This window comes from Chromobacterium aquaticum (assembly GCF_021129195.1).
In the GTDB taxonomy this organism is placed as follows: domain Bacteria; phylum Pseudomonadota; class Gammaproteobacteria; order Burkholderiales; family Chromobacteriaceae; genus Chromobacterium; species Chromobacterium aquaticum.
The window spans coordinates 55,869-113,539 of sequence record NZ_JAJOHW010000035.1 but is presented as its reverse complement, the minus strand read 5'-3'; the positions used below and the strand labels follow the sequence as shown (position 1 = coordinate 113,539).

Below are 57,671 nucleotides of genomic sequence, written 5' to 3'. Positions count from 1 at the left end.
CGCCAGCGCCGGCACCGTCACCTATATCAATCAGCTGGCGGTGGCCTCGTCCACTCTTCAGCTCACTTGCGGCATCAACGGCGCCAGCGCCCAGCCCATCGTCGGCGGCCTGGCCAGCCCGGTGACCACCTGCCCCAGCATAGGCTACCGCGGCATCAGCAATATCCAGTTCCTGTATGGAGTGGACCCGAGCAATACCGGCTCGGTCACCCAATATGTAACCGCCGGCTCGGTCACCAACTGGTTGAATGTGCGCTCGCTACGCGCCACTCTCTCCATGCAGTACTGCGGGCAAATCGGCGCGGCCCCGGTGACGATTTCCTTTCCCCGCTTCATTTTCCTGCCCAACCAGATATGAACGGACCGCGAAGGGAGGCTGCCATGAAACGATCGCCCAAAGGCATTGCCCTGATCACCGGCCTGCTATTCCTGATCATCGTCACCCTGCTGGGCGTCGCGCTGATGCGTAACTATGGTCTGCAGGGTCGCATGGCCGGTAATTTCCGCGAGAAGGGCCGTTCCTTTGAATCGGCGCAAGCCGCGCTGCAATACGCGGAGTGGTGGCTGTCTCAGGGCAATGTGCCCACCGCGCTGTCTTGCTCCAGCCTGGTATCCAGCGCCACGGTCTGCTCCAACGCCATTTCCAATCCCACCACGCTGCCATGGACCGTCGGCGTCAACTACACCCCCAGCGGCATGAGCACCAGCGGCGGCGGCAGCGGTTTCTCCACCAATCCGCAGTTCTACATCCAGTATCTGGGCGTCAACGCCGTCAACGGCGGCAATGTCTACCGAATCACTTCGGTCGGCTACGGCGGTAACGCCCAGGCGGCCACCGTGCTGCAATCCACCTATGTGGTGGCATCGTCTTTCACCAACCGGGGCCGCTAGCAGCCGAAGGAGTCGCGCCATGGACCATTCAAACAGACAAGCTTGCCGCAACAGCCTCTGGGCGCTGGTCGGCGCACTGTGGGTGTCCTCGACCTGGGCCTCGACCCTGAACGTCGTCGACAACTTCACCGGCGCCACCAATACCGTGAACTGGTACGCCTACGGCGCGCTGTCGGCGGCGAACTCGACGCTGGGCATCGCCAGTGCAGGCGCCTGCCTGACCGCCGGTACCACTTCCAGTTCCAGCAGCAGCGCGGCCAGCCCCAGCAATGCCGGCCAGATCCCGATGTGCGGTTCCGGTTCCGGCGGCGCCACCGGCACCATTCCGGACGCCACCGGCAGTGGCGCATTACGGCTGACCAATAACAGCGCCCACCAGACCGGTGGCATCATCTACGCTGGCGACAGCAGCGGCAACGCTTTCCCGGCCAATACCGGCATCAACGTCACCTGGACCAGTTACAGCTACGGCGGCAGCGGCGCGGATGGCATGACCTTCTTCCTGCTGTCCTCGCCGCAGCAGCTATTCACCGGCAATCAGCCCAATCGCTTGGGCGCCAACGGCGGCTCTCTAGGCTACTCCTGCTCGCAGAACGGCTCCAACCCGACCGACAAAACCGTCACCGGCATGGGCATGACCGGCATTCACAACGGCTTTCTCGCCATCGGCATGGACGAGTACGGCAACTTCTCCAACAAGAACGACGCCACCCCCACCGGCAATAACGGTGGCACGCCGAACGCCATCGTGATCCGCGGCAAGGGCGACCTCAGCAACGACACCTACCCGACCATGCTGTCCACCGTGGTGTCCACCGCCTGCAGCACCGGCCTGGTGCTGGGCACCGCGCAGACGCTGTATCCCTTCTATCGGCTGAATGGAACCAGCAACGGCACCTATGTGCTGCCGTCCAGCGCACCGCTATACACCAGCGCCACCACCCGGGCCACGGCCAAGCCCATCAGTTATCAGTTGCAGATCACCACCAATAATCTGCTGACGCTGAAGTACAGCTATAACGGCGGCGCCTGGACCACGGTCACCAACCCGGCGGTCAACATCACCAGCATCAGCGGCGCGCTGCCGTCTTATCTGAGCTTCGGCTTCGCCGCGTCCACCGGCGGTTCCACCAACTATCACGAAATCACCTGCTTCCAGGCCGCGCCGTTGACGACATCGGCCAGCTCCGCCGGCTCCAACAACCAGCAGACCGCCCAGGTGCAAACCGGCACCCAGGCCTACTTCGCCTATTACAACGCCAACAACTGGTTTGGCGGCGTCACCTCCAACTCCATCGTGGCCAACTCCACCACCGGGGTGGTTTCGGTGTCGAGCACGGCCAGTTGGGACAGCTCCTGCAACCTGACCGGCGGCGCCTGCACCACCACCGGCACCACGCCGGTGGCCTCGCCCATTCCCAGCACCGATCTGAACTCTCCAGCCAACCGCACCCTGGTCACCTGGAACGGCAGCGCCGGCGCGCCGTTCGAATGGGCCAACCTGACCTCCGCTCAACAGACCAGTCTGGGCAGCTCCAATGTGCTGCAATTCCTGCGCGGCGACCGCAGCAATGAAGTGGGCGGCTCCGGCACCCAGGCTTACCGCAGCCGCACCAGCGTGATGGGCGATGTGATCAATGCCAGCCCGGTATGGATAGGACCGCCGGCGCAAGGCTATGCCGCCACCTGGAGCGACTACCTGAACACCTCCGCCACGCAGCCGGAGAACGGCAGCTCCGCCACCAGTTACCCCAGCTTCACCTCGACTTACGCCACTCGGCCCAATGTGGTCTATTCCGGTTCCAACGACGGCATCATGCACGGCTTCCGCACCGGCTCCTACACCAGCGCCGGCGCCTACTCCACCAGCACCGTGGCCAACGACGGCTACGAGGTGATGGGCTATGTGCCGGCCGCGGCGATCTCCAACCTGGCCAGCTACAGCAACATCATTTACTCCCACCAGTATTTCGTCGACGCCACTCCTGGCACCGGCGATCTGTTCTACTCCAACAATTGGCATACCTGGCTGGTGGGCGGCCTGGGCGCAGGCGGCCAGGCGATCTACGCGCTGGATGTGACCAACCCGGCCACCACCACCTCCACCAGCAGCGGCAATGCCAGCGAAACCACGGCGGCCAGCCAGGTGGTAGGCGAGTGGAACGCGTCCAATATCAGTTGTACCTATACCAACGGCAGTTGCGGCAGCGATCTCGGCTATACCTATGGCACCCCGGTGGTGGCTCGCTTTCACAATGGCAAGTGGGGGGTGATCTTCGGCAACGGCTACAACAGCTCCACCGGCGTCGCCGCCATCTTCGTGATGATGGTGGACCCGAGTACCGGCGCCAAAACCTTCTACGAGTACTCGACCGGCTACGGCCCCAGCAAGGACCCCACCAGCAACAGCAGCAACAACGGCATTTACTACACCACCGCCACGGATCTGGATGGAGACAACATCACCGACTACATCTACGCCGGCGACCTGTTCGGCAACGTCTGGCGCTTCGATGTCACCAACACCGATCCCACCAAGTGGGCGGTGTCCTCCTACGCCGGCACCAAGCAGCCGCTGTTTTCCACCCCCACCAACGGCTCCGGCACCAGCAAGAGCCTGCAGCCCATCACCACCAAGCTGATCGTGGGCTCGATCAGCGCTTCCGCGACCCAACCGCGGCTGATGGTGTATTTCGGCACCGGCCAGAAGATTCCGATGACCACCACCTCGGGCAATACCTACGCCACCGGCAACCAGGGCTTTTATGGTGTCTGGGACTGGAATATGGCCGGCTGGAACGGCGTATCGTCGGCCCAGTACGCCAGCAGCACCACGCCCAGCGGCACGCTCACCACCAGCAGCCTGGTGGCCCAGACCATAGCCGGCACCTCCACATCGTCCAGCACCACGGTGACCAACTATGCCGGCACCAGCAATAACGCTGTCTGCTGGGCCGGCACCTCGGCCTGCTCCTCCGGCAACACCCAGTACGGCTGGAAACTGGTGTTTCCCAACAGCAGTTCCAACGAACAATTGATCTACAATCCGCAAAGCCAACTCGGCGCCATCGTGTTCAACACCACGATTCCCGCCGCCAACAACGTGACCTCCTGCACCAGCAGCGTGGACACCGGCTGGTCTTATGCGCTGAATCCGGTAAACGGCGGCAATTTCCCCAAGTCCTTCTTCGCCAACAGCTCGGGGAATTTTTCCGGTGTCAGCAATTTCATGATCAACGCCATCCAGGCCAGCGCGGTGGGTTCCTTCCAGTCCGTCGGCTATAACGGCAGCCGCTACCTGGTGTATCAGACCTCGTCCGGCTACGTCACTGGCAACATCATCGGCGTCAACCCCGGTGCGGCCGGCCAGGGCAACCGCCTGACCTGGATAGAATTGCGCTGAAGCCGCGCCCCTTAGGAGATGAAATGAAGCAGCCGCAGCAAGGTTTCACCCTGATCGAACTGGTGGTCGCCGTCGCCATCGTAGGCATCCTGATCGCCATCGCCGTGCCCAGCTACAACACCTATGTGCAAAAGGGCAACCGAGCCGCGGCGAAAACCGCGCTGCTGGACCTGGCCTCGCGCCAGGAAAGCTATTACTCGCTGAACAATGCCTACACCACGCAGATGGCCAGCATGGGCTATTCCAGCAATTCCAATATCGCCATCCCCAGCGCCACCCAGAACTACTACACGCTGAGCGTGGCCGCAGTCAGCAGCGGCACGCCGCCCGGCTACACGCTGCAGGCCACGCCGGTGGTCGGCAGCGTGCAAGCCACCGACGCCTGCCAGGTCTACCAAGTGGACAATCTGGGCAACAAGACCAATGTCAACGCCTCCGGCAGCGCCGTCACCACCAGCGGTTGCTGGTGAGCGGGCCATGGCCGTGCTCGCCCGGCCGCCGGATGAACGTTTCACCGCCGCGGCGCCGTCATGGACAGCGGCTCAATCCCACTGCAGCGCGCCTTTCTTCCATTCATAAACAAAGCCCACCGTCAGCACGCCCAGGAATACCGCCATCGCCCCCAGGCCGAAACCGCCCAGTTCTTTCAGCGTCACCGCCCAGGGAATCATGAAGGCGACTTCCAGATCGAACAGAATGAACAGGATGGCCACCAGGTAGTAGCGCACGTCAAAGCGCATGCGCGCGTCTTCGAAGGCCTCGAAGCCGCATTCGTACGGCGACAGCTTTTCCGGGTCCGGCCGGTTCGGCCCCAGCAACTTGCCCATCAGCAGCGGCACCACACCTACCAGCAGCCCGACGACGATGAATAACAGGATGGGAAAGTAATTCTGCAACATGGGGCCTGCTCCTCCGAATTGTGAATAAAAGGAGATAGACCATCCTGAAACCACAAGTTTACCGCCAGAGAAAATATCCCGGCGGGAAGCCCATCACGGCTCGCCAGCCACATCCGCCAACAGGGCGCTCAGCGCCGCCAGATGGGCCTCGACCTCGGCTCGCACCGCTTGGATCGAGTCCAGTGGCGGCAGCTCGGCCTGATGCAGGCTTTCCTCCAGCCTGGCGGCGGCGGCGGCCAGTTGCCCCAGGCCCAGCGTGGCTGCGGTGCCCTTCAAGGTATGCGGCAAGCGCAGCGCCGCGCTGTGGTCGCCGGCTTTCAAGGCCACCTCCAGCTCAAACATGTCATTGGAGTGGGATACGATAAAACGGCGCAGCAGATCCAGATACTTGTCGACGCGGCCACGCATCAAGGCCAGGCCGCAAGCGATGTCCACGCCGCAGGTATCCGCCAGCGCCTGCAGGCAGGCCTGCTCCCTCGGTCCCGCTTCCACTGCCGGAACCGATGCTGTGGCATCCGCGCTGACACCGCTCCCCGGCAGCCATTTGAGCAGGGCGGCGAACAACAGCGCCGGGTCCACCGGCTTGGCGACAAAATCGTTCATGCCCGCCTGCAGACAGGCCTGCCTGTCCTCGGCGAAGACATTGGCGGTCATCGCCAGCACCGGCAACAACTCGCAACCCGGCAGCCGACGAATCTGCCGCGTGGCCTCCAAGCCATCCATCACCGGCATCTGCACATCCATCAACACCAAGGCATAGGCTTGAGCCTGCACCATGGCCACGGCCTCGCGTCCGTTCTCCGCGGTGTCCACCCGCATTCCGACATCCTGTAGCAGCTCCAACGCTACCTCGCGGTTGATCACATTGTCTTCCACCAGCAAGAGCAAGGCTCCGCCACTGCGCTGGCGCAGACCATCCTCAACGCCGGCTTCGGCCGATATCGGCGACGCCGCCGACAGCATGCCACGCTCCAGGCAGGCGCTGAACCAGAACAAACTGCCCTGCCCGGGTACGCTGCTGACGCCGGAATCGCCGCCCATCGCCTGCGCCAGATGCCGGGTGATGGCCAGGCCCAGGCCGGTGCCGCCATAACGCCGGGTCGTGGCCGCGTCTTCCTGCTCAAAGGCTTGAAACAAGCGCGGCAATTGCTCCGGGGCGATGCCTATGCCGCTGTCTTCCACTTCGAAGCGCACCAGCACTTGCCGCGCGTCGGCCTGCAATACCTTGGCCCGCAGCACGATGCCGCCGCTGGCGGTGAACTTGACGGCATTGCCCGCGTAGTTGAGCAGGGCCTGGCGCAAGCGCGTCAGATCCCCGCGCAGCCACAAATCTCCCTCATCGCACTCCAGTTCCACGCTGAGCCCCTTGCTGCGCGCGCTGTCCTGGATCAGATTGCGCACGTGCTCGACTACCGCGCCCAAGGTCAAATCCTGATCTTCCAACTGCAGTCGGCCAGCCTCGATCTTGGACAGGTCGAGAATGTCGTTGATGATGGAAAGCAAGTGCTGAGCGGCGGCATCTATCTTGCCCAGACGCTCCTGCTGCAGCGTGGTGGCGCCATCCCGACGCAGCAGATGGCTCAGCCCGAGAATCGCATTCATCGGCGTGCGGATTTCATGGCTCATATTGGCCAGGAAGGCGCTCTTGGCGCGGCTGGCGGCTTCAGCGCGCTCACGCGCGTCGGCCAGCTGCAAAGTACGTTCAGTCACCAGTTCCTCCAGATGGCTGCGGTGACGCTCCAACTCCTCATGCAAGCGTTTTTTCTCGGTGACATCCTCCTTCACCGCGACAAAGTGGCTGATGTGGCCGTCCTGCTGCCGGATCGGGGAAATAGCGGCGAACTCATGATAGAGCTCGCCGTTCTTGCGGCGGTTGATCATCTCGCCATGCCAGGGCTGCCCCTGCCGCAAGGCATTCCACAATGCCTGGTAGGTGGCGCGCGGCGTCAGGCCAGACTGCAGCAAGCGCGGATTGCGGCCCAGCACTTCCTCTCGGCTATAGCCGGTGGACTGGACAAAGGCTTCGTTGACATACTCGATATTGGCCTGCACATCGGTGATGATGACGCTCTCTGGGCTTTGCTCCACCGCCAGCGACAGCTTGCGCAATTGCTCTTCCGCCAGCTTGCGTTCCGTGATGTCCATGCAAATGCCGGACAAGCGCTCCACGCCACCCTCCGCATCCAGGTAGAAACGCCCCTTGGCGCACAGCCAACGCAGCTCGCCGCTCTCGTGGAAAACCCGGTATTCCGCCTCGAAGGCGGCATCGCTGCCTAACGGCGGCCGCCATTGCTTTTCGATTTCCAGCCAATCCTCGGGCAGCACCCGGCGTTGCCAGTCGTCGCGGCTCTGCAGCGCGCCGGGGGCTGCACCATACAGGCGCTCGCACTCCGGCGAGAAATAAATGCGCTTGCTGCCGGCATCCCAGTCCCACAGCCCGATATGCGCGCCATCCTGGGCCAGGCGCAAGCGCTGTTCGCTGTCGCGCAGCGCCTCTTGCGCCAGCTTCTGCTCGGTCACGTCGCGGGAAATGCCGAAAATGCCTATCACCTCGCCCTTGTTATTGCGCAACGGCCCCTTGGTGGCCAAGAACACCCGCCGTCCCAAGGTCGTGTCCAGCACCTCCTCGCAGCTTTGCACGCAGTCATCGGCCAGCACCTGACGACCGATGGCCATCAGCATCTCGGCCTGCTCCGCTGGGAATAAGACCCGGTCGTCCTTGCCCAGCATTTCCTCTCCGCTCTTGCCGACAAACCTTCCCGCGGCCTGATTGAACAGCAAGTAGCGGCCTTGCCGGTCCTTGGCGAAAATAGCGTCATCCGAGCTGTCCACCAGCGCCTCCAGCAATTGCAGAGTATTCAGGTGCGCCTCCTGCTCCTGACGCATGCCCTGCTCGCGAGCCAATTGCTCGCGCTGGCTCAACAACAGGCTCACCGCGCCCAGCATGAACAGGCCAAACAAGCCCAATAGAGCGGTACCGACCGCATCGCCCAGCATGCTGGCATAGAGCTCGGACTGGTCCTGTTTAACCAATAAAAACCAATCCGTGCCGGCGATCTGACGCACCACGCCCACCACCGGCACTCCGCGATGATCACGCGCCCAGATGGCGATGCCCTGCTCGCTTTCACCGCGCAAGACCCGGGCGATCAATAGCCGTGGATCATTCAATGGCGCGCGCCGTGCGCTGTGCTTCGCATCTCCAGGCTCCAGCTGATTCAGAAACACTACCTGGTCGTCCTCCCGGCGCGCCAACACAGTCTGCTCGCTATGACCCTCTCCCGAGCCGCTGAACAGCAGGGCATGCACCCAAGTGGCCTCGGACTGTAATACCAACAACGGTGACCCAGGGCCCTTCAGCGGCACCACGAAATCCAGCCGCAGGCGGTCCGCGCCGCTGAAATAGGGGCCGATGCGGGCCAAGGTTCCCTCCCGGGACGCCAGGGCCACAGACGCTTTCATCGGCGCGCCGGGCTCGGGCAGAACCTTGGCGGAACACCATTGCGTCTTGCCCGCCGCATCCAGCAGACAAGCGCCGCCGAAACCCTCGCTTTGACTCAGGCCTTCCAACCTCCACTTGAAATCAGAGGACGACACAGAGCCCAACGCCCCGTCCGGCCAGGCGAACACTATGCTGGCGCGCACGGTATCGGCATGCCGTTGCTGTTCACGGAACCAGTTGGCCAATTCCTTGCTCTTCGCCGTGGCCACCGAACGTAGTTGTTCCGCCGCGCGCGCCTGGTGCTGGCGCACGGTCTGAGACACGCCGACCACGGTGCAAATCAACAGCAGCAGCGCGATCAAACCTGACCAGCGGTGCTGGCGCCAACCGGCCTGAACGGCCGCGCCGTCGGCGGAGCGCGTCAGCCGCGCCAACAAGACATAGAGCAGCAGAGAAGTCACGACGATGAACAGCCAGCCTTTCAAAGTACTGACCAGCAGCCACTGCAGCGGATCGGCAAACAGGGAACTGACGACGCGATCGGACAGCGCCACCCATAGCGAAGCCACCACCGCGTAAGTCAGCACCACGCTGGCGGCGCCGCCTCGGCTCAGGCCCTCGACGATGCCAGCGTTCCATTCCTTGGTCTGCTTCATGTTTCCATCACTGAAGGTACCGAATCCGGCGCGGCGCTCAGCCTTGCACATCCGTCAAGCCGGGCGCCGCCGACACGGAGAGCCCCTCTCTCCCCCTAAGGACGTGCCACCGCCGACGCCCCGTTCCAACAGTATAGAAAGCGCGGCGGACCGCCGGACGCCAACGAAACGACGGAAAATATCGGTTACACTATTAAGCCAACGGCATCCCTATCCTCGATGCCTGCGCCCTTCCGGCCCTGGCCCCAACCCCGACGCCAGTTTCGCCTTGCCTCCCCACCCCTTGGGCAAGCCGCGTGCAGGAATAGCCGTATCGGGCCCGCAGCCTGCTCGCCGGACACCTCGCTCACAACATCATTCCATTCCGGCGCGACAGACATGCCCGACCATGCCCCAGAAACAGCAAGGGCAGAGCACGCCGACGGAGGCCCGCGCCCGGCCGTTCAATAACAAAATAGAGGTATCAACCATGCATCTTGCCCTGCAAACCTTACTGACCCGGGTCCGTCAACGCGACCCGGAGCAGCTGGAATTCCACCAGGCGGCGGCTGAAGTGCTGCACAGCCTGGACGGGCTGCTAAGCCGCCATCCGCACTATTTCGACCACGGCTTGCTGGAACGCCTGCTGGAGCCTGAGCGCGTGATCCAGTTCCGCGTCTCTTGGGTCGACGATCACGGCCGGGTCCAGGTCAACCGCGGTTACCGGGTGCAGATGAACAGCGCGATAGGCCCGTACAAGGGAGGGTTGCGTTTCCACCCGGCGGTGACGCTGGGCACGCTGAAATTCCTGGCCTTCGAACAGACGTTCAAGAACGCGTTGACCGGCTTGCCGCTGGGGGGCGCCAAGGGCGGCGCCGATTTCGACCCCAAGGGCAAGAGCGACGGCGAGGTGATGCGCTTCTGCCAGGCTTTCGCCTGCGAGCTGTTCCGCCACATCGGCGCCGAGACCGATGTGCCGGCCGGCGACATCGGCGTCGGCGCACGTGAAATCGGCTATCTGTTCGGCCAGCACAAACGCCTGTGCAATCAGTTTTCCGGCGTGTTCACCGGCAAGGGGCCTAGCTACGGCGGCAGCCTGATGCGGCCGGAAGCCACCGGCTACGGCCTGGTGTATTTCGTCGAGCGCATGCTGGCCACCCGCGGCCAAACGCTGGCCGGCAAGCGCGCAGCGCTGTCCGGTTCGGGAAATGTCGCCTTGTACGCGGCGGAAAAGCTGCTGGCGCTGGACGTCAAGGTCGTCAGTCTGTCGGATTCGGAGGGCACGCTCAGCCTGCCGGCGGGTCTGAGCCCGGCCCAACTGGACGCGCTGATGGAGCACAAACACCAGCGCCGTGGACGTCTGGCCGCTTTCGCCGCCAGCCACAGCCTGGACTTTCTCGTCGGGCAGCGGCCATGGCGTCAGCCCTGCGACATCGCGCTGCCCTGCGCCACCCAGAACGAGCTGGACGCCGACGACGCGAAAGCCCTGCTGGCCAATGGCTGCTTTTGCGTGGCGGAAGGCGCCAATATGCCGTGTTCGCCGCAAGCGACGCTGCGCTTCCAGCAGGCCGGCGCGCTCTATGCGCCGGGCAAGGCCTCCAATGCCGGCGGCGTGGCGGTGTCCGGCCTGGAGATGAGCCAGAACGCCTCCCATCTACCCTGGAGCGCGCAAGAGGTGGACGCCAGACTACGCCGCATCATGGAGGACATCCATGCGGCCTGCGTCCAGCATGGAAGGCTGGCGGACGGCGGCATCGATTACGCGCTGGGCGCCAATGTCGCGGCCTTCGGCAAGGTGGCCGCGGCGATGTTGGCCCAAGGCGTGATCTGAGCCGGACGCTCATGTAAAAGCCCCGCCGGATGGCGGGGCTGTGTAAGAACCTGTTTACGATTTGCTGCGCGTCGCGAGACGTCACACGGTGAGTACTTCTTCGAAATGCTCATGTACCACGCGTACATTCCATTTTCTCAGCCGCAACGCCCTGTCTCGCCTTAGCTCGCGAGACTTTCAACAGGCTCTAACATCGAATAGAAAACGCTTCTAGAACAACTGGTCTTTGACATTTTCCACCGCATCCTGCGCGGCGGGCTTGTCCTGCGGCTCGCTGGCGCCGCCGCTGGCATCGCCGCCGGCACCCGGCACCGCGCCGTGGTTGTCCACTTTCAATTCCGGATTGGTCTTCTGGAATTCCTCGTAGTAGTACTCGTCGCCACCGCGCTGACCGGCGCCGGCCTTGACCACGATGCCCTGCGGCACCGGCATGTCCACCTCCGGCTGGCCCTTGAGCGCATTCGCCATATAGTTGATCCACACCGGCAGCGCCGCGGTGCCGCCATAGCCGTAGCGGCCCAGCGAACGCGGCTGATCGAAGCCCACCCAGGCGGCCGCCACCAGATTGGGGTTGTAACCGACGAACCAGGCATCCTTCCAGTCCGAGGTGGTACCGGTCTTACCGGCCAGATCGGTGCGACCCAGGCTCATCGCGCGATAGCCGGTGCCGTAGCGCACCACATCCTTGAGCATGGAGCTCATGATGAAGGCGTTGCGCGGATCGATGGCTTGCGGCGCGTTCTGGCCGGCGATGGTGGGCACGGTCTTGGCCAGCACGCGGCCGGACTGGTCTTCAATGCGGTCAATGAAATAGCCCTTGCTGCGGTAGCCGCCATTCGCGAACACCGAGTAGCCTTCCACCATTTGCAGCGGCGTCACCGCGCCCGCGCCCAGCGCCATGGTCAGGTAGGCCGGATGCTGTTTGGCGGCAAAGCCGAAACGCTGGATGTACTGCTGGGCGTAATCGGTGCCGGTCGCCATCAGCACCCGCACCGACACCAGGTTCTTGGACTGAGTCAGGCCGCTGCGCATGGTGATCATGCCGGCGAACTTGCCGTTGTCGTTCTTGGGCTCCCAGCGCTGACCATCAGCGCCCACCACCGACAGTGGCGCGTCGTTGATCATCGTCGACGGCGTCAGGCCACGCTCGATGCCGGCGGAGTAGATGAAGGGCTTGAAGGTGGAACCGGGCTGACGCCAGGCCTGGGTCACGTGGTTGAAGCTGCGGCGGTTGAAATCGAAGCCGCCCACCAGCGAGCGGATCGCGCCGCTGCGGGTATCCATCGACACGAAAGCGCCTTCCACCTCCGGCATCTGCACGATTTCCCAATAGCCTTTCTCATGCGCGCGGATGCGGATCACCGAACCGCGACGGATCTGCTGCGCTGCGCTGACCTTGCCGCCCAACGCGCGTCGCGCGAAATCCAGGCCGCTGCCCTTGATCACCGCCACCTTGCCGCCGCGCATATAAGCACGAACTTCCGCCGGGCTGGCGGACAGCACGATGGCCGGCAGCATATCGCCGCTGTCGCGCAATTCGCTGATCGCGTCGTCCAGCGCCTCGGTCTGCTGCTCGCCTTCCACGCCGGACAACTCCACCACGCTTTCCGGGCCGCGATAGCCCATCTTGCGGTCGTAATCGACCAGGCCGGCGCGCAAGGCGTCGTAAGCCCACTTCTGATGGCGGCTGTCCAGCGTGGTGTAGACCTTGAAGCCCTCGGTGTAGGCGGACTCCTTGTAACGCTCGTACATCGCCTGCCGCACCATTTCCGCCACATATTGCGCCGGCTGGCTGCTGCTGTCCGCGCTCTGGCTAGCAAGCTTCATCGGCTCGGCCACCGCGGCGTCGTATTGTTCCTGAGTGATGAAATTAAGCTCGCGCATCCGGCGCAGCACGTATTGCTGGCGCAGGCGGGCACGGTCCGGATTGACGATGGGGTTGTAGGCGGACGGCGCCTTGGGCAGGCCGGCCAGCATCGCCATTTCAGCCACAGACAGATCCGCCAGCGGCTTGCCGTAATAGGCCTGGGCCGCGGCGGAGAAGCCATAGGCGCGCTGCCCCAGATAGATCTGGTTGAAATACAACTCCAGGATCTGGTCCTTGGTCAGCGTGTGCTCGATCTTGAAGGCCAGCAGCGCTTCGTTGAATTTGCGGGTAAAGGTTTTTTCGCTGGACAGGAAGAAATTCTTGGCCACTTGCATGGTGATGGTGCTGGCGCCGGAACGGGCATGGCCGGACACCAGATTGCCGACCGCGGCGCGCACCACGCCGACGTAATCGACGCCGCTGTGCTGGTAGAAGCGCTCGTCCTCGGCAGCCATCACCGCCTGTTTCATCAGTTGCGGCACTTCATGGATGCGGGAAAACGAACGACGTTCCTCGCCAAATTCCCCTATCAATTGATTGTCGGCGGAATAAACGCGAAGTGGGATTTTTGGACGATAGTCCGTCAGTACATCAAGACTCGGCAAGCGAGGGTAGGTTATGATGATTGCAATGGCGCCTGCGCCAGCAACCAATACGGCTCCACCTAGAAACAGACCTGCAAGTATTGCGAGGATTCGTCTTAGCATATTTACAATGGGCTTTCACTGGAAACCGGATTATAACGTCTTGTGAAAGCGCGCAAGACAAACAATGGCAGCGACACGCCAAAAAACTGTCGCATAGGACCAATCGAGGCACCTGATGCTTATCGACAAACTTAAAATCGCCCCGTCCTGGCTAGAACCTCTTGGATTGGGGAAAGCCAAGAACGTTCCCATGCTCGGGCTGGATATCAGCAGCACCGCGATCAAATTGGTGGAGCTGTCCCGCGCAGGAAAGAACTGCCAAGTCGAGCGCTATGTGATCGAAGTCTTGCCCAAGGATGCGATCAGCGACGGTAATCTGGTGGAGATAGAAGGCATTGCCGAAACCCTGCGTCGCGCCTGGAAACGCTTGGGCAGCCCCACCCGCCACGTCGCTATCGCCATCCCGACCTCGATGGCGATTTACAAAAAACTGCTGGTGCCGGTCAGCCAGACCGACAATCTGTCCGAACTGATCGAAGCCGAAGCCAATCAGAGCATTCCCTTCCCGCTGGAAGAAGTGAATCTGGATCATCAGGTGCTGGGCCCGGCGCCGGCCAGTATAGATGACCTGGAAGTGCTGCTGTGCGCCGCCCGCAAGGAAAAAGTGGAGGAGCGCGTGGCGGTGGTGGAAATGGCCGGCCTGCGCGCCCAAGTGGTGGACGTCGAATCCTTCGCCATGATGACCGCCTTCGAGCAGATCGAGCAGCAATTGCCGGAACAGGGCATGAACCAGACCTTCGCCTTGTTCGACATCGGCGCCAGCCGCATCCACTGCAATATCATCCGCAATAATCAGCAGGTCTATTACCGCGAACAGGTGTTCGGCGGCCAGCAATTGACGCGCGACATCCAGCGCCGCTACGGCATCAGCTACGAAGAGGCTGAAAGCGGCAAGCGCGGCATGAGCCTGCCGGACGGTTACGAATCTGAGCTGATGCACCCCTTCGTCGACTCCCTGGCCCAGGAAATCCAGCGCGCGCTGCAATTCTTCTACACCACGGTCAGCGTGTCGCAATATCTGCGCGTCGACTACATCCTGCTGGCCGGCGGCTGCAGCATGCTGCCCGGGCTGGACGACGCCGTCGCCGGCCGCACCCAGATCAGCACCATGATAGCCAATCCGTTCAGCACCATGGTGCAGTCCGGCAATATCCGCCTGAAGGAGTTGCTGATGGACGCGCCCGCGTTGCTGGTGGCCTGTGGACTGGCCATGCGGAGGTTCGACTGATGATACGCATCAACCTGCTTCCGCACCGCGAACAAAAGAAAGCCGCGCATAGATTGCGCTTCCAGGTGCTGCTGGGCCTAACCCTGGTCGCATCTCTGGCGCTGGTGGTGCTCAGCTACCTGATCATCGGCAGCCGGCTCTCCCATCAGCAGCAGCGCAATGACTTCCTGCAAGGCGAAATCGCCCAATTGGACAATCAGATCAAGAATATCGGCACGCTGAAGAAGCAGCGCGATGATCTGCTATCGCGCAAGCAATTGGTGGAAAGGCTGGAACAGGGCCGCAATGAAGGCGTGCACGTGTTCGACCAACTGGTGCGGCAAACCCCGGACGGCGTCTACTTGAAAAGCTTCAAGCAGACCGGCAACCAGTTCACGCTGTCTGGCTACGCGCTGTCCGGCGCCCGCGTCTCCAACTATATGCGCAGCCTGGCGCAGTCCAATGTCTTCGACGCCCCGGTGTTGATCGAGGTGAAAGCCTCCAGCATCAATAATCAGCGCGTCAACGAATTCACCCTGAACAGCAGCCTGCGCGAACCCGCTCCGGCCAAGAGCGGCCAGCCCGCCGCCACACCTGGAGCCAAGCCATGACGCTGGACGAACTGCGCACGCTGGACCCCAAGGATATCGCCAACTGGCCGGCGCAAGGCCAGGCCATCGCCTTGGCGCTACTGGTCGCCTGCTTTATCGGCCTCGGCTATTTCTTCGTGCTGGGAGACGAACTGGACCGGCTCAACGCCGCCAAGCAGCAGGAGGAGCAGCTCAAGCAGACCTATCTCGACAAGAAACGCCAGGCGGTCAACCTGGACGCGCTGCAGCAGCAATTGAAGGAAATCGACGCCTCCTTCGGCGTGCTGTTGAAGCAATTGCCGACCAAGTCGAATATGGACACGCTATTGACCGAGATCAACCAGGCCGGTCTCGGCCGCGGGCTACAGTTCGAGCTGTTCCGGCCCAATCCCGAAATCAAGACGGCCGAGATGGCGGAAGTGCCGATCACCATCCGCCTGACCGGCAGCTATAACGACCTCGCCGCCTTCGTCAGCGATGTGGCGCAGCTGTCGCGCATCGTCACCATTTCCGACATCAGCCTGACTCCGGACACCAAAGGCGCCCGCCTGACCATGGATGCCACCGCCAAAACCTTCCGCGCGCTGGAGCCCGAAGAGCGGTCTGCGCAGGCGGCCGCCCACAAGTGAGTCCCAACACCATGAAAAGAACTCTCGCTTGCGTACTGCCCTTCTTGCTCGCCGCCTGCGGCAGCGGCGATACCGACGACCTGCGATTATGGATGCAAACCAGCACCCAAGGCTTGCGCGGCCAGATCGAGCCGCTACCGCAGGCGCAGTCTTATCAGCCGTTCGCCTACCAGGCTTTCGACTTGCTCGACCCGTTCAACGCGCAAAAACTGGCCGCGGCCAAGAATCAGAACCAGGCCAACGCGCCGGATATGAAACGGCCGCGCGAGGCGCTGGAAAACTATGACCTGGACAAGCTGGCGGTGGTTGGCGTCATCCGCCGCAGCGGCACCAACTACGGCCTGGTGCGCACGCCGGAAGGCGCGGTCTACCGGGTGCAGGCAGGCAACTACGTTGGACCCAATTTCGGCCGGATCAAGAAGATAGGCGACACCGAAATCGAACTGACTGAAACCGTGGAAGATTTGAACGGAGAATGGGTGCAGCGCAACACCAGCCTGTACCTGGACGAACAAGGGCAGAACAAATGAGCAAGCACTCCATCAAACTGTTGTCGGGGCTGGGCCTGTCCCTGCTGTTCAGCTGCGCCGCCGCCGGACCGGCGATCACCGCCATCCAGCTGGCGAACGGCGACGGCGATCAGCAAGTGCTGAAAATCAACTTTGACGGCCCCGCGGTTCAGCCCAATAGTTTCGCGATCGCCAATCCACCGCGCATCGCCTTCGATTTCGCCGGCGCCAGCGTCAAGATGGCCAAGCCGCAACAGGACTTGGGCGGCTCACTGGTCAAGTCGGCGGTGGCGGTGGAGGCCAACGGCCGCTCGCGGCTGGTGCTGAGCCTGAGCCGCAATGCGCTGTACAGCAGCACCGTGTCCGGCAATATGCTGCTGGTCACGCTGAATCCGAACCTGGGCAGCGCCGCCCAATCCGCGACACCGGTGGAGCGACCCGCCGCCGGCTCCCAAGTCGCCGCGCGCCCCAGCCCGCCGCTGGCCGCCAATGCTCCGGCCCTGGCGCTGGACTTCCGTCGCGGCAAGAACGGCGAGGGCCGGGTGGAAATCAAGCTGCCCTCCGCCAGCACCCCGGTCGATATCCGCCGTGAAGGCAAGCAGCTGCTGGTCGACGTGCTGGGCGCGCAACTGGATAGACAGAACCAGCGCCGGCTGGATGTTGCCGACTTCGGCACCCCGGTGGCCAAGATCGACGCCCGCAACCAGGGCGGCAACAGCCGCATCCAGATTCAGCCCCAGGGCGATTGGGACTTCTCCTCCTACCAGACCGATGGCCAATTGGTGGTGGAAGTAAGACGGCCGACGCCCGAATCCGCCAGCACCGCCGACAGCAATCAGAAGCCGCAATACAAGGGCGACAAGCTGTCGCTGAATTTCCAGAACATAGAAGTGCGCACCGTCTTGCAGGTGATCGCCGAATTCACCGGCCTCAATATCGTCACCAGCGACACGGTGAGCGGCAATATCACGCTGCGATTGAAGGACGTGCCCTGGGACCAGGCCTTGGACCTGATTCTGCAAACCAAGGGCCTGGATCAACGTCGCGCCGGCAACATCATCCAGATCGCGCCGCGCGAGGAATTGCTGGCGCGCGACAAGCAAGTGCAGGAAGCCAGACAGCAACTGGCCACGCTGGAGCCGGTGCGCTCGGAAACCTTCGTGCTGCGCTACCGCTCTGCCGAGGACTTCAAGAAGGTGCTGGACGGCACGAATACCACCGGCAAGAAGGAAAGCATCCTGACCGAGCGCGGCAGCGCGCTGATCGACCCCAAAACCAATACCCTGATCATCAATGACACCGGCAGCACCATAGACAAGATCCGCGACATCATAGGCAAGACCGATGTGCCGGTGAAACAGGTGCTGATCGAGGCGCGCATCGTTGAGGCCACCGACAACTGGAGCCGCAATCTGGGCGTCAAGCTGTCCTACGATCGGGTAACCAGCAGCGGCATCATTTCCGGCGGCGGCCTCACCAACGCCATCACCAACGCCAACGGGAGGATGGGCATCGTCGGCAACGCCACGCAGACGCCCTATGTCATTGCCCCCGGCGTCAACCTGCCCATCACCAACCCCGCCGGCTCACTGACCGCGCTCTACAGCGTGGGCAAGTCCGCCATCATCGGCCTCGAACTACAGGCGCTGCAGACCGAGAACAAGGGACGGGTAATCTCCAGCCCGCGCATCATGACCGCGGACCGGCAGGAAGCCACGATAGAACAAGGCACCGAGATCCCCTACCAGGAAGCCTCGTCCAGCGGCGCGACCTCGACCTCGTTCAAAAAAGCGGTGCTCAGCCTGAATGTGAAACCGCAGATCACACCGGACAATCACGTGATGCTGGACATCAAGGTCAACAAGGACAGCGTCAGCCCCACGCTGACCGTCGGTGGCACACCGGCGCTGGACACCAAGAAGGTGAATACCCAAGTACTGGTGGAAAATGGCGGCACGGTAGTGATTGGCGGCATCTACCAGCAACAGATCAGCGACATCGTCAACAAAGTGCCGCTGCTGGGTGATATTCCCATCCTGGGCGCCTTGTTCCGCAGTTCACAAAAATACGATAACCGTACCGAGTTGCTGGTCTTCATCACCCCCAGGGTGGTCGATGATCTGAGCGGCAACAATCAGTAAAACGGCGGCGCCTGCCGCCGTTTTCACGCTGCTGCGACGCCGAAAGACAGAGCGGCCAAGCTCGGCTACAATGCCTGCCATGGAGAAACTGGCAGGCAATTTTTTTCTGGTCGGCTTGATGGGCGCGGGCAAGACCACGGTGGGCCGCGCACTGGCGCGTCGCACCGACAGAACCTTTTACGATTCTGACCACGAGATCGAGGCCAGAACCGGCGTGCGCGTGGCCACCATCTTCGACATCGAAGGCGAGTTGCGCTTCCGCGACCGGGAAACCTCGGTCATCGCCGACCTAGCCCGCCTGGACAATATCGTGCTGGCCACCGGCGGCGGCGCCATCATCCGTCCGCAAAACCGCGCCTGCCTGTCGGCCCACGGCACCGTGATCTATCTGCGCGCGACGATAGACGATCTGCTGGCCCGCACCCTGCACGACAAAAACCGCCCACTGCTGCAGATCGCCGATCCACGCGCCAAACTGGAAAGCCTGTTCCAGGAGCGCGACCCGCTCTACCGCGAAGTGGCCGACATCGTCGTCGACACCACGCAACAGAATGTCAGCCTGTTGGTTGCGCGCCTAATGGAGCAACTGGCCGGCCTCCCCCCCAAACACCGCCCCGCACAAGGAAGCTGATTGTGATAAGCCTAGACCTGATCCTGCCTGATACCCGTTACCCTATTCACATTGGCCGGGACTTGCTGGAACAGGTCGAATTGCTGCTACCGCATCTACCCTTGCCCAAGGTCGCCATCGTCAGCAACGAGACCGTGGCGCCGCTGTATCTGGCCCGGCTGCAACAGGCGCTGGCCCAGCACCAGATAGAATCCTTCTCCATCGTGCTGCCGGACGGAGAGCGGCACAAGGACTGGAACACGCTGAATCTGATTTTCGACGCATTGCTGTCGCGCAATGCCGAGCGCAAGACCACCCTGATCGCGCTGGGCGGCGGCGTCATCGGCGACATGACCGGCTTCGCCGCCGCCTGCTATCAGCGCGGCGCACCCTTCATCCAGATCCCCACCACCCTGCTGGCGCAAGTCGATTCCTCGGTCGGCGGCAAGACCGCGATCAACCACCCGCAGGGCAAGAATATGATAGGCGCCTTCTATCAGCCACAAGCGGTGATCGCCGATATGTCGCTGCTGGATACCCTGCCTGAGCGTGAACTGTCCGCCGGTCTCGCTGAAGTGATCAAATACGGCCTGCTCGGAGACGCCGCCTTTCTCGGCTGGCTGGAAGACAATATGCCGCGGTTGCGCGCGCGCGACCCCGACGCGCTGCAATACGCGGTCAAGCGCAGCTGCGAAATGAAGGCGGACATCGTCGGCCAGGATGAAAAAGAACAAGGCGTGCGCGCCTTGCTCAACCTCGGCCACACCTTCGGTCACGCCATCGAGGCCGGCCTGGGCTACGGCGTCTGGTTGCATGGCGAGGCTGTCGGCGCCGGCATGGTGCTGGCAGCCGCCGCCTCCGCCGAGCTGGGCTGGCTCGCGCCGGTGGAGCTTGAGCGCGTGCGCGCGCTGATCGCCGCGGCGGGCCTGCCGGTGAAGAGCCCGGCCATGCCGCTGGCGCGCTGGCTGGAGTTGATGAGCCATGACAAGAAGGTCGAGGCAGGCACCATCCGCTTTGTGCTATTGCAACAATTGGGCCAAGCCGCTATCCAGCCAGGCCTGTCCTCTGCGATACTCGAAAAAATACTGAATGAAAACTGTTAGAGCGAAAACAATATAAGTACAGATTCGATAAGGATTTTTACGGATTGCCGCTCGCGCCACTTCATCAGAATAATGAATCTACTGGAGATGAGAACGACTGCGGGCAATATCCGGCATCGTGATTGAGGCCATAGCGCACAACGCGACGGGGTTTGCCGGCGGAATCAATTCGCCGCAAAGCGGAAGGGGAGACCACATGGTTGCGTTGAGCGCGTTTGCCGCCAGCTTCGGACTGATGGCAAGTTACTACGCCCTACGATTCTTATGGAAGAAATTACGCTACACCAAGCCGCGTCAGCGCGGCATTGACCCGGTGGGAGAAGCCGAGGTCTTTCTCGCCTATGGCCGCACCAGCGATGCGGTGCGGGTGCTGAAAGACTCGCTGCGCGACAATCCGGATGACCTGCCGGCAAAAGTCACGCTGCTGCGGGCCTATTCCAGCGAATGCAACCGCGAGGCCTACTGCTTGCTGGCGCGCGATGTTCAAGCACAAGTCCAAGGCCAGCCGGTCTGGCACACCATACAGGAAAACGGCCGCCGCCTGGCGCCGCAAGATCCGCTGTTCGAAGTCAAGCTCTGAACCGTATTCCTCAATACAAAACGGCCAAGGCGGGTGCCTTGGCCGTTTTATTATCGCCGTCGCAAATGCTCAGCCCTCCGCCGCATCCTCATCCTTGAACTGCAAGCTGTGCAGCTTGGCGTAGAGTCCCGCGCGCGCGATCAGCTGCGCATGCGTGCCCTCTTCGGCGATCTCGCCTTGGTGCATCACCACGATGCGGTCGGCGCTCTCGATCGTAGACAAACGGTGGGCGATCACGATGGTGGTGCGGTTCTTCATCAGGTTTTCCAGCGCGTTCTGCACCAGGCGCTCGGATTGGGTATCCAAGGCCGATGTCGCCTCGTCCAGAATCAACAGCGGCGCGTTCTTCAACAAGGCGCGGGCGATCGCCAGCCGCTGGCGCTGGCCACCAGACAGGCGCACGCCGTTTTCGCCGATCAGGGTGTCGAAGCCTTCCGGCATCGCCTCGATGAACTCCAGCGCATTGGCCGCGCGCGCGGCTTCCACCAAGGCCTCGCGGCTGACTTCGTCAACACCGTAGGCAATATTGGCGGCGACACTGTCGTTGAATAGCACCACGTCCTGGCTGACCAACGCGATATGCCGACGCAGTTCATGCAAGGGAATATCCTGCAGCCGCACATCATCCAGGCGGATCTCGCCATGATCCGGGTCGTAAAAACGTGGAATCAGGCTGACCAGCGTGGTCTTGCCGCTGCCGGACGAGCCCACCAAGGCCACGGTCTCTCCAGGCTGCACCTGCAGATTGATGTCGCGCAAGATCTGGCGCTCCGCCGATGGGTAGCGAAAGCCCACCTGAGACAGGGAAAGCTTGGCGCGTGTGCTCGGCAAGGCGGTATGACCATGATCCGGCTCTTCCGGCAGATCGAGGAATTCAAATACCGACTCCGCCGCGGCCAAGCCGCGCTGCATCGCCTGGGCAATGCCGGTGATACGCTTGACAGGTGCGAACAACAGCATCATCGCGGTCAGAAAGGACATGAAATCGCCGGCGGTGAAAGCCCCGCCCTGGGCTCGCAGCGTGGCGAAATACAGAATGGCCGCCAGCGCGCAAGCTATCATCAATTGGGTCAGGCCGGTATTGGCCGAGGTGGCTGCGCTCTGCTTGACCGCGTTGCGCCGAATCGCGGCCGCCGCCTGGTGGAAACGCCGGCTCTCGCGCGCCTCGCCGCCATAAACCTTGATCACGCGCTGACAATCGATGCCTTCGCCCAGCACCTGGGTCAGCAAGGCCATGTTCTGCTGATTCTCGCGCGACAGATTGCGCAAGCGCTTGCCCACCACCCGCATGCACAAGGACACCACCGGCAACACCAGCAGGCAGATCAAGGTCAGCTGCCAGTCTATATACAGCAGCCAGGCCAGCAGGCTGACCGCGGTGACGCCATCCTTGACCGTGACCGTGATCACGCTGAAGCCGGCCTCGGTGACCTGATTGACATCGTAGGAAACCCGCGACACCAAGCGGCCCGATTGATTGTCGGCGTAGTACTGCACCGGCAGGCGCAGCATCTTGGCGAACATCTGCTCTCGCAGCGTCTGCACCAAGTGGCCGGTCAGCCAGCTGGAGGTGTATTCATTGATGAAGCTGGTGACGCCACGCACCGCGAATACGCCTATGATGGCCAAGGGCACCCAGGCGATGGCTTCTGGATCGCGATTGACGAAGCCGCTGTCGATGAGCGGCTTCATCAGTCGAGCGAAGGCCGGCTCGGTCAGCGCCGCCACCGTCATCGATAGCAGCGAGATCAGGAAGACCTTCCAGTAGCGGCCCAAATACCCCAGCAAGCGACGATAGATCGCCCAATTGCTTTGCAAAGAATGCTTCATCCGTTTCCATCATCACAATGCCCGCATGCGCGGGCGGTCATCAACATGGGCATCAAACGCCCATCGCGTCCAATCCGCTCAATGTCAGGATCTGCCGCAAATTCCTCTCAGGGGCGAAGCGCGAACGCACATCGTCGCGTCCGGTTTGCGCCCAGGCTTTCATCAGCGCCGGCTGGGTCAGCGCTTGATCGATAGCCGCCGCCCAGGCGGCGCTATCCTCCGGAGCCACCAGCATTCCGGTTTCACCGTGGCGCATGGTTTCCGGAATACCACCGGTGTCGCTGGCAAGCACCGGAACACCCAAGCCCAGCGCCTCGATCTGCGACATGCCCAAGGGCTCGTAGCTGGATGGCATCAACACTAGGTCGGCGCGCGCCAACAAGGCCGCCACCGGGCTGACCACACCGGCGAGCAAGACTCTATCCTGCAAGCCCAACTGCCGCGCCAGTTCGGCGATCGCCTGCTGCTCCGGCCCCTCTCCAGCGATCAGATAACGCGCATCGGGCCACTTGTCCTTCAACAAGGCCAAGGCCGCCAACACCGTCCTATGTCCCTTTTCGCCGCGCAGCATCGCCGCCTGCACCAGCAGAGGACCGGAAGAACGGGACAACCATTGCTCCAACGCTGCCGGCAAGGGCAGCGCGGCGGCCTGATCCAGGGCGGCGAAATCGATGCCGGGATAGACCACATGCAGTTTGTCGGCCCGTATCGCCGGATTCTCCAACAAGCAACGCTTCAAATAAGCGCTGGGCAACATGGTCGCGTCCACCAGCTGGTTATAGCTCCAGGCCGAGGCCTTACCCGGCTGATAGGTGCGCGAGCGCAGCAGGAAAGGCCGGCCACGCCCCATCAGCCGCGCGGCAATGGCCAGATTATTGCTGTCGTGACCGCTATGGCAGATGGCCAGTCGCGGACGATGACGTCGCATCCAACCATGTAGCGCGAGAATGGATGGCAGGTGCAGGCTGTTGCGAAAACGCAGCGGCAACACATCAAGTCCGCGCTGACGCGCGACCTCCATCACCCGGCTCTGCGGCCGGCAGGCCAGCACCGACCTGAACCCTCGCTCCCCCAGCTCGCGCATCTGCTGCATCAGCTGCAGTTCCTGCCCTCCGACATTGGGGGAGGACTCGGTGAACAGCACCCAATCACGCATGCGCGGCGCCTTTCTCCCTCTGTCTCAACTCCGCCAACAAGGCCGCGGCAGTGAACAGAAAGATATGCAGCATATGATCTTTGTTCACGCTTTCTAGCAACATGCGCCCAAGAAAGCCGCAGGTCACCAACATCAACACCAGACCCAAGGTGTCGCGACGCAGACGGAAGGCCCGATAGCCGGTCCAGATCAGCACGCCGCAAAACGCCAGCCACAGCGCAACGCCGATCACGCCCAAGCCCACGCCAAGGTCGATGAAGCCACTGTGGCTGTGGCCTACCTGATTGGGATGCCCCGTCGCCGTCAGCGCATTGGTGAAGGCGTTGCGGCTATAGCCATAACCCATGGGCTTGGCCGCGATGAGGTCCAGGCCGCTGTGAATCCAGGCCACCCGTTCGTAGGCGGACGGGTCCACCGACTGACCATTGGCCATCTTCGGATAGGGCTCCATCCGCAGCCAGGCCTTGGTGTCGGCATAGTGCCATCCGGCAGCCGCCGACTCTACAAACACCTGATTCCGGCTATCCTGCTTGATCGTATACGCGGCGATACTTCCCGCCGCGGTCAGGACCACACCGGCTATGAGCAAAGTCTTGCCCCAGCCTATCTTCAGCCCTTCAAACACGGAATACACCAGCAGCATGGATAGCATCAGGTAGACAAGACCGATCATGCCGTTGCGCGCCCCCGCCTTGAGGCTGACAAACAGAATCAAAGCCGCAGCCAAGCATAGCGCCCAGCGGGGAAAACGCGTGAGCGGATGGGTCCCGCGTTGTCCAAAGCAAAACGCGGCCACGACGAAGGCCAGCACAAAGTTCATGAAGAAGGTGAATTCCAGCTTGGTGGCGGTGGTGTACACCTCGTTATACGGCCACAAACCCGTAGTCAGATAGACATAAGCGCCATGGCTAAACTCGGTCAAGGCCAAGACGCAACCGGCGAGGATGACCAAGTCCGAAATCGTCCAGCGCCGAGAGGTGCGGAACAAAGCCAGGCCCACCACAAACCACAAGCCTCCCATCAATAGCTGGCTGCGGAACTCACCGGCGGAGGCTTCCGGCCACATCGAGAGCGACAAGCTATGCAGCAAGGCGAACAGCAGGAACGCGCCTAGGGCCGCGACAGGCCCGCGCTGCTCGCGCCAGTGGCGCTTGAGTTCGGGATAGTCTTTCGCCACCAGAACCAGCATCAACAACAGGATCACATAACGCAGCGCAATCGTGTGAGACACGCTGGCCAAGGTCAGAAACAACAAGGACAGGCCGATAGCCAAACGGCCATGCCAGCGCGGCTCTATGCTCAGATGATCATTCATGCAGAAGTTTTTCCAAAGTTTCGGCCACCTGCCCGGCAGGCAGCGCCGCCATACACTGCGCCTGGCGGCATTCGCCGGCCTGATCGCCAAATTTTCTGAAACAACGCAAGGCCCAATCGACATCGCGATAATGCACGCTGCGCTGATTGCGGCAGGGAAACCACGCCGGACCGACGCCGACGCAGGTGAAGTCGGCGAAAAACCGGCTCGCGCCGAACAAGGTCTCGCTGCCCGGCCCGAACAACATCAGCAAAGGCGCGCCCGCCACTTTGGCCAGATGCGCAATGCCGGTGTCCGGACACACGCAGGCGCGGGCGCGGCTCAACACCGCGCGCAATTGCGCCAGGCTCAGCGTACCAGCCATCACGATATCGTCCGGCCCCACCTCGACGGCCGACAGCAAATGCTGCTCTCCCGGTCCGCATGACCATAGCACCACGCAGCCGCAAGCCCGGACCGTGGCCGCGACCCGGTTCCAACTGGCCGCGGGCCAGAAGCGGGTCACCGAACTCGCGCCAACATGCAGCACGACGAAGCGCGGCGGCACGGGCGGCAACCCTTCAACTGCTACCGGCCAATCCTGCAAACGAAACGGCTGGGGCTCGGGTCCGTCAATCAAGCGCGCGGCGGTATCGGTCCAGGCTTCCGGCTGATCCGCATACGCCACCGCCTCGTCCAGCAGCCAGTTCTTGTAGCGTGGTGCTTCACCAGCAAAGCCAACCACCCAACGCGCACCGATGGCGCGGGCGAGGAAGCTGAGCCGGTTCTCGCCCATCAGGTAAACGATGTCGAAACGCGCTTCGGCGAACAGTCGCCGGATCGAGGCGAAATCGCGCGGCTGCCAGGCCAAGGCACGGATACCGTATGGCCGCGTCGCATACAAGGGCGCCTGCCCCGGCGGGCAAGCCAGCACGATATCCGCGATGGGAAACTGCTCGCGCGCCTTGGCCAACAGGCTGGTCGCCATCAAGGCGTCGCCCAACAGGAATTGATGCAGGATCAGCACTCGGCGTGTGCACTCAGCGCTCGGCTTGCGGCGCAGCCACTGCAAGGGCAGACGCAGCAATAGCGCCGCGAAAATCAGCAAGCGGCCGGGAAAACGTCCCGGCCTCATCTCGATGCCTCTTCGGCGGACAGCAAATCGCGATACAGCGTCAGCATCTGCGCCACCATATGCGCCTCGCTCAAACCGCGCACGCGCTCGCGCGCCAGCTCGCCGCGGCGCGACCAATCGTCGCGCGCGGCCAGCCAGGCCGCCACATTGCGCCGCCAGGCCTCGTCGTCACGCGCCGCGGCCAGCCAACCAGTCAGTCCAGGTTCCAGCAGCTCCGCGCCGCCGCAGCGAGTACTGGTCAGCACCGGCAATCCGCAGGCCATCGCCTCACCCACCACCGAGCCGAAGGGCTCGTACACGGTGGGCAGAATAAAGCCGTCCGCCAGCCCATAGTGGCTGCGCACATCGCGCTGCGGGCCGGTGAAATGCGCGCGCTCGGACACCCCCAGCTGCGCCGCCAGATGCTGATAATGCGCCAGCTTCTTGTCGCCACCGACCACTACCAGATGCACGGCCGCGTGCGGCGCAATGGCGCGCAGCGCCTGGGCCACGCCCTTGCGTTCGAAGCCGGAGCCGACATAGACCAGCACCGGCGCCTGCGGCGGAATGCCGTATTGCGCGCGCAGCGCAACGCGCTGCTCGCGCGCGGCGGCCGGATTGAAGAAATCGCTGTCCACCCCGTTGTGAATCACCGCGCAGCGCCGCGGGTCCACGCCGAAACGGCCGACCACGTCGTCGCGCACCAAGGCCGAATTGCAGATCACCGCGCGCAGCGCCGAATGCCGGAACATCGCGCGCTCGGTGCGCAGCATGTAATGATGATAAGGGTTGCAGAAAGTGCTCAGCCGTCGCCACCATGGCCGCCCTTCCAGGCGCGCGTCCAGCCAGGCCGCGTGCACGCCGTCGCCGGCGCGAAACACATGGCAGCCGGGGATGCGCTCGTGCGATTGCACCAGGTCGGCGCCCGCCTGTCGCCACGCGGCACGCGCGGCGCGGGCAAAGCCCCAGTCGCGCCAGACGCTGCCCAAGTAGAACGGTTTGACCCGCAGCGCCTCCACGCCAGGCAGGCTTTCCCAATTGCGGCTGATCAACAGCGGGCTGAGCTCGCCGCCAGCTTGCAATTGCTTGACGATGGCGCTGACGATGCGCTCCGCGCCCCCTGCCGGATTGTATTTCTGCCGGATAATCGCCAGTCGCTTCACGCGCTTTCCCTCAATACCGCATCCACCGCCGCCAGCACCGTCCCCACTTCGATGCGCTGCAGGCATTCGCTTTGCCAGCCACCGCCGCAGCCGGCATTGCCGCAAGGACGACAGGGCATGGGCTCCGACACCACCCGGTGCGGCACCTGCCACGGACCCCATTCGACATCGCCGGACGGGCCGAACAGCGCGACGCAAGGCGTCTTCATCGCCGAGGCGATATGCATGGGCACCGAATCCACGCCGATATACAAGCGCGCCTGGTCTATCGCCGCCGCCAGCTCCTTCAGGCTCAGTTGGCCAGCCAGGCTGGCCACCGGCCGTTGCAAGCGCGCTTCGATCTCGGCGATCATCGCCATCTCTTCCGCGCCGGGCGCAGCCGACAGCACCAGTTGTTCGCCACGCGCGCTCAAGGCGTCGATCAGCGCGCTCATTTTCTCCGCCGGCCAGCTCTTGAACGGCCAGCGCGAGGTCGGGTGCACCAGGATGTACTCTCCGGGCCGCAAACCACGCTCGGCCAGCTTGGCCGCCAGCGTCGCCTCGGCGTTATGCCCCGGCACCAAGACCAGGCCGCGCTGGTCCGCGTCTGGGTAGACGCCGATACGCCGCAACGCATCCAGGTGGATTTCTATGGTGTGACGGCGATTGCCCGGCACCTGCAAATAGCGGTGGCTGAAACTCTTCTTGAAGAAACGGCCATAATCGCCGTCCGGTCCCACCGACCAGCGCGGCGCGAGCAGGCGCGCCAGCCAGGCGCCGCGATTATGCTCGGTCAGCGTGATCACCAGGTCGTAACGGCGAGCGCGCAAGCGGCTCAGCAGGCCCAGTTCGGCGCGGCACTGGCCCAGCACGCCCAGTTTTTTCCAATTGCGGTCTATGGTGTGCAGCTGACCTATGGCCGGGTGCAGGCTCAGCATTTCCCGGGTGTCGTGGTAGACCAGCGCGTCGATCTCCAGATGCGGCGCCTGCTGCTGCAGCGCGGCGAACAGCGGAGAAGTCAGCAGCACGTCGCCATGGTGGCGCAGCTTGATGACAAGCACGCGCCGCACGGCGTTCAGGTCGATGGGATCGTTCAGCATAAAAAGGAAAAAGCCGGATCAGACACCCGGCTCTGCATTCAGTTGTTGCAAAAGATCGGCGATTTTATCAGGGTCTTCGCTTCTAAGCATGCGCGCCGTAATCGGCGCGATCTGGTCCAGGTGGGTGTTGAGCACCTGTTGCTTGACCGCCAGCAGATTGGCCGGATGCATGGAAAACTTGCGCAAGCCCATGCCCAGCAGCAGCCGCGTCAGCCTGGCGTCGCCCGCCATCTCGCCGCACACCGATACCGGCACCCCGCCCTTGATGCCCGATTTGATGGTGTGCAGGATCAGCTTCAGCACCGCTGGATGGATGGGATCGTACAAATGGCTGACCGAGTCGTCGTTGCGGTCGATCGCCAGCGTGTACTGGATCAAATCGTTGGTGCCCACCGACAGGAAGTCGATGTGTTTGAGAAAGCTGCCCACCACCAGCGCCGCCGACGGAATTTCTATCATCGCGCCCGCCTCGATGTCCTCGGCGTAGGCGATGTTTTCCTCGCGCAGTTCCTGCTTGGCGTATTCCAATTGCGCCAGCGCCTGCTTCAGCTCCGGCAAGGAATTGACCATGGGGAACAAGATCTTGATCTTGCCATGCACCGAGGCGCGCAGCAGCGCCCGCAATTGCGCGCGGAACATCAAGGGTTCGGCCAGGCACAGACGGATGCCGGTCAGCCCCAGCGCCGGATTGTCCGCCACCGCGTGGTTCAACCACTTGGGATTCTTGTCCGCGCCCAGGTCCATGGTGCGTATGGTTACCGGCAGCCCCTTCATGGTTTCCGCCACGTGCCGATAAGCCTCGTACTGCTCGTCCTCGTCCGGCAGGGTATCGCGCCCCAGGAACAGGAATTCGCTACGGAACAGGCCGACCCCGGCCGCCCCAGACTTGCGCACGTCCTCCACGTCCTGCGGCAACTCGATATTGGCCAGCAATTCGATCGCGGTGCCGTCCTGGGTCTTGGCGTTGGACTTGCGGATCGACGACAGCTTGCGACGGGCGTCGCGCCAGGCGCGCAGTCGCCGCCGATACTCGGCCAGCACCAGATCGTCCGGATTGATGATCACCACGCCCTGCAGGCCATCGACGACGATCAACTCGTCTTCGCGGATCAACTCGCGCGAATGGTGCAGCGCGATTACCGACGGCAGGTCCAGGCTGCGGCCCAGGATAGCGGTATGCGAGGTGGCGCCGCCGACATCGGTGATGAAGGCGGCGAAGTTCGAGTCTTTGAAATAAACCATGTCGGCCGGCGACAGGTCGTGCGCCACCAGGATATGGTCGTCGACCAGGTCTTCCGGCGCCGGCAGCTGCGGCACATCGCCGTCCAGGTTCTTGAAGATGCGCTCGACCACTTGCAGCACATCGTTCTTGCGCTCGCGCAGATAGTCTTCCTCGATCGCGTCGAACTGCTCGACCAGGGATTCGCATTGCAGCTTCAGCGCCCATTCGGCGTTGCAATGCTGTTTTTCTATGATTTCGCGCGGTTCGCGCGAGATGGTGACGTCGCCCAGCAGCATGATGTGCAGCGACAAGAAGGCGCCCAGTTCCGCAGGCGCGTTCTCCGGAATGCTGCCCCACAGCATTTCCAGCTCTTTGCGGGTATCGCGGATGGCTTCGTCGAAGCGCGCCAACTCCGCCGGGACTTCCTCGTCTTCCAGCAGATAGTGCGCAACATCGTCCATGCTGCGCGAAATCAGATGGGCGCGACCGATGGCGATGCCGCCACCTATGGCCACCCCGTGCAGGATGATGCTCATCGTCCCGTCCTTAGGCTCCGCTTATTCGGCTTCGTCGAACCGGTTGTTGATCAGCGCCACCAGGGCATCCATCGCCAGTTGCTCATCCTCTCCGTTCACCTCCAGCTCCACCGTCGCGCCCTTGGCCGCGGCCAGCATCATCACGCCCATGATGCTCTTGCCGTTGACGCGGCGATTATTGCGCGCGATGAAGATATCGCTCTTGAAACGGCTGGCCAGCTGGGTGAACTTGCTGGAAGCGCGGGCATGCAGGCCAAGCTTGTTGATGATTTCGACTTCAGTTCGCAGCATTGCCTTCCCCCGGAATGATATAAAGCACGCCCTCCAGACCGCCGGTAATCGCCTTGCTGACCACGATTTCCAACGGCTGGCTGCTATAGCACAAGGCCCTGACCACCATGGGCAGGCTGGCGCCGGCCACCGCCTCCACCCGCCCCGGCCGGATCAGCCGGCTGGCGATATTGGACGGTGTGCCGCCATACATATCGGTCAGGATCACCACGCCCTCGCCCGTGTCCAATCGGTCCACCAGGAGCTGGGCCTCGGCTTGCTTGCTTTCCGGGTCGTCGGTCTTGTCGACCGCCATCACCGCCAGATTTTCCGGCTCTCGGCCCAGGATATGCCTGGCGCAATCCGCCAGGCTGCGCCCCAGGTCGCCATGCGCGATTATCAATACACCTACCATGCCTGATTCTTCATGTTGGCAGCGCCGCCGATATCGAACCGGCCGCTGCAGCAAAAAGGTTGATCAACACGTCAGTCTGCCATTGTATCAGCAGTATTCTCTATTCGTCGGAACCATCCCAGCTTATCCGCCAATCCCACCACCTCGCCGACAATGATCAAGGCGGGCGACGCAATATTATGCCTGGACATCAGTTCCGGCAGATTCCCAAGCGTGCCCGTCACCGTGCGTTGACGCTCGGTGGTCGCCCATTCAACGGCGGCGGCCGGCGTCGTCTCCGGCTTGCCATGCTCAATGAAGGCGCGGCACAACTCCTGCGCGGTGGACACACCCATGTAGACTACTACGGTCTGGGCCGGCCGGGTCAGCGCAGGCCAGTCAAGGTGAATGCTGCCATCCTGCTTGTGACCGGTGACGAAAGTCACCGACTGCGCATGGTCGCGGTGAGTCAACGGTATGCCGGCGTACGCGGCCGCGCCGCTGGCGGAAGTGACCCCGGGCACCACTTCGAAGGCGATGCCGTGCGCGGCCAGCGTCTCGATCTCCTCGCCGCCGCGCCCGAAAGTGAACGGATCGCCGCCCTTGAGCCGCAACACCCGCTTGCCCTGCTGCGCCAATTCGACCATCAACAGATTGATATCGCCTTGCGGCAAGGCGTGATTGGCCCTGGCCTTGCCCACATAGATGCGCTCGGCGTCGCGCCGCACCAGTTCCAGCAGCTCCGGAGCCACCAGATTGTCGTGCAAGACCACATCGGCCTGCTGCATCAGCCGCAATGCGCGAAAAGTCAGCAGGTCGGGGTTGCCCGGCCCCGCGCCCACCAGATAGACCGCGCCCTGAGGCGCCTGCGCGCCGGCCTCTTCCAGCCGCCGTGCCATCGCCTGCTCGGCAGTGGCCTCGTCGCCATTGATCACCGCCTCCGCCAGCGGGCCCTCCAGCACCGACTCCCAGAACGCGCGCCGGCGTTCGACATCGGGAATGCCGGCCTTGACCCGGTCGCGGAAGCCGGCGGCAAAGCGCGCCAACCGGCCAAAACCGCTGGGAATCAGACTCTCCAGCCTGCCTCGGATCAAACGCGCCAGCACCGGCACGCCGCCGCCGGTGGACACCGCGATCACCAGCGGCGAACGGTCGACGATCGCCGGGGTGATATAGCTGGACAGTTCAGGGTCGTCCACCACATTGACCGGAATATTCAAGGCCTGACAGGCGGTGGACACTTGGCGATTGACCTCGCGTTGATCGGTTGCCGCCACCACCAGGCGACGGCCTTGCACCTGGGCCGGCTCGAAACAGGAACACAAATGCTCCAGCTGCCCCCGCCGCGCCATCTCGGCCAGTTCCGGCACCAGCTCCGGCGCGGCCACCGTCAGTTCCGCGCCGGCGGACATCAATAAGCGCGCCTTGCGCAGCGCCACTTCGCCGCCCCCTACCAGTAAACAGGATGCGCCTTGCAATTTAAGGAAGATAGGGAAGTAATCCATTTGGCCAGCTCCGCGATGATGTTTGCAGCATACTGCATTTGTTGCATAAAAACGACGCTGGCGGATGCTATCGATATGACGAAACGCGCGCGGCTTGGCACGAATGCCATCATTGCGGTTTTGCGCGCAGCCACGCTCCGGAGAACTATTTGAACCCAGCCCCCCGCCGCCCATCCCGCCTCTTGCGCGCAGCGGCAGGCCTGCCATGCCTGCTTGCCGCCGACAGCGCCCGGGCCGCGAAGCCGGGGTGGATGCAGGAGCAGGAGCTGGCGCTGGCCCTGCCCCTACTGGCCTTGCTCGCCGCGCTGGGCTGTCTGTGGTTCGCACGCAGACGGCGCGCCGCCTTGTGCCGACAGGTGCGGCAGAGCCAGCAAGCTTTGTTGCTGGCCGATGCCGACGGCCGCTTGCTCGCGATCTCGCCGCATGCGCCGGCATCGGCGCGCGAGGGCGGCCCGCTGTCCAACTGCGGCTTCAGCGCCCACGATCTGACCCTGCTGCTCGACCCGGCCCACCCCGGACATCGCGACGGCCTGCTGGCGGCCCATGCCGAGCTGCTGGCCTTCCCGCTGCCCTGCGCCATGCCCGGCCTGCTATTGCTGCGAGTACAAATGCAGCACGCCGGCCACGCGCCAGGCGACGAACTGGCCTCATGGCGGCTGGCGCTGCAAGAAGCGCGGCTGGGCTTGCTGGAGTTCGATCTGGATGCCCGCACCGTGCAAGGCTCCCCCCAGGCGCTGCACGCGTTGCTGGGCTTGCCGGCCGACGCGGAAAGACTGGCATTCTCGCATTGGCTGGAATTGCTGCACCCCGAGGACCGCTCCTTGTTCTCCGCCCTGCTCAAACACCCGGAACAGCGCCAGGAAAGCGCCAGCGGCATGGAATTCCGCGTGCGCCATCCACACGGCCACTGGGAATGGCTGGAACAGCGCACCCAGTTCCGCAAGGATGAACAAGGCCGCATCAGTCATATCCATGCGCTATGCCAGATCGTCACCGCGCGCAAATCCGCCGAAGCCGCGATGCTGCGGCGGGAGCAGGAATTCCGCACCCTGGTGGAGAACTCGGAAGACGTCATCGCCCGCTACGACCTGGAGCTGCGCTGCCAGTTCATCAACCGCAGCGTAGGCCGCTATTCGGCGCTGACGCGCGAAGAACATCTGGGCCGCGGCGTCCACGACAAGGACTGGCCGGACAGCGCGCGCGCTAATTTCGCCGAAGAATGCGCGAAGCTGCTCACCAGCGGGGAAGCGCGCCGCTTTGAGCTGGAACTGAGCCTGACCGCCCGGCGCGTCATTTTCGAAGTCAGGCTGTTTCCCGAATTCGACCTCAGTGGCGGCCTCAGAAGCATTCTGGCGGTGGAGCGTGAAATCACCCACAGCCGTCAGAGCGAGCGCTTGCTGGCCGAGGAAAACGCGGTGATGGAGATGATCGCCGGCAACGCGCCGCTGCAGGACGCACTGAACCAGGTCTGCCGGATGATGGAATCGCAGCTGAATCGCGGCGCCTGCTCCATCATGTTGTTGAACGCCGCCGGAGACACGCTGCGGCTGGCCGCCGGCCAGAGCCTGCCGCCGGGCTACCGTCAGTTGCTGGAGCAGGTGCCGGTCGGCCCCGAGGCCGGTTCCTGCGGCACCGCCGTCCACCGCAAAAGCCTGGTCATCGTCGAAGACATCGCGCTCAGCCCGCTATGGGCCGGCTATCGCGAACAAATCGCGCCGTTCGGCCTGCAGGCCTGCTGGTCCACGCCCATTTTCTCCAGCGACCGTCGCTTGCTAGGCGCTTTCGCCATCTACCATCCGGAGCCGCACCTGCCCGAGCCGGAGGAGTTGCAGCTGGCGCAGCGCAGTACCCACCTGATCGCCATCGCGCTGCAGCGCGACGCCCATGAGAAGAAGCTGTATCAACTCGCCACCCTGGATGAACTGACCGGTTTGTGCAATCGCCGCCAGTTCATCGCGCTGGCCGGTCGCGAGATCGAGCGCAACCGCCGCTACCAGCTATCGCTGGCGGTGCTGATGATGGATCTGGATCACTTCAAGAGCATCAACGACCGCCATGGTCACGCCAAGGGCGATGAAGTGATCGTCCATTTCGCCCAAAGCTGCCGCAATGTATTGCGCAGCACGGATATCTGCGGCCGCCTGGGCGGCGAGGAGTTCGCCGCGGTGCTGCCGGACACCAAGATGGAGGACGCGCTGCTGGCGGCGGAACGCCTGCGCCGCGCGGTCGCCGAAGCCCGCCTGCCGGGCGGCGAGGCCGGCCCGCTGCAATACACGGTCAGCATCGGCGTCGCCGTGCTGCGCGCCGACGAGAGCGATATAGACGAGGTGCTGATCCGGGCGGACCGCCAGCTGTACCAAGCCAAGCATAGCGGCCGCAACTGCATCAGCGGCGAGGAATTGCTGCTATTGCGCTAAAATGCGGGCTTGAACCCTTTCTTTCCCAAGATGTCCACCGTGAGCGCCTGGCAAACCGACTACCTCTCCCATCCGCTGTATCTGCCCGTCCGCAACGCCGCCGCGCTGATCGCTCCCACCACCTGGCCGGAGCAAGCGGATTACGACCAGTTGCTGCGGCGCTATCGCCGGCAGCGCCCTGACGCGCTACCGCCCCAGCTGCGCTTCGCTTGCGACCTGGAGCCGGAAGCCTATTACGAGATGCACATCGGCCACACCGGGGAGGTTCCAACCCGCCGCGGCAATTGGCACGACTGGTTCAACGCCTTGGCCTGGCTGGCCTGGCCGCTGAGCAAGCAGGCGCTGAACCGCCGCCACCTGCGCGCCATCGCCCGCGGCGAAACCAAGCGCGGACCACTGCGCGACGCCGCCACGCTGCTGGACGAATGCGGCATCATCATCGCCGTCGCCGATCCCGCCTTCAGCCGGATGCTGGACGATATGGAATGGCAGCGCCTATTCCTGGAACACCGCGGCGACTGGGGCCAGCGCATCGACGTCCACGCCATCGGCCACGCGCTGTTCGAAGTCGGCCTGCGGCCGCATATCGGCTGGTGCGGCAAGGCCTTGCCGCTGCAGGTGCCGACGGAATTCTTTGCTTGGGAAGAGGCGCGCCGCCTCGCGTACTTGGACGAGGCACTGGCGCGCCGGCTGGACGACGACGGCTTCATGCCGGCGCCGCGCGCGCTGTGGCCGCTGCCGCTGCTGGGCATTCCCGGTTGGTGGCCAGACAATGAAAATCCGGCCTTTTACGATAATAGAGATTATTTCCGGCCGACGCGGCGAGCGAAATCCTCCAGCGTCACCGACTGAAGTTCAGCCGTCATCGGCCCCAGCAGATTTTCCACCCCGACGCCGACGTCATCGTCGCGGTAGTTGTCGCTGCGATAAACGAATAGCTCGAACAGCTCCACCATGCAGATCGCCGACAGCCGCTTGCCCAGCACCCAGCCGTCGCGCTGGCTTTTCTGCACAAAGCCGCGCGACATCAGCATGTCCAGCACGCCGCCCAGCTCGTCGTAGCCCACTTTCACCTGGCTGCGCAGTTGCACCGGGCTCAGCAGTTCGCCACGGCTCTGTGCCTCGTCCAGTAGCAGCAACACCTCCACCGCGTCGAGAAAACGCCGCCGCGGCTCGAAGCGGCGCCGCCAGGCATCGCCCTCCCAGTAAGACAGCGAGGCGGTGAATACCGCGCCGCTGAGCACCACCATCCACAGGCAGTACACCCATAGCAGGAAAATCGGAATACTGGCGAAAGCGCCGTAGACCAACTGGTAATTGGCCACCTGGCCGATGTAGAAGCCGAACAAGGCGCGAGTGGCTTCCAGCAGGATGGCGGTCAGCAAGGCGCCGACGCTGGCGTGCTTGATCGGCACGAAGCGATTGGGCACGATGCGGTATAGCAAGGACAGCACCAGCGCGGTCAGCAGGATGGAACCGCCGGCCTCCACCATATTGGCCAGCACCGGCAACGCATGGTCGAACTTGCTGACCTTGAACAGGCTGCGCCAGGCCAGCAAGCTGCCTCCCAATACCAGCGGCCCCAGGGTCAGCACCGTCCAGTACACCATGCTCTGCTGCAATAGCGGTCGTCCACGGCGCACGCCCCAGATGGCGTTGAAAGTGCGGTCTATGGTGGACATCAGCATCAGCGCGGTCACGCCCAGCATAACGATGCCGGCCGCGGTCAGCTTCTCGGCGTTGTCGGCGAACTGGCGCATATAAACCGTGATCACCTTGCCGGCGAATTCCGGCACCAGAGTGGACAACAGCATGATCTTGAAACGGGTGCTCAGATCGGAGAACACCGGAAACGCGGAAATCACCGTCAAGGCGATGGTGAATAGAGGCACCAGCGCCAGCAGCGTGGTGAAAGTCAGGCTGCCGGACACTTGCGCGACGCGATGGCTGCCCATGCGGCGGGCCAGAAAGCGCGCAAAGCCCAGATAGGGTTCGATTCGACTCATTTGCATCCCGGCAAAATAATGGCAAAGCGCGGATCAGGCAAGCCACGAATAGTTGCATTATCATGCACCCGCTTGCGCTGCGGCGCGCGACTTAGCATTTTTACCTCAGATGGAAGACCACGACCCCATGCAAGACCTCCTGGTGCTTTACTACAGCCAGCACGGCGCCACCCGCGAGCTGGCCCGCCTGATCGCCCGCGGCATAGAAAGCGTGCCCGGCTGCCAGGCACGGCTGCGCACCGTGCCCAAGGTGTCCACGGTCTGCGAAGCGACCGAAGCCGCGATTCCGGACGCCGGCGCGCCCTATGTCGAAACATCGGATCTGACCGAATGCATAGGCCTGGCGCTGGGCAGCCCCACCCGCTTCGGCAATATGGCGGCGGCGCTGAAGTATTTCCTCGACGGCACCAGCCCGGAATGGATGCAGGGCGCGCTGGCCGGCAAGCCCGCTTGCGTGTTCACCAGCAGCGCCTCGCTGCATGGCGGCCAGGAATCGACGCTGTTGACCATGATGGTGCCCTTGTTGCACCACGGCATGGTGATGGTGGGCCTGCCCTATTCGGAAACCGCGCTGACCCAGACTCGCACCGGCGGCACCCCCTATGGCGTTAGCCATGTCGCCGGCGTGCGCAACGAGCAGCCGATCAGCGACGATGAGAAACAGCTGGCGCTGGCCCAGGGCCGCCGGCTGGCGGAGATTGCGCTGAAACTGGCTGCACCGGTTTAAATCTGCGGCGCGTCGAAGAAAGCGCTGGGCGACGCGCCCAGCTCGCGCTTGAACATCGTCGCGAAGGCGCTGGGACTGGCATAACCCAGGTCCAGCGCCACCTCCAGCACGCTGGCGCCGCGCGCCAGACGTTCCAGGGCCGCGACCAGCCGCGCCTGCCGCCGCCACTGTCCGAAGCTTAGCCCGGTCTCGCGCTGGAAACGGCGCTGCAGCGTGCGCGGATCCATCGCCGCCTGCGCCGCCCACTCGGCAACGCCACGCGCGTCTCCTGGCTGGTCGAGCAACTGCCGGCATAGTTGGTCCAACACCGGCGACGCCGGCTGCGGCAAGGACAAGGCCAGGCTGGGCAGGCTGCGGATTTCATCCAGAATCAAGCCCATCACCCGCTCCGCTCGGCTATCCGGCGGATAAGGCACCGTAATGCCGGTCGCGGCCAGGATCAGCTCGCGCAACAAGGGCGACACCGCCAGCACGCAGCACTCCGCCGGCAGGCCGCTCAAGGCGTCGCCGCGCACATACACCGTGCGCATCCGCACCCGGCTCAACATGTTTACCTGGTGCCAGGTGGCGATGGGCAGCCAGATGCCGCGCGTCGGCGGCACGATCCAGCGCCCCTGATCGGTGGTGACCATCATCACGCCCTCCACCGCGTACAGCAGTTGGGCGGTTGGATGGGCATGGCGCGGCGAAACGCCGCCGGCCGGGTAATCGCGCGCCTTGCCCACCACAGGCGCCGCGCCGCCGTCGTAGTCATGCAAATGATCAAAATCAGCCATAACGCCTCTTTTACAAAGATGCCTGCCCTATTTTCGCAGGACGGGCGTTGCTTTGCTCGCTAGTATGACTTCACCCACTAGCTGAATGATTCTCAAGCCCATGACTACCGCCGCCGCCTCCGCGCCAGATCAAGACAGCACCCGTTTCCGGGTGCTGGGCGCCATCAGTTTCTCCCATTTTCTCAACGACATGCTGCAATCGCTGCTGCTGGCGATCTACCCTTTGCTCAAGGGCAATTACCAGCTCAGCTTCGCCGAGATCGGCCTGATGACCCTGACCTATCAATGCACCGCCTCGCTGCTGCAGCCGCTGGTCGGACTCTATACCGACAAGAAGCCGATGCCGTATTCGCTGGTGCTGGGCATGGGCGCCACCCTGTGCGGCCTGCTGCTGCTGTCCAGCGCCGGCAGCTTCCCGCTATTGCTGCTGGCCGCGGCGCTGGTCGGCACCGGCTCCTCGGTGTTCCATCCAGAATCGTCGCGGGTGGCGCGCATGGCCTCCGGCGGCCGTCCCGGTCTGGCACAGTCCATCTTCCAGGTCGGCGGCAACGCCGGCAGCGCCAGCGGGCCGCTGCTGGCGGCCTTGATCGTCATCCCCCTGGGCCAGGGCAGCATCGCCTGGTTCGGTCTCGCCGCCTTGCTGGCGATGGCGGTCTTGTTCAAGATCGGCCAGTGGTACAGCCATCAACAGCGCAAGGCCAAAGCCGCCGCCGCAACGACGCCGCCGCCGCTGTCTCCGGCGCGCGTGAAGCTGACGCTGTTCGCCTTGCTGGTGCTGCTGTTCTCCAAATACTTCTACACCGCCAGCATCACCAGCTACTTCACCTTCTATCTGATCAAGCATTTCGGCCTGGGCGTGCAAGCGGCGCAGCTGCATTTGTTCCTGTTCCTGCTCGCGGTCGCGCTCGGCACCATCTTCGGCGGCCCGATAGGCGACGCCATCGGCCGTAAGCGGGTAATCTGGTTCTCCATCCTCGGCATCGCACCGCTGACCCTGCTGCTACCCTACGTCAATCTGTTCTGGACCAGCGTGCTGTCGCTGGGCATAGGCTTTGTGCTGGCCTCCGCCTTTCCCGCCATCATCATCTACGCTCAGGAACTGATGCCGGGCCGGGTGGGCATGGTGTCCGGCATGTTCTACGGCTTCGCCTTCGGCATCGGCGGCATCGGCGCCGCGGTGCTGGGCCAGCTGGCCGACAGCCATGGCATCGAATTCGTCTATCAGCTCTGCGCCTTCCTGCCGCTGCTGGGCCTGGTGGCCGCCCTGTTGCCAGATCTGCGCGGCGACAAGGTTTGACACTGGCGCCGCCCTGCCCGGATACTTCCGCCATTCAATTTTTCCAACGCGCCTGCGGCGCCGTCTGAGCGCTCGGCGGCTTGCCGGGCGCCTTGCCCATTCGGACAGAAAATCATGTGTGGAATCGCCGGCTTCTTCTCTCAACGCCCCACCGCCGCGGCCACCGCCCAGGCCATGTTGACGGAACTGGGCCGGCGCGGGCCCGACGCCGCCCATCAGTTATTGTTGAACACCGACTGGCAGCCGGCGGCTGACGGCGGCATCCACAACGCGCTGCTGCACGCGCGGCTGTCCATCATCGATCCGCGGCCCATTGCCGACCAGCCCATGGCCAGCGACGACGGCCAAGTCTGGATCTGCTACAACGGCGAGGTCTACGACTGGGAGACCGACAAGGCCGAACTGGAAGCCGGCGGCGCGCGCTTCAGCACCCACTCCGACACCGAATTCATCCTGCGCGGCTACCAGGCCTGGGGCATTGAAACCCTGCTGCAGCGGCTGCGCGGCATGTTCGCCTTCGCCATCCTGGACTTGAAGCAACGCAAGGTGCACCTGGCGCGCGACCGCATGGGTGAGAAACCGCTGGTCTACTCGCTGCTGGACGGCGACTTCGCCTTCGGCTCGCTGGTGCGCTCGGTGCTGCCCTTCCTGCCGCCACAACAGCGCGATTTCTCCGCCGACGCCATCGACGCCTATCTGGCGCACCGCTATATTCCGTCGCCCGCCACCTTGTTCAGCCATATCCAGCGCCTGGAAAACGGGCACCGGCTGGAGTTCGACCTGGACACCCGCTCGCTGCGCAAACAGCGCTACTGGCAGCCGGTCAAGGACAATGGCGACTGGCTGCAGGAACTGGACCGCGCGGTGGCGATGCGCACCGTCGCCGACCGTCCACTGGGCGTGCTCTTGTCCGGCGGCATAGACTCCACCGTGATCGCCAGCCGGCTGGCCACCCAGCAACTGACACAATTCAGCAGCTTCACCGCCGCCTTCCCCGGCTCCAAGCTGGACGAGGCCGCCGACGCCGCCGACTCCGCGCAAAGAATGGGCCTCGCCAACCTGGCGGTGCAGATGCCGGACAATCTGGCGGCGGATTTCGAACGCATCGTCGCCGACCTCGACCAGCCCTTCGCCGATCCATCCAGCTTCCCCACCTGGTATCTGTCACGCGAAGTCAGCCGCCACGTCAAGGTGGTGCTGGTGGGCGACGGCGGCGATGAGCTGCTGGCCGGCTACAAGCGGATCAACAAGCATTTGCGCACCCGCTGGCGCAGCCTGCTCAAGCTGCCGCTGACGATCAAGCCGTCGCTGGATGGCAAGGGCGCCGGCAAGCTCGCCACCGAGCTGGCGATGAGCTGGCAGGACGCTTACTCACTGCGCTTTTCCGGCTTCACCCCCGGCCAGCGCCTGTTCCTGCAAGGCAACCGGCCGCTCACGCGGCTGTGCCACTGGCGCGCGCCGGACGATATCGGTCCGCCGCCGGCCAATGCGCCGGCCGGCCTGCATCATTTGCTGGCGATAGACTTCGCCAACTATCTGCCGGACTACATCCTGCAAAAGTCGGACCTGTGCACCATGGCCCACGGCCTGGAGGGCCGCGCCCCGCTGGTGGATCACCGCTTCTACCAGACCTTGCTGGCGCAGGACGGCAAGCAGCGCTTCACCCAGCCGGCCAAGCTGATCTTCCGCCGCGCCATCCATCCGGCGCTGCCGGCGGACTTCTTCCAGCGCAAGAAGCGCGGCTTCAACCCGCCGCTGTCCGGCTGGCTGAAAACCAGCCTGGCCCCGCGCATGGACGGCCTGGGCCAGCGCCTGGCACAGCTCAGCAACGGCCAAATCGACGCCGCAGCGGTGGATGCCTTCGCAGCCACCTACAGGGATGGCGCCGAGCACCTGGCCGAGCAGATGCTGCAATTGCTGATCCTGGACGAAAGCCTGGGGCAGCTCAGCCGGCTGGCGACGCAGGACTGAGGACCGCTCGGCATCCGCACTGGCGGCGGAAGCTGAATGCTCAGTGGGCTGAAGACGCTTTTCAAGGTGGCCTCGCCAACGCGCGCTCACTCGCGGACAGCCCCGCGCGCGCCTCGGCGCATGCCATACCTATGGCCAGCGCCGCCCGGCGTCGCATCTGCTACATTCGACAACACATTTTCGTTTGAAAACGATAATGATTAGCATTAGTATTTTTAGGCAGGCCAAGCACATAACAATAAAGCGCTCACCCGCCAGCCCGGCGTCTTTCGCCAGCAAGCGGCCCGCTCGGGCCAAGCAGTGCCCTACTCAATTGAAACCAAAAGGAAACACTATGCGTCGCTTTGTCCAACTGGCTCTCGCCACTGCAGCACTGGCCGCGTCCACCGCCGCCATGGCCAAGGAATACCCGATCGGCAAGCCGGCCCTGAAGAACGGCATGGAAATCGGCGCGGTCTACCTGCAGCCGACCAAGATGGAACCGGAAGGCATGATGCGCAAGGCCGAGCAATCCGACATCCACCTGGAAGCCGACATCCACGCCACCAAGAACAATCCGAACGGCTTCGAAGAAGGCGCATGGATGCCCTATCTGGTGGTCAAGTACGAACTGAGCAAGGTGGGCGGCAAGGACGTGCTCAAGGGCGACCTGATGCCGATGGTGGCCAACGACGGCCCGCACTACGGCGACAACATCAAGCTGCAAGGTCCGGGCAAGTACAAGCTGAAATACACCATCATGCCGCCGTCCGCCAACCAGCACGCTCACTTCGGCCGCCACATCGACAAGGAAACCGGCGTGGGCCCGTGGTTCAAGCCGTTTGAGCTGAACTACGAATTCACTTATGCCGGCATCGGCAAAAAAGGCGGCTATTAATCCCGTTGTTCTTGTAAAAACAGGATTAATGCGAATGAGAATGTAAACGCAAGCCATTCTCATGCGTTAAAATAAGACAGCGCATGCCTCCGCCTGCGCTGTTTTCAATCCGGAGACCCATTCCGATGAAGTTCACGCCCTTGACCCTGGCCGCCGTCACGGCCTGCCTGTTGTCCATGTCGGCCATCGCCGACGACATGCCGGTGTTCAAACTGGTGATGAAGGACGGCGTGTTCACGCCCGCCCGCCTGGTGGTGCCCGCCGGCAAGAAATTCAAGGTTGAAGTGATCAATGCCGGCAAGACCCCGGCCGAATTCGAAAGCACGCCGCTGCGCAAGGAAAAGGTGCTCGGCCCCGGCGCGGAATCCTTCCTGGTGTTCCAGCCGCTGTCCCCCGGCGAATACAAGTTTTTTGACGAATTTCACATGAAGACCGGCCAAGGCGTCATCGTCGCCAAGTAAACGCGGCTCATCCGCTGTTTAGCCGTATTCAGGAGTAGACCTCATGGGACAAGTCCTATTCATCGTCTGGCGCGAAAGCGTCGAAGCCTTGCTGGTCGTCGGCATTCTCAATGCCTGGATGAACCAGAACCCGGCCGGCGCCGCCGGCAAACGCTATTTGTGGGCCGGCGTGGCGCTGGGCCTGCTCGCCGCCGTTGGCCTGGCCGTGGCTCTGTTCGCCGCCAGCAGCCTGATGGCCGGCGCGCAGGATATCTTCCAGACGGTGATGGTGTTCACCGCAGCGGCGTTGATCGTGCACATGGTGCTGTGGATGCGCGAGCATGGCCGCACACTGAAGAAAGAACTGGAGGCCGGCCTCCGCGAGAACGCCAGCAGCGCCAACTGGTGGGGCGTCACCTTGCTGGCCGCCATCGCCATCGCCCGCGAAGGCAGCGAGACCGTGGTCTTCCTCTACGGCATGCTGGCCGAGGCAGACGGTTCCACGCTGGCCAGCATGAGCTTCGCCGCCGTGATCGGCCTGGGCCTGGCCTTCCTGACCTTCTATCTATTGCAGCTGGGCGGCAAATACCTGTCCTGGCGCTTGTTCTTCCGCATCACCGAAATCATGCTGCTGCTGCTTGGCGCCTCGCTCTTCCTCAGCGGCGTGGAAAAGCTGATCTCGATGGACATCCTGCCGGCGCTGGTCGATCCGCTATGGGATAGCTCCGCGCTGCTGGACGACATGAGCCCGGCCGGCGGCGTCATCGCCTCGCTCACCGGCTACCGCGCCCATCCCGCCCTGATGAGCCTGATCGCCTACGCGCTGTTCTGGGCGACGATCTGGGCGCTGTTCCAATGGCGCAATCGCAAGCACGCGCTGGCAGCATGAAATCCGCCCGCCCGCCGCAACCTTCCTCCGCCGACGCTTGCGCCGGCGCTTCCTGTAGTCAGCCGACGGCCCCAGGATTCATGGCCGCCGTCGGCCTGTGGCTGCGCGACCACGCCGGCCTGCTGCGCGCGCTGCAATGGGGAGTGGTACTGGTCTACGCCGCGCTGCTCATCGTGCCAGCCTGCCTAGACCTTCCCGGAGATACCGCCCGGATCTGGAACAATCTGACCATCTTCGCCCAATTCGTGTTCTGGGGCATTTGGTGGCCCTTCGTGCTCCTGTCCATGGTGTTGTTCGGCCGGCTGTGGTGCGGCGTGTTGTGCCCGGAAGGCGCGCTGTCGGAATGGGCGGCCAAGAAAGGCCTGGGCCGGCCCATCCCGCGCTGGATGCGCTGGGGCGGCTGGCCCTTCGTCGCCTTCGCGCTGACCACCATCTACGGACAACTGGTCAGCGTCTACCAATACCCCAAGGCGGCGCTGCTGGTGCTGGGCGGCTCCACCGTGGCCGCGGTGATCGTCGGCTTCATCTACACCCGCGGCAAGCGCGCCTGGTGCCGCCACCTGTGCCCGGTCAACGGCGTGTTCGGCCTGCTGTCCAAGCTGGCGCCGATGTATTACCGCGTGGACGAGGCCGCCTGGAAGGCGGCGTCCCAGGACAAAACCATCCCGATTCAAGCGGTGGACTGCGCGCCGCTGCAACCGCTGCGCCATATGCAAGGCGGCAGCGGCTGCCATATGTGTGGCCGTTGCAGCGGCCATCGCGACGCCATCGAACTGAGCCTGCGCTCGCCCACCGAAGAAGTGGTCAAGGTCGCCGCCAAGGAAGCCGACGGCTGGCAGACCGCGCTGATCGTTTACGGCCTCTTGGGCGTGGCGATGGGCGCCTTCCACTGGACCATGAGCCCCTGGTTCGTCGCCATGAAACAGGCGGCGGCGGAATGGCTGGTGGACCGCGATATCCTGTGGCTGCTGGACACCGAGGCGCCGTGGTGGCTGTTGACCCATTACCCGCAGCATAACGACGTATTCTCCTGGCTGGACGGCGCGGCGCTGATCAGCTACGTGCTGGCCACCGCGCTGGTGCTGGGCAGCGGCCTGCTGCTGTGCCTGGCCGCCGGCGTGCGCATTGCCGGTCCCTGGCGGCTGCAGCGCCTGCACCACCTGGCGCAGAGCCTGATTCCGCTGGCTGGCTGCGGCGTGTTCCTGGGCCTGTCGGCGCTGACGGTGACCTTGCTGAAGGCGGAAGGGGTGCCGATGTTCTGGGCCAACGACGCGCGGCTGCTCTTGCTGGCCGGCGCCAATCTGTGGTCGTTGTGGCTGGGGCGTGCCATTCTCGCGCGCTGGTGCGCCGGCTGGCGCCAGGCGCTGGCCTTGCTTCCCTTGCTGGCGGCGCTGGCTCTGGTGGATGCCGCCTGGGGCTTCATGTTCTGGTGGTGGTAGCCGCCGGCTGGCGGCGGGGTGGGCGCTGTGCGATAACAAAGCATGCCCCCACCCTGATCCTGGAGTCGCGCCATGTGGCGTCCGCTGCTGCTTATCCTCTACTGCCTGGCCGCGTCCGCGCGCGCGGAAGCGCCGGCGATAGACTTCGCCACCGGCGAGTGGCCGCCCTATGTGTCGCGCAGTTTCACCGCCGACGGCGTATTCGCCGACATGGTGCGGCAAGCCTGCCGGCGCGCCGGCTATAACGCGCGCTTTCACTATATGAGTTGGCCGCGCGCGGAGGCCGAGGTCAAGGCCGGCCGCGCCGCTGCCGCTTTTCCTTACCGTCCGACACCGGAACGCCAGCGCGACTTCGACTTTTCCCCGCCGCTGATCCACAGCAGCAGCTACTTCTTCTATTACAAGCCCCGACTCGCCAACCCTCCCGGCGGCTTCCGCAGCCTGACTGACTTGCGCGCCTACCGCATCGGCGTGCAGCTGGGCTATTGGTACCAGCCGCTGTTCAAGCAATCCCGCTTGAACACCCTGAACACCAACGACGAGGAAAACGCGATCAGGCTGCTGCGCGCCGGCCATCTGGACCTGGCGCCGCTGACGCTGGAACGCGGGCTGTTCCTGATCCGCACCCAGGCTGCCGGACACGAGCGCGAATTCGCCTACATTCCCACGCCGCTGGACAAGGCCACGCCGCTGGGACTGATGTATTCACGCAGCTATCCGGACATCGCCAAACTACGGCGCGCAATCGATCGGACCTTGCAAGCGATGCAGGCCGACGGCAGCCTGCAAGCCATTTACCAGCGCAACTTCCCCGAACTCAAGCCGCGGCGCTGACCAGAACCGGCCGCAACACCCGCTGCGTCTCTTTCGGGTCCATGCCTATCAGAAAGCCGCGCTTGCCGCCGTTGATGTAGATGCGCTCCAGTTCGACGATGCTGGCTTCCATATACACCGGCATCGGATGGCGGGTGCCGAAAGGACTGGTGCCGCCCACCTGGTAGCCGCTGTGCTTGTCCGCGGTCTTGGGATCGCAGGGATGGACCTTCTTGACGCCGATCTGCTTGGCCAGCATGCCGGTGCCCACTTCGCGGTCGCCGTGCATCAGCACGATCAAGGGACGCTTGTTCTCATCCTCCATGATCAGGGTCTTGATCACGCAGTTACGGGTTAGATAAATGGTATGGATGTTCAGAGTTCATGATCACTCGTATGGACAGAAAAGATCTGAATCTGCTGCACTATGCTGCAAACCCATTCTTCGGTTCTCTAAGGACTTTGTTGTACAAATCAGTTAAAGGCCGAACTACCCCAATCCCCAGACGGACTTATCCCATGTACACCGTTTGTGGCGTACCCAGGGGCAGTAAAGCGATTCAGAATCGCTGCACAGATTTGAAGCTCCGCTACCAGCCGGTCAAAGTCTCGCCTTGACGCAGTCCGCCAGTAACTTGAAGCAGTGCATCTTCGTTTAGACCAAGCTTCGCTGGTAGTAGCCACTTCACTTTTTCCAGAGCGTCCGCCCGAGATACTTCACCGAGCGTAGCGACTCATTGTGAGCCTGATTGCCCTGTGAATTCCCTTTCCAGAATTGGTCGTTTCGAGTTGGGGGAGTGATGGCTGCAGCCCCGAGCTCCGCAATTGCGGCGTGACATAGCCGTGTGTCGTACGCCGCATCCGTGGTTACCGTCACCAGCCCCACTGCTTCTGGAATTTGCGATAGCAACTCCGGCAACATCGCGGCATCCGGTGCGATTGTCAGTCACCTCCATTGCCCGGATTTCCAGCGTTTGCGCATCAGTCCCCAGATGCAGCTTGCGCCATTGACGACGGTAGTCAGAGCCATGTTTTCTCACCTTCCACTCGCCCTCGACCATCATCTTGATGCCGGTGCTGCCCAACAGGAGATGCAGACAACCCTGATTCTTTTGTAGCGGGATGCGTACCTGCAGGCCTTTCAGCCGGCGGGAAAGCACGCAGAAGTCGGGAACTGCCCAGTCAAGTCAGGCGAAGCATGCTTTCGATCATGCCTGTCGCTTGCCGTAACGCCAGGCCAAAGAGGCATTTAATGGTGAGCCAGAATTGAATGGCCGCGTCGGAGAATGCTGGCTGACGTCCTCGCTTGGCTGTGGCAGGTACCCAGCCAGTTCATGTCTTTGTTGAGCCTGAGGAGTAACTGCCCTCACTGCTTGAGGGACGGTTTGTAGGCGTGCCAGTTGATGGTCAGGTACTTGGGAGGGAGGGGCTTGCTCATGCCGTCATTCAACTGGGTATGTACGAGCCCCGATTTGTGCACAAATCCGTTCTTAAGATCAATTCATTTGAAATTTAAGGCTATTTCGTGAGATCGGATTACGTTGATCCTAATGCTCCAAGTTCAATTATCAACACATGTTTACATTTTCCACATACGTGTGATGAATCCATTTTACTATAAACTTATTCATTTTAAAAAAATCAGTTTTAAAACACTAATATTCAGCATCGTGGTGGCATTGTTTATACGTGTTATGCATCAAATTAATACAATAAAATCAATGACTTACATTGTTGACTTGTCCATGGATTTACATTACTCTCTAAGCCGTTTTATAGGCATGGCATTAATTATGGCGAGGCTAGAGCACATACGGTATGCACCTCATCGCGCAGTAATAATAGAAGGCAAGGTAAGTTGGACTGTTGTTAAAAATGGGAAAGTTATTGAGGGGTTGCCTCAGTTAATTTGGAGCAACGCTGTTCCATGGCGTGAAGCTAATTTATGGGCAGTTGAGCGAGCAACGTCAAGTGAAGTTGTCATCAGGACAGTGCAAACAAATTTTACAGCACTGCACGCCTATTCCTGCTGGTTGGAAGAGACCAAGACAGACTGGCGGTATTTTCCTCAGAGGAAAGCTGATCGTTGTCTAGTCAAATACAGGGGAGCACTTATCGATGCTAGAGACAAGGGGGAAATAGCTCCGTCGACAGCCTCGCAACGTATGGCTAGTGTTGTGCAGTTTTATAGATGGATCTATGAAATAGGACTCCTTCCCCAGGATTTAAATTTATGGACTGAGAAAACAAGAATTATTCAATCTACGGATAGAGTTGGTTTTGAGCGAACAATTTTAGTCAATAGTACAGACTTATCCATTCCGAATCGTTCAGCTCCTGGTGAGAGATTGGAAGATGGTCTTCTTCCCGTGAGCGCAAAGGATAGGGATGCCATCCTCGCATTTGCTAGGGATAAGTGCAGCGAAGAACTATTCCTTATGCTTACCCTTGGATTTTATTCTGGGATGCGTATTGGCACTATTACAGATCTGAAAATTCAAACACTAGAGCGTGCAGTCCCAGATCCAGTGTCTCCGGAAATGTATCTTCTCGCAGTAGGCCCGGGAGCAGATCCCCCTGTTAGTACAAAGTTTGGAGTAACGGGTCAGATACGAATTACGAGAGACCTTCTCGATAGACTAAAATATTATGCTTACAGTTTAAGGAGATTAAGAAGAGAAGCAAATGCCTTAATTGCAGATCGAGATGTTCTATTTTTGACTCGGTTTGGAAATAGATATTCAAGGCGAGGTTCCGATAAAAGCTCGGCAATTAATGAGGGAATGGTAAGGCTTAGGAAGGAAGGTATGGCAGAGGGTATAAAGTCACTGCGGAAATTTCGTTTTCATCAATCTCGTTGCACATTTGCTACCGAAATTGCACATCTTGCTATTAAAGTAGGAGGTTCGATTAATGCTATTGCTATTGTCAAAGAGTTTTTGTTGCATAAACATGAATCGACATCGTTTAAATATATAAAATTTGTTGAAAAAACTCCAATTAAAATTGAAATAGGTAATGCTTTTACTAGAGATTTCCTAGGATTGCTTGGTTCAAAAGAAGATGATACTTGATAATGACAAAAATACCTGATCTTAAATTTTCCATGGTGGAGTATGGAAAGAATGAGACACCCTTGGACCTTCTGCCGTTGCTTTACAGGGGAGGTGCCGGTCTAAATGTAAAAATAGTTATGGTGGAAATTGCTAGAGGAAATTTGGGTGCTCCGCTCTTGGATAGATTGAATTTGGTTAAAAGAATACATGAGTATATCTCAGAGCGATTAACCGCAGGGGGAAGCCGAGGTACAGCAGGAACTGCCATTAGGCGTATTCGAGAATTTTTTACTTGGGTTGACGAGGTTAATGAGTCGTTAAATTTATTTTCAGTCGAGCAATTGTTTATTGGCTGGACTGATGAGCTAATTTTGCAAAGCAAAATTGGAAGTATAGCAGAAATTCATGCTTATCAATCTGCGGTGGCGGTTGCGAAAGTTATAAAAGAATCTTTGCAGTTGACGTATAGTCTTTTGAGTAAAACTCGTATTCGACGTCGAAAGCAAAATAGAAATTCATTATGCTCGTTGGCTGATAAGCAAAATCTCGAGAAAACATTCAAATTTGGCCATGCACTATTAGATATAAAAGATGCTCTAAGTGTTGAAGCGATCTACGGAAAAATGCCGGTTGTCATAAAATTTCGATCGGGGCAGAAATTGGAGGAGTGGCTGAAATTAAGGCCAGAAGAAACTGTAAAAACACTAAGAGAAACCGCTAAGCCAAGTACAAGGATGGTGGCTCTTCAAAAGCGTGCTAAATGGGAAGCTGAAATTTCTTATCGTACTCGGCATCCTTTAATTAACCTGCGACTAGAGTCTGAAATGCTTATATTTATTGCCCAGACTGGAATAAATCTACAGCAGGCGTTCACGCTCAGGCTAAGTAAATTTAGATATCAAAGTCATCTTGATGGTTATCAAGTTTTCCGCGTTTACAAGGGCCGTCGGCACGGGGAAGTGGCTTTCGAAATTTTTAGTGAATATCGGGAGCATTTTGAAAGTTATCTCAAGTGGCGATCAGCTATTTTTCCAGCCGATAACGAGGGGTTGCTGTTTCCGTTCTTAACAGCTGGAAGAGCTAATTTTCCGCCCGCATTTTCATTAGTGCGAAGCCGTGCCCGTAAAATAGGCATCAATTTTGTCCCTCCTACCACTCTACGTAAGACTCGGATTAATTGGCTTCTACGGAGATCCAAAGATACTGCACTTACAGCTGAAATGCATGCACATACAGAGGAAACCCTGATCCGGCAATACGAGCAGCCTAGCCTTCAGGTAACCATGGCAGAAATTGGTCGATATCATAGTCATACTGACCCTGCAATTGCCGCTCCTGGTGTTGGGGCCTGTGTCAAGCCTGTTCCTATGGCCATGGAAAGTATTCCATCTGAAGCCGTATTCTCTGATTGTATTAGCCCGGCAGGCTGTTTTTTTTGTATCCATCAGCGTGATATTGATTCTGAAGATCATGTTTGGTCGCTGGCAAGTTATCGGCATTTAAAGCTATTAGAGCTTTCACAGTATAGGCCGTCAGCTAAAAGAGCCATGCCCCACCCAGCCAAGGCTGTAATAGATAAGATTACCGAGAAGTTAAAGAATTTTGAGCAGAGTAGCGAAGTTCGAGGTTTGTGGGTACGTGAAGCCCTTGCTCGCATCGAGGAAGAAAGTTATCACCCATATTGGGAAGGTTTTATTCAACTTGTGGAAGTGAGATTGTGATACTGGATACGAAAAATTTTGGGCTGGCTATCGATTCGCCTCTTGTTAGACCTAGTTCGCAAAATTATCGTCCGGCGTGCTGGCCTCCTTCGACAGATTTTCCCATCGTAATAAATGAAAAAATATAACAGTCAGTTATTACGGGGATTCGGTTTGGGATTTTAGTGTGTGGGCCGGAAAGGCCGTAATTATCAATTTTGGCGACGGCTTGAAAAGAATAAAAAAGGAATTTATTTCGCAAGAAAATGTTGAAATTTTGAAGCAAATTGTTGCGTGGTGGCTTTATGGTCCAGCGGCTGTGCACAATCCTATAACATTAAGGCAAAGATTCTACACAATCCGACCATTGTTCCGGTTGGCCTCAAGTCATGGAATACATGTTTCTGACTTGGTCAGATTTCCTGCTGTCGTCGACGAATTTATTGGGAATATGTCTAGCGGGGTCATGCAGGACGCCTTAGCACTACTTCATGGGTTGTGTGGGCAGCGAGATATGCTTGGATTTACATTATTAGACTTCGAAACATTGCGGAGAATAGAAGCAGCTCTACCTGAGCATGAATCTCGTCAGACTCCCTATGTTCCTCCACGTATCTGGTTATATCAAGTAAATAGGTTGCGTGACTTTCTTGATGACTTTCATTTGCATCGAGAAAGAATTGAGTCTTGCTACCATTACTGCCTTGATGCCTATGCTAAAAATTACGGATCGCTTGCTGAAGCTTGTAAAGTTGGACAAGGAGCCGAAAATAATCCTTTTTGGTCAAGTGGGAAAGGGGCTAGTTCGATTACTGGGAAAAAATACCACGGGCGCTTTATTTCAATAGCAAAAAGATTCGGTATCGATGATTTGTTGCGTAAGTGGTTAGTAATGCCAGGTGAGGAATTTGATAAAAACAAATTCTCTGTTAAATCTATGTCAACATATTTTTCTATGGTTGGCTATGTCGGAATGGCATATTTGCTTAATTTCTCATTGATGAGAATAAGTGAAGGATGGGCTTTGCGATCGAATTGTTTAATCATAGAAAATGATGAACGGTTAGGCTCATTTTACATGTTGCGTGGGAAAACGAATAAAACAATTGTGGATGATGATGCTAGATGGGTTACCTCTCCGTCAGCCAAGGTTGCAATTGATGCAATGGCATGTGTTGCTAAGCTTCGCATAATTTGTGCCGAGGCAAATCCTGACGTTCCTACTACTGATGAAGATGTTTTCAATCCTTATCTTATTCTCCGCCCATATGAGCCTTGGGGGACCACTGGAGCGGATGAGATGCATCAACCACTCACTGTTAGACCAAGTCCACTTACTTATTTACAGGTATACAGTGAAGGTTATCCTGTCTTGTTTAATGTGGAAGAGTTGCGAATAACACAAGAAGATTTTCAAATTGCACGCTTAATAAATCCTACATTGAATGCAGAGAAGTTTGCCGTTGGTCATATTTGGCCTCTCGCCTGGCACCAATTGCGCCGGACTGGTGCCGTGAATATGCAGGCATCTGGGTTAGTGTCAGATGCCTCCCTTCAATACCAGTTGAAGCATTCGACACGGGCAATGTCTCTTTATTATGGGCAGGGGTATTCACGAGTAAATCTTAATGATAAAGCACGTATCATGTACATACGAACTATGTATGAGATGCTAGGCAAGGAGATTTCGCGTCTTTTCTCCGAGCGTTATGTTAGTCCACATGGTGATAAACGCAAAGCTGAGATTCTGAGACTCGTAAATCCTAAAGAGAATCAAAAGCTTTCTGAACTAGCTAAGTTGGGTAAGATTTCGTGGAGGGAGACGCTTCTTGGAGGATGCACTAAGAAAGGCCCATGTCCGTACGGTGGAATCGATAACGTAGTGCATTGTAGCGGCGGAGATGGTAGCCCCGCATGTCCTGACGTGCTTTATGATCGAGATAAAATCAATGAAATAAATCTTTTGCGACAAGTCATCCGTTCTCGTTTGGTTGGTGCCCAGGAGGGTTCTCCTCGTAGGGCATCTCTGGAAGCACAGTTATGCGCAGTGGAGAATGTTCTGAATGTTATTGAAATCAACTGATGCTCTTCAAATGGGGCGTGCAGAGAAAGCATTCCGTGAAGCTTTTGAACGCCTGAAGCAAGGAAAGCCTGAATTGTTGCCAAAAGGGACTCTTGTTTCACAGAACAATGTGGCCAAGGAGGCTGGGTGTGTGCCCTCCGCGCTTAGAAAAGCGCGGTTCCCTAGTCTCATTGCCGAGATTCAACTATGGATTGAAGAGAATAAATTTGATCCTCCACTTTCTCCGCGACAGAAAATATTGGCTCAACGTCGTCGTAATCGCTCTTTGAAAGAAAGTATCGAAGTATTACAGGATGAGCTTGATCAAGCTCTCACTCTGCTGGTCGAGGCAGATATGAAGATACTTGAGCTAATACAGGAAAACGCTGACCTAAAAGCACTGTTGCCTAAGTCAAATGTCGTTTCTATCCATGGAAAAGGGCCCCATAAGAGTAAATGAGTTTGGGAATTGGTTGGGATCTCATGTAGTGCACGCTCGACCCTTATTCACATGGGAGGTAAGCTTTTATTGATATAAGTAAACAGCTCACCTACAGGCACCCCCAGCGTCTTTGCGAGCTTGCAAATGTTGAGTAGGGCAATGTTTCGTTGACCCCGTTCGACGCCACCTAAGTAGCTTCGCGCGATACCGCTTTCTAGCGCGAGCTGTTCTTGCGACCAGCCCTTTTGCTTACGTAGTTCCGCAAGCCTTCTGCCAAATAGCACCTGAAGGTCATGGTTCATCTTCAGCCCCTAAATGGAAAAGATGCTATGAAGATGGCCACTATCAGGCGACGCCCTATGAGTGACAAAACTGTGCTGTTAGGGCAAAATTGTCACTTATAGAGGCTATTCGTCCAATGGCTTATGAGGGGTAGTCTTGCGCAGGAAGCATGGTTGGGCGGTAGAGCCTGTCGACTACGGCAGACGAGTTGCTTTTAGCTACTGAACTAAGCGCCGAACTAAGTCCCGAGTTGTTGGCGAAACGCCATCCGCACGCATAAGGGGTGCCACTATCAACTTGAAGGGAATCATTGATGCTGCTAACGGAGCCCAGCTGGGCTGAAGCCTTACCTACACGGCGACTGATGGTTCATCCCTATTTACCGTGGCGCTGCCTAGGAATTTCCGCTGAATCGCCCTGTTTTTTGATCGGTCGTTCCCAGCCCCAGAAAGAAGAACGTGCTTTGTTGAGCAATTTTTTGGTGCCCTCGGCCGAGTATCTGCTCGAAGTTATGGCCCAAGTGAGTGACCAAGGCTATCGGGTATACCGGCTAGAGCTTGGCGAAGGTGAGGTACCTAGTAGGCTAGCACCAATATGCGCCCTCAAAAGCTACCGTGCAGGTGGTGTAATTTGGTTCAGCTATCTGGGGGAAGATGGTGTAACGCGTCCTTGCCTACCATGGCAACCACCACCTGCAGATCACACTGAGTGGACTACGGAATGGACCTATGAGCCTGTTCCTGACATCCCTGTTCGACTAAGACAACCTTGTCTCAAATGATGCATTAAATAGTCGCCATAGTTTGTAAAGATATCAATGGTAACTGGGATGATTTACGACAGCACGAGTCAGTATGGCAAATAAAGCCGTTCAACACTTGATGCAAGCCGTGCCACGAGGCCAGCCTCTCGATAATGACATGCTGCGTGATTTAGGTATTGGCTCGGTACAAGCATCTTACATGGTTAAGGCAGGCTGGTTGCAGCGACTCTCACGTGGTGCCTACTTGCTTGTAGGGGATCATCCCAGCCGAGATGGCATCATCGCTTTCTTGGCTAATCGCATCCCATGTTTGCACGTCGGTGGAAAAACTGCACTCGACTGGTATGGTGTTCGACATAACATCGCATTTCGGCAGCGCGTGGTGTTATGGGGCTGCAGCCCGTATGACTTCCCCTCCTGGGTCTCTAAGCACATGCTGTTTTCCTATCAGACCACCCAACTGTTTGATAACAGTTTTCTGCCTATGCAGGGACTAAAGTCTTTACCTAACGGTAGCCCGTATGTGCTGGTATCTGTTCCGGAGAGAGCGTTACTTGAGCTGGCGAGTGACATCGGCAAAGGACAAACATTGGAAGAAGCTCGAAATATAGTGGTAACTCTGCGCAATATACGCCCAACAGTGTTAGATCAATTTTTGTCCCATTGCAAACGAGTTAAGGTAGTAAGGCTTGTTCGGGATCTTGGCTTATGGAGTGGATACCCCTGGGGGCAGGACCTCCAGAAGCATGTTGATCGGCTTGGCTCTGGAAAGCGTTGGTCGAACAGAACCCGTGACGGGGAGCGACTTACGCTTAAGCCTTAGCTGAAATGGTCATTCAAAGTAGGGCAGATACATGCTAGTTTTTTTAGATACAGAGTTTACCGATTTTATTGATTGTGAACTTATCAGCATTGGCATGGTGAGCGAAGATGGTCAATATGAGCTTTATCTTGAAGTAAAAGACTTTGACCGTGCGAAATGTAACTATTTTGTTCAGGCTGCAGTATTGCCGAGCCTTGGGCTTATAAATGGTAGCCAAATAAGAAGGTCTGATTTAAGAGGAAGAATCCTGGAATGGTTCTCGTCATTACCGGAAGCGGCAACAGTTGCTGCAGACTCAATTCATGATAGAGATTTATTGGCTGATGTTTTAGATGGTGAATGGCCTGAAAATCTTGATAATTGGTATGATTTGCGTGAATTAACAGTTTCACCCCTCTTTGAAAAGGCCATCGCTAAATATCACTCAGCGGGAAGGCCTTGGCATCATGCGCTATTTGATGCATACGCAAATCGTGCAGGTTGGATGGCCGTATTAGCGGTATCTTAATCTGCCATCCAAAAATTTTCCCCAATCATGAAAGTGATACTGAAGTCAGTCACCACTAGCGCCTGCTTTGTCCAGTCCAACCTGGGATGGTTTGCCTACGTAATAGCTACTTCTACAATATGCGGATCAAGCAAACGAACTAATTCTTGTGGCTCTAGGGCGACTAGGTAACCACGACGGCCACCGTTAATATAAATTAGTGGTAAGTCGAGGATGGTTTTTTCAACGTAAACAGGCATTTTCTTTTTTGTGCCAAATGGGCTGGTTCCACCTACGAGGAATCCTGTATGCCGATTGGCTACCTCAGGTTTGCACGGATCAATCTTCTTGCAACCGATTTGGCGAGCCAAATCCTTTGTTGATACTTTGCAATCACCATGCATAAGTACAATCAATGGCTTTGCAGACTCATTCTCCATAATTAGTGTTTTTACGACGCAATGCTCCTCCACATTGAGCTCTCTGGAGGATACCTTTGTGCCCCCATGTGCTTCATACTCGTAGAAGTGACTGGTATAGGTCGTGCCATTTTGTCGGAGAAATTTTGTTGCGGGTGTTTCAGGAGCATGCACCGGTTTCATTATATTTTGCCTGATATGTCTATTTCTCGGTAAGCAGCAGAGTTACGGCCGCTGCTACCTGTTTTGGTTCATCTCTTCATATCCCATTGCTGCCACCCTGGCACATGTGCGCTCATCAGGGCCTTAAACAATCGTCCATGGGTCACGAACCTAAGGTGAAGGAGCTCATGTACAACTACATAGTCTTGGAAGCGTTCGTCCTGCTCGACAAGGTCTGCTGCTAGGGTAATTGTTCCAATTGAAGAGCAAGAACCCCATTTGCGTCGCATTTCCTGGACTCGTATCACTTTTGGGTTCACCCGTAGCTTTACTGCCCAAGCCATTACTCGTCGCTTAAGATCTTGTACCGGATAGAGGGAAGACCTGTGTGCCAGTTTGGACCTTCTTGATTGCCTCACGGGCAACTCCGTAGCAGCTGTTGTCATGATTCACCTCCATCGAGTAGAAGTGTCACGACCAAATCGACAACACGGGCGCGTTCGTCGGAGGAGAGTGCTAGCAGGGGTTTGTAGAGCGATGCACGGAAACGGCGTTTTTCATCCGAATTAGCTGCCGCATTGGGGAAGCGAGTTAGCAACCCTTCGGCTTCTTTTGCCAGATCCATTGCGCTGATGCCAGCATTCTTCAGTGCATTATCTTCGCGCAATGTCCAAGATACTGCGAACGCGCGGGATGAAAGACCACTTTCCAGTGCAGATTTGAGAGCGGCCTCTTTCTCGACTGCAAGAGCGGCAAGAAGGTCCATTGCGGCCAAGCCGGTAGTTTTCCGCTCTTCAAGGTCCTTCAAAATTCGCTCAGCGCGATCTTTTAACGGTTGCAGTACTGGTGCGCTCGCCGCGTTCTCGTCAATCTCTTGCTGCAGCCCGCGCACCAGATTGAACACCTTACCCTCATCTGCCCCCTTCTCTCCGCGTAATGACTCTAGCGTTTTGACATCGAACGTGACGCTCTTCGTCAGCCTTCCCAGCCCCTGCTGTGTTGCGTTCTCTTCGATCAATCGCCGGGTTTTATAGGCGAGATCGGCCACGAAGCCCACTTTCTCTGCATAGGCATTACGGACGGCAGCATAGAGTTGGCTTAAATGCTTGTACGTAGTGATGTGATCACGCAGTTCAGGTGATGGCGAAAGAATTTCCCACAACGCTTCGATCTCCTTGTAGGCCTCGAAAAAGGCCTTGCGGGCTTCTTGGGCGAG

At 60.1% G+C, this 57,671-nt stretch carries 49 protein-coding genes and 1 pseudogene (2 of these 50 cut by a window edge); 29 read left to right on the top strand and 21 right to left on the bottom strand.

Features of this window, described 5'->3' with window-relative positions:
- The 4 genes in view from LQT98_RS06345 to LQT98_RS06325 are tightly spaced (at most 23 nt apart) and all read left to right on the top strand, a layout consistent with a single transcriptional unit that may run on beyond the window.
- A protein-coding gene (locus LQT98_RS06345; RefSeq protein ID WP_231461557.1) for a PilW family protein crosses the window boundary here: on the top strand, positions 1-358 show its end. It extends 425 nt beyond the left edge of the window; 358 of the gene's 783 nt are visible here — the last part of the coding sequence; its start codon lies off the left edge, out of view; its stop codon occupies positions 356-358.
- A 23-nt stretch (positions 359-381) separates the two neighbouring features.
- Complete coding sequence (locus LQT98_RS06340) at positions 382-891, top strand: pilus assembly PilX family protein (RefSeq protein ID WP_053074338.1); 510 nt, start codon at positions 382-384, stop codon at positions 889-891.
- 19 nt (positions 892-910) lie between these two features.
- Positions 911-4,294 carry a pilus assembly protein gene (locus LQT98_RS06335; RefSeq protein ID WP_231461556.1) on the top strand — a complete coding sequence of 1,128 codons (3,384 nt, stop codon included), beginning with the start codon at positions 911-913 and terminating at the stop codon, positions 4,292-4,294.
- Between the two features lie 23 nt (positions 4,295-4,317).
- Positions 4,318-4,764 (top strand): type IV pilin protein, encoded by a 447-nt coding sequence (locus LQT98_RS06325; RefSeq protein WP_048409432.1) that lies wholly within the window; start codon positions 4,318-4,320, stop codon positions 4,762-4,764.
- Between the two features lie 72 nt (positions 4,765-4,836).
- On the opposite strand, the gene LQT98_RS06320 is transcribed toward LQT98_RS06325, so the two are convergent.
- Together LQT98_RS06320 and LQT98_RS06315 are read right to left on the bottom strand one after the other, a co-directional pair.
- Positions 4,837-5,193 carry an NADH-quinone oxidoreductase subunit A gene (locus LQT98_RS06320; protein ID WP_231461555.1) on the bottom strand — a complete coding sequence of 119 codons (357 nt, stop codon included), beginning with the start codon at positions 5,191-5,193 and terminating at the stop codon, positions 4,837-4,839.
- Between the two features lie 93 nt (positions 5,194-5,286).
- Positions 5,287-9,291 (bottom strand): PAS domain-containing hybrid sensor histidine kinase/response regulator, encoded by a 4,005-nt coding sequence (locus tag LQT98_RS06315; protein WP_231461554.1) that lies wholly within the window; start codon positions 9,289-9,291, stop codon positions 5,287-5,289.
- 469 nt (positions 9,292-9,760) lie between these two features.
- On the opposite strand from LQT98_RS06315, the gene gdhA reads away from it, so the two are divergent.
- The gene (gene gdhA / locus LQT98_RS06310) at positions 9,761-11,101 is read left to right on the top strand and encodes an NADP-specific glutamate dehydrogenase (protein WP_231461553.1); all 1,341 of its coding nucleotides are present in this window, start codon (positions 9,761-9,763) and stop codon (positions 11,099-11,101) included.
- Between the two features lie 210 nt (positions 11,102-11,311).
- Here gdhA and LQT98_RS06305 read toward each other — a convergent pair whose 3' ends face one another.
- A complete protein-coding gene (locus tag LQT98_RS06305) occupies positions 11,312-13,501 on the bottom strand; it encodes a penicillin-binding protein 1A (protein ID WP_231461552.1) in 2,190 nt (729 codons plus the stop codon).
- 364 nt (positions 13,502-13,865) lie between these two features.
- Between LQT98_RS06305 and LQT98_RS06300 the strand changes: the two genes are divergently transcribed.
- The 8 genes from LQT98_RS06300 (at position 13,866) to LQT98_RS06265 (ending at position 21,044) form a co-directional block, all read left to right on the top strand.
- Positions 13,866-14,903 carry a pilus assembly protein PilM gene (locus LQT98_RS06300; RefSeq protein WP_231461551.1) on the top strand — a complete coding sequence of 346 codons (1,038 nt, stop codon included), beginning with the start codon at positions 13,866-13,868 and terminating at the stop codon, positions 14,901-14,903.
- A complete protein-coding gene (locus tag LQT98_RS06295) occupies positions 14,903-15,493 on the top strand; it encodes a PilN domain-containing protein (protein ID WP_048409427.1) in 591 nt (196 codons plus the stop codon). The genes LQT98_RS06300 and LQT98_RS06295 overlap by 1 nt, the downstream gene beginning before the upstream one ends.
- Positions 15,490-16,101 carry a type IV pilus inner membrane component PilO gene (locus LQT98_RS06290; protein ID WP_231461550.1) on the top strand — a complete coding sequence of 204 codons (612 nt, stop codon included), beginning with the start codon at positions 15,490-15,492 and terminating at the stop codon, positions 16,099-16,101. The genes LQT98_RS06295 and LQT98_RS06290 overlap by 4 nt, the downstream gene beginning before the upstream one ends.
- An 11-nt stretch (positions 16,102-16,112) precedes the next feature.
- Positions 16,113-16,631 (top strand): pilus assembly protein PilP, encoded by a 519-nt coding sequence (locus LQT98_RS06285; RefSeq protein ID WP_231461549.1) that lies wholly within the window; start codon positions 16,113-16,115, stop codon positions 16,629-16,631.
- Positions 16,628-18,751, top strand: coding sequence for a type IV pilus secretin PilQ (pilQ, locus tag LQT98_RS06280; RefSeq protein ID WP_231461548.1), 2,124 nt, complete (start codon positions 16,628-16,630; stop codon positions 18,749-18,751). Before LQT98_RS06285 ends, pilQ begins: the two co-directional genes overlap by 4 nt.
- Before the next feature lie 70 nt (positions 18,752-18,821).
- A complete protein-coding gene (gene aroK / locus LQT98_RS06275) occupies positions 18,822-19,382 on the top strand; it encodes a shikimate kinase AroK (RefSeq protein WP_231461547.1) in 561 nt (186 codons plus the stop codon).
- A gap of 2 nt (positions 19,383-19,384) precedes the next feature.
- Positions 19,385-20,464, top strand: a complete 1,080-nt coding sequence (aroB, locus tag LQT98_RS06270) for a 3-dehydroquinate synthase (protein ID WP_231461546.1) — start codon at positions 19,385-19,387, stop codon at positions 20,462-20,464.
- 196 nt (positions 20,465-20,660) lie between these two features.
- Positions 20,661-21,044, top strand: a complete 384-nt coding sequence (locus LQT98_RS06265) for a type IV pilus assembly protein FimV (protein WP_231461545.1) — start codon at positions 20,661-20,663, stop codon at positions 21,042-21,044.
- A 69-nt stretch (positions 21,045-21,113) separates the two neighbouring features.
- On the opposite strand, the gene msbA is transcribed toward LQT98_RS06265, so the two are convergent.
- The 10 genes from msbA to cysG all read right to left on the bottom strand — a co-directional run bounded on the left by msbA (position 21,114) and on the right by cysG (position 32,607).
- A complete protein-coding gene (gene msbA, locus LQT98_RS06260; protein WP_231461544.1) occupies positions 21,114-22,874 on the bottom strand; it encodes a lipid A export permease/ATP-binding protein MsbA in 1,761 nt (586 codons plus the stop codon).
- 52 nt (positions 22,875-22,926) lie between these two features.
- Positions 22,927-24,030, bottom strand: a complete 1,104-nt coding sequence (locus LQT98_RS06255) for a glycosyltransferase family 4 protein (RefSeq protein ID WP_231461543.1) — start codon at positions 24,028-24,030, stop codon at positions 22,927-22,929.
- Positions 24,023-25,345: an O-antigen ligase family protein gene (locus LQT98_RS06250; RefSeq protein WP_231461542.1), complete on the bottom strand. Its 1,323-nt coding sequence runs from the start codon at positions 25,343-25,345 to the stop codon at positions 24,023-24,025. The genes LQT98_RS06255 and LQT98_RS06250 overlap by 8 nt, the downstream gene beginning before the upstream one ends.
- Positions 25,338-26,396, bottom strand: coding sequence for a glycosyltransferase family 9 protein (locus tag LQT98_RS06245; protein ID WP_231461541.1), 1,059 nt, complete (start codon positions 26,394-26,396; stop codon positions 25,338-25,340). The genes LQT98_RS06250 and LQT98_RS06245 overlap by 8 nt, the downstream gene beginning before the upstream one ends.
- Positions 26,397-26,455: 59 nt before the next feature.
- Positions 26,456-27,601, bottom strand: a complete 1,146-nt coding sequence (locus tag LQT98_RS06240; protein ID WP_231461540.1) for a glycosyltransferase family 4 protein — start codon at positions 27,599-27,601, stop codon at positions 26,456-26,458.
- Positions 27,598-28,680, bottom strand: coding sequence for a putative lipopolysaccharide heptosyltransferase III (gene rfaQ, locus LQT98_RS06235; protein ID WP_231461539.1), 1,083 nt, complete (start codon positions 28,678-28,680; stop codon positions 27,598-27,600). The genes LQT98_RS06240 and rfaQ overlap by 4 nt, the downstream gene beginning before the upstream one ends.
- A gap of 18 nt (positions 28,681-28,698) precedes the next feature.
- Positions 28,699-30,438, bottom strand: coding sequence for a phosphoenolpyruvate--protein phosphotransferase (gene ptsP / locus LQT98_RS06230; protein ID WP_048409416.1), 1,740 nt, complete (start codon positions 30,436-30,438; stop codon positions 28,699-28,701).
- A gap of 21 nt (positions 30,439-30,459) precedes the next feature.
- On the bottom strand, positions 30,460-30,729 hold the full coding sequence (locus LQT98_RS06225) for an HPr family phosphocarrier protein (protein WP_048409415.1): 270 nt from the start codon (positions 30,727-30,729) through the stop codon (positions 30,460-30,462).
- Entirely contained in the window at positions 30,716-31,111 is a 396-nt protein-coding gene (locus tag LQT98_RS06220; RefSeq protein ID WP_231461538.1) for a PTS sugar transporter subunit IIA, read from the bottom strand. The genes LQT98_RS06225 and LQT98_RS06220 overlap by 14 nt, the downstream gene beginning before the upstream one ends.
- Positions 31,112-31,194: 83 nt before the next feature.
- Positions 31,195-32,607: a siroheme synthase CysG gene (gene cysG, locus LQT98_RS06215; RefSeq protein ID WP_231461537.1), complete on the bottom strand. Its 1,413-nt coding sequence runs from the start codon at positions 32,605-32,607 to the stop codon at positions 31,195-31,197.
- Between the two features lie 251 nt (positions 32,608-32,858).
- Between cysG and LQT98_RS06210 the strand changes: the two genes are divergently transcribed.
- Together LQT98_RS06210 and LQT98_RS06205 are read left to right on the top strand one after the other, a co-directional pair.
- Positions 32,859-35,024: a sensor domain-containing diguanylate cyclase gene (locus LQT98_RS06210; RefSeq protein ID WP_231461536.1), complete on the top strand. Its 2,166-nt coding sequence runs from the start codon at positions 32,859-32,861 to the stop codon at positions 35,022-35,024.
- Between the two features lie 30 nt (positions 35,025-35,054).
- Positions 35,055-35,876 (top strand): DUF3025 domain-containing protein, encoded by an 822-nt coding sequence (locus LQT98_RS06205; protein ID WP_378124048.1) that lies wholly within the window; start codon positions 35,055-35,057, stop codon positions 35,874-35,876.
- On the opposite strand, the gene LQT98_RS06200 is transcribed toward LQT98_RS06205, so the two are convergent.
- A complete protein-coding gene (locus LQT98_RS06200) occupies positions 35,828-37,030 on the bottom strand; it encodes a YihY family inner membrane protein (protein ID WP_082150972.1) in 1,203 nt (400 codons plus the stop codon). The two genes, LQT98_RS06205 and LQT98_RS06200, sit on opposite strands and share 49 nt — an antisense overlap.
- A 127-nt stretch (positions 37,031-37,157) precedes the next feature.
- Between LQT98_RS06200 and wrbA the strand changes: the two genes are divergently transcribed.
- Positions 37,158-37,757: an NAD(P)H:quinone oxidoreductase gene (wrbA, locus tag LQT98_RS06195; protein WP_231461534.1), complete on the top strand. Its 600-nt coding sequence runs from the start codon at positions 37,158-37,160 to the stop codon at positions 37,755-37,757.
- On the opposite strand, the gene LQT98_RS06190 is transcribed toward wrbA, so the two are convergent.
- Complete coding sequence (locus LQT98_RS06190) at positions 37,754-38,533, bottom strand: AraC family transcriptional regulator (protein WP_231461533.1); 780 nt, start codon at positions 38,531-38,533, stop codon at positions 37,754-37,756. The genes wrbA and LQT98_RS06190 overlap by 4 nt on opposite strands.
- A 100-nt stretch (positions 38,534-38,633) precedes the next feature.
- Between LQT98_RS06190 and LQT98_RS06185 the strand changes: the two genes are divergently transcribed.
- The 7 genes from LQT98_RS06185 to LQT98_RS06155 all read left to right on the top strand — a co-directional run bounded on the left by LQT98_RS06185 (position 38,634) and on the right by LQT98_RS06155 (position 46,280).
- Complete coding sequence (locus tag LQT98_RS06185; protein ID WP_269325944.1) at positions 38,634-39,830, top strand: MFS transporter; 1,197 nt, start codon at positions 38,634-38,636, stop codon at positions 39,828-39,830.
- 114 nt (positions 39,831-39,944) lie between these two features.
- A complete protein-coding gene (gene asnB / locus LQT98_RS06180; RefSeq protein ID WP_231461531.1) occupies positions 39,945-41,801 on the top strand; it encodes an asparagine synthase (glutamine-hydrolyzing) in 1,857 nt (618 codons plus the stop codon).
- 334 nt (positions 41,802-42,135) lie between these two features.
- Positions 42,136-42,678, top strand: a complete 543-nt coding sequence (locus tag LQT98_RS06175) for an iron transporter (RefSeq protein WP_231461530.1) — start codon at positions 42,136-42,138, stop codon at positions 42,676-42,678.
- Positions 42,679-42,803: 125 nt separating this feature from the next.
- A complete protein-coding gene (locus LQT98_RS06170) occupies positions 42,804-43,139 on the top strand; it encodes a cupredoxin domain-containing protein (RefSeq protein ID WP_231461529.1) in 336 nt (111 codons plus the stop codon).
- Between the two features lie 43 nt (positions 43,140-43,182).
- Positions 43,183-44,007, top strand: coding sequence for an FTR1 family iron permease (locus tag LQT98_RS06165; protein ID WP_231461528.1), 825 nt, complete (start codon positions 43,183-43,185; stop codon positions 44,005-44,007).
- Complete coding sequence (locus LQT98_RS06160; protein WP_231461527.1) at positions 44,004-45,446, top strand: 4Fe-4S binding protein; 1,443 nt, start codon at positions 44,004-44,006, stop codon at positions 45,444-45,446. The genes LQT98_RS06165 and LQT98_RS06160 overlap by 4 nt, the downstream gene beginning before the upstream one ends.
- 72 nt (positions 45,447-45,518) lie before the next feature.
- The gene (locus LQT98_RS06155) at positions 45,519-46,280 is read left to right on the top strand and encodes a substrate-binding periplasmic protein (RefSeq protein WP_231461526.1); all 762 of its coding nucleotides are present in this window, start codon (positions 45,519-45,521) and stop codon (positions 46,278-46,280) included.
- On the opposite strand, the gene LQT98_RS06150 is transcribed toward LQT98_RS06155, so the two are convergent.
- On the bottom strand, positions 46,264-46,602 hold the full coding sequence (locus tag LQT98_RS06150; RefSeq protein ID WP_231461525.1) for a YbaK/EbsC family protein: 339 nt from the start codon (positions 46,600-46,602) through the stop codon (positions 46,264-46,266). The two genes, LQT98_RS06155 and LQT98_RS06150, sit on opposite strands and share 17 nt — an antisense overlap.
- A 131-nt stretch (positions 46,603-46,733) precedes the next feature.
- A pseudogene (locus tag LQT98_RS06145) lies at positions 46,734-47,697 on the bottom strand (IS5 family transposase).
- Between the two features lie 163 nt (positions 47,698-47,860).
- Between LQT98_RS06145 and LQT98_RS06140 the strand changes: the two are divergent.
- The 4 genes from LQT98_RS06140 to LQT98_RS06125 all read left to right on the top strand — a co-directional run bounded on the left by LQT98_RS06140 (position 47,861) and on the right by LQT98_RS06125 (position 53,537).
- A complete protein-coding gene (locus LQT98_RS06140; protein WP_231461524.1) occupies positions 47,861-49,333 on the top strand; it encodes a site-specific integrase in 1,473 nt (490 codons plus the stop codon).
- 2 nt (positions 49,334-49,335) lie between these two features.
- Positions 49,336-51,036 carry a hypothetical protein gene (locus LQT98_RS06135; RefSeq protein ID WP_231461523.1) on the top strand — a complete coding sequence of 567 codons (1,701 nt, stop codon included), beginning with the start codon at positions 49,336-49,338 and terminating at the stop codon, positions 51,034-51,036.
- A 208-nt stretch (positions 51,037-51,244) separates the two neighbouring features.
- Complete coding sequence (locus LQT98_RS06130; RefSeq protein ID WP_231461522.1) at positions 51,245-53,098, top strand: hypothetical protein; 1,854 nt, start codon at positions 51,245-51,247, stop codon at positions 53,096-53,098.
- Positions 53,079-53,537, top strand: coding sequence for a hypothetical protein (locus LQT98_RS06125; RefSeq protein WP_231461521.1), 459 nt, complete (start codon positions 53,079-53,081; stop codon positions 53,535-53,537). Before LQT98_RS06130 ends, LQT98_RS06125 begins: the two co-directional genes overlap by 20 nt.
- Before the next feature lie 47 nt (positions 53,538-53,584).
- Here the strand turns inward: LQT98_RS06125 and LQT98_RS06120 are convergent, their stop codons facing one another.
- Positions 53,585-53,821, bottom strand: coding sequence for a helix-turn-helix domain-containing protein (locus LQT98_RS06120; protein WP_231461520.1), 237 nt, complete (start codon positions 53,819-53,821; stop codon positions 53,585-53,587).
- 834 nt (positions 53,822-54,655) lie between these two features.
- Between LQT98_RS06120 and LQT98_RS06115 the strand changes: the two genes are divergently transcribed.
- Complete coding sequence (locus LQT98_RS06115) at positions 54,656-55,387, top strand: type IV toxin-antitoxin system AbiEi family antitoxin domain-containing protein (protein WP_231461519.1); 732 nt, start codon at positions 54,656-54,658, stop codon at positions 55,385-55,387.
- Positions 55,388-55,418: 31 nt separating this feature from the next.
- Positions 55,419-55,895 (top strand): 3'-5' exoribonuclease, encoded by a 477-nt coding sequence (locus LQT98_RS06110; protein ID WP_231461518.1) that lies wholly within the window; start codon positions 55,419-55,421, stop codon positions 55,893-55,895.
- A 95-nt stretch (positions 55,896-55,990) separates the two neighbouring features.
- On the opposite strand, the gene ybaK is transcribed toward LQT98_RS06110, so the two are convergent.
- From ybaK to LQT98_RS06095, 3 genes are all read right to left on the bottom strand, one after another.
- The gene (ybaK, locus tag LQT98_RS06105; RefSeq protein WP_231461517.1) at positions 55,991-56,476 is read right to left on the bottom strand and encodes a Cys-tRNA(Pro) deacylase; all 486 of its coding nucleotides are present in this window, start codon (positions 56,474-56,476) and stop codon (positions 55,991-55,993) included.
- Between the two features lie 68 nt (positions 56,477-56,544).
- Positions 56,545-56,901 (bottom strand): M48 metallopeptidase family protein, encoded by a 357-nt coding sequence (locus tag LQT98_RS06100; protein ID WP_269325943.1) that lies wholly within the window; start codon positions 56,899-56,901, stop codon positions 56,545-56,547.
- Positions 56,898-57,671, bottom strand: partial view of a type I restriction endonuclease subunit R gene (locus tag LQT98_RS06095; RefSeq protein WP_231461516.1) — the final stretch only. Its footprint extends 2,169 nt past the window's final position; the window shows 774 of its 2,943 coding nt (coding positions 2,170-2,943); its start codon lies beyond the right edge, outside the window — the gene reads right to left on this strand; it ends in the stop codon at positions 56,898-56,900. The genes LQT98_RS06100 and LQT98_RS06095 overlap by 4 nt, the downstream gene beginning before the upstream one ends.

Bases quoted from the DNA above. Each gene is read 5' to 3' on its own strand.
- LQT98_RS06340 (WP_053074338.1), top strand. From the start codon at position 382: ATGAAACGATCGCCCAAAGGCATTGCCCTGATCACCGGCCTGCTATTC.
- LQT98_RS06335 (WP_231461556.1), top strand. From the start codon at position 911: ATGGACCATTCAAACAGACAAGCTTGCCGCAACAGCCTCTGGGCGCTG.
- LQT98_RS06325 (WP_048409432.1), top strand. From the start codon at position 4,318: ATGAAGCAGCCGCAGCAAGGTTTCACCCTGATCGAACTGGTGGTCGCC.
- LQT98_RS06320 (WP_231461555.1), bottom strand. From the start codon at position 5,193: ATGTTGCAGAATTACTTTCCCATCCTGTTATTCATCGTCGTCGGGCTG.
- LQT98_RS06315 (WP_231461554.1), bottom strand. From the start codon at position 9,291: ATGAAGCAGACCAAGGAATGGAACGCTGGCATCGTCGAGGGCCTGAGC.
- gdhA (WP_231461553.1), top strand. From the start codon at position 9,761: ATGCATCTTGCCCTGCAAACCTTACTGACCCGGGTCCGTCAACGCGAC.
- LQT98_RS06300 (WP_231461551.1), top strand. From the start codon at position 13,866: ATGCTCGGGCTGGATATCAGCAGCACCGCGATCAAATTGGTGGAGCTG.
- LQT98_RS06295 (WP_048409427.1), top strand. From the start codon at position 14,903: ATGATACGCATCAACCTGCTTCCGCACCGCGAACAAAAGAAAGCCGCG.
- LQT98_RS06290 (WP_231461550.1), top strand. From the start codon at position 15,490: ATGACGCTGGACGAACTGCGCACGCTGGACCCCAAGGATATCGCCAAC.
- LQT98_RS06285 (WP_231461549.1), top strand. From the start codon at position 16,113: ATGAAAAGAACTCTCGCTTGCGTACTGCCCTTCTTGCTCGCCGCCTGC.
- pilQ (WP_231461548.1), top strand. From the start codon at position 16,628: ATGAGCAAGCACTCCATCAAACTGTTGTCGGGGCTGGGCCTGTCCCTG.
- aroK (WP_231461547.1), top strand. From the start codon at position 18,822: ATGCCTGCCATGGAGAAACTGGCAGGCAATTTTTTTCTGGTCGGCTTG.
- LQT98_RS06265 (WP_231461545.1), top strand. From the start codon at position 20,661: ATGGTTGCGTTGAGCGCGTTTGCCGCCAGCTTCGGACTGATGGCAAGT.
- msbA (WP_231461544.1), bottom strand. From the start codon at position 22,874: ATGAAGCATTCTTTGCAAAGCAATTGGGCGATCTATCGTCGCTTGCTG.
- LQT98_RS06255 (WP_231461543.1), bottom strand. From the start codon at position 24,030: ATGCGTGATTGGGTGCTGTTCACCGAGTCCTCCCCCAATGTCGGAGGG.
- LQT98_RS06250 (WP_231461542.1), bottom strand. From the start codon at position 25,345: ATGAATGATCATCTGAGCATAGAGCCGCGCTGGCATGGCCGTTTGGCT.
- rfaQ (WP_231461539.1), bottom strand. From the start codon at position 28,680: ATGCTGAACGATCCCATCGACCTGAACGCCGTGCGGCGCGTGCTTGTC.
- ptsP (WP_048409416.1), bottom strand. From the start codon at position 30,438: ATGAGCATCATCCTGCACGGGGTGGCCATAGGTGGCGGCATCGCCATC.
- LQT98_RS06225 (WP_048409415.1), bottom strand. From the start codon at position 30,729: ATGCTGCGAACTGAAGTCGAAATCATCAACAAGCTTGGCCTGCATGCC.
- cysG (WP_231461537.1), bottom strand. From the start codon at position 32,607: ATGGATTACTTCCCTATCTTCCTTAAATTGCAAGGCGCATCCTGTTTA.
- LQT98_RS06210 (WP_231461536.1), top strand. From the start codon at position 32,859: ATGCAGGAGCAGGAGCTGGCGCTGGCCCTGCCCCTACTGGCCTTGCTC.
- LQT98_RS06205 (WP_378124048.1), top strand. From the start codon at position 35,055: ATGTCCACCGTGAGCGCCTGGCAAACCGACTACCTCTCCCATCCGCTG.
- LQT98_RS06200 (WP_082150972.1), bottom strand. From the start codon at position 37,030: ATGAGTCGAATCGAACCCTATCTGGGCTTTGCGCGCTTTCTGGCCCGC.
- wrbA (WP_231461534.1), top strand. From the start codon at position 37,158: ATGCAAGACCTCCTGGTGCTTTACTACAGCCAGCACGGCGCCACCCGC.
- LQT98_RS06190 (WP_231461533.1), bottom strand. From the start codon at position 38,533: ATGGCTGATTTTGATCATTTGCATGACTACGACGGCGGCGCGGCGCCT.
- LQT98_RS06185 (WP_269325944.1), top strand. From the start codon at position 38,634: ATGACTACCGCCGCCGCCTCCGCGCCAGATCAAGACAGCACCCGTTTC.
- asnB (WP_231461531.1), top strand. From the start codon at position 39,945: ATGTGTGGAATCGCCGGCTTCTTCTCTCAACGCCCCACCGCCGCGGCC.
- LQT98_RS06175 (WP_231461530.1), top strand. From the start codon at position 42,136: ATGCGTCGCTTTGTCCAACTGGCTCTCGCCACTGCAGCACTGGCCGCG.
- LQT98_RS06170 (WP_231461529.1), top strand. From the start codon at position 42,804: ATGAAGTTCACGCCCTTGACCCTGGCCGCCGTCACGGCCTGCCTGTTG.
- LQT98_RS06165 (WP_231461528.1), top strand. From the start codon at position 43,183: ATGGGACAAGTCCTATTCATCGTCTGGCGCGAAAGCGTCGAAGCCTTG.
- LQT98_RS06160 (WP_231461527.1), top strand. From the start codon at position 44,004: ATGAAATCCGCCCGCCCGCCGCAACCTTCCTCCGCCGACGCTTGCGCC.
- LQT98_RS06155 (WP_231461526.1), top strand. From the start codon at position 45,519: ATGTGGCGTCCGCTGCTGCTTATCCTCTACTGCCTGGCCGCGTCCGCG.
- LQT98_RS06140 (WP_231461524.1), top strand. From the start codon at position 47,861: ATGAATCCATTTTACTATAAACTTATTCATTTTAAAAAAATCAGTTTT.
- LQT98_RS06135 (WP_231461523.1), top strand. From the start codon at position 49,336: ATGACAAAAATACCTGATCTTAAATTTTCCATGGTGGAGTATGGAAAG.
- LQT98_RS06125 (WP_231461521.1), top strand. From the start codon at position 53,079: ATGTTATTGAAATCAACTGATGCTCTTCAAATGGGGCGTGCAGAGAAA.
- LQT98_RS06120 (WP_231461520.1), bottom strand. From the start codon at position 53,821: ATGAACCATGACCTTCAGGTGCTATTTGGCAGAAGGCTTGCGGAACTA.
- LQT98_RS06115 (WP_231461519.1), top strand. From the start codon at position 54,656: ATGGCAAATAAAGCCGTTCAACACTTGATGCAAGCCGTGCCACGAGGC.
- LQT98_RS06110 (WP_231461518.1), top strand. From the start codon at position 55,419: ATGCTAGTTTTTTTAGATACAGAGTTTACCGATTTTATTGATTGTGAA.
- ybaK (WP_231461517.1), bottom strand. From the start codon at position 56,476: ATGAAACCGGTGCATGCTCCTGAAACACCCGCAACAAAATTTCTCCGA.
- LQT98_RS06100 (WP_269325943.1), bottom strand. From the start codon at position 56,901: ATGACAACAGCTGCTACGGAGTTGCCCGTGAGGCAATCAAGAAGGTCC.